A 57,671-nucleotide genomic window follows, 5' to 3' on the forward strand; every position below is an offset into this window, starting at 1 on the left:
CTGATCCGGACGCGAGCGGGCAGCGCCGCGAGCACGGACAGCAGCGGCAGCGTGGTGAGCAGGACCAGCACGACGGACACGAGGTTCACTCCCTCAGCTTGGTGAGGTTGCGGGTGGACAGTGACTCCGAGCGCCGGTGGTGGACCTGCATGAGCACGCCGAACACCACCACGGCGACCAGCAGGTCGAACAGGAACGCCACCTCCAGGATCAGCGGCATCCCGGCAGCGACCACCAGGCTGGCCAGGGACACCCCGTTCTCCAGCGAGAAGAACCCGATCGCCTGCGAGACCACGTCGCGGCGCACGATCATGAGCACGAACGCCACCAGGATCACCGCGACCGACAGGGCGAGTGCGGTTTCCGGCAGCGCCGGGCTCGTGACGTGGAAGCGCCCGGTCGCGAAAAACCCGAACGCCGCCACCGCAACTGCGAGGAGCACTTCGCTGGCGACGCCGAGCGCGCCGCTGCCGGCGATCTCGGTTCCCGCGGCGCGCAGCATCCGCAGCACCAGCCACGGAACGACGATCACCTTGAGCGCCAGGGACAATCCGGCCAGTGCGTAGAGCTCCGGCACGTCCCGTACGACTGCGACGACCACCGCGAGCAGTGACACCAGCAGCGATTGCGCGGCGTAGACGCGTACTTGCGCGCGCAGCAACGTGGTTCGCAGCATCGCGAACTCGGTCAGCAGGACCAGTACCGCCAGCCCGTTCGCCACCCCGGCGTACACCCCCGGCGGGGCGACGGCGGCCGGGTCCGCAGCAAGGACGTTCATCAGCCGCCTCCGAAGTAGAGGGTGAACACCGCCAGCACGGCGAGCAGGAACGCAGCCGCGACGAACTCGGTGATCTTGAACAACCGCAGCTTCGCGAACGAGTTGTCGATGACCGCGATCAGCACGCCGAGCACGATGCACTTGCCCACCAGCGCCACGACGGCCACTGCGACGTCCCCGGCACCGGGCGAAGCGGCCAGCCCCCACGGGGCGATGAAAACGTTGATCAGGATGGTGAAGAGGATCAGCTGTTTCATCGCCGATCCCCAGCTGAGCATCGCGAAGTACGGGCCGGAGTGCTCGAACGGCCGGGCCTGCTCGATCATGCCGAACTCGGTGGTCCCGGTGTGTGTCTCCACCGGGATCCGCCCGGTTTCGGCGAGGATCACCAGCAGCAGCGCGGCGGCGCCGAGCAGGTGTGCCGGCCGCACGATCTGCTCGGCCGAGGACCGGACTGTCTCGGCCAGTGCGTACGGCAGGTCGGTTCCGGTCACCAGCGCGACGGTGAACACCACGAACAGCACCACCGGTTCGGTGATCGCGCCGAAGGTCTTGGCCCGGCTCGCGCCCAGCTGCGCGTAGGGCGAACCCGTTTCGGCGGCAGCCACGGCGACCGCGAAACTGGCCAGCGCGAGCACGAACCCGCCGCCGAGGATGTCGCCCAGGTAGCCGAGCGGCAACGGGAACGTGGTGAGGACCGGGATCAGCAGCGGCACCGTCAGATAGCACGCCATCGCACCCAGCGGGGCGACCAGGAACACCCAGCTGGCCCCGTCCGGTGCCAGGGCTTCCTTGCGGAACAGCTTGCCCAGGTCGTAGTACGGCTGGAGCACCCGGGTGCCCCGCCGTCCCTGCAGCCGCGACTCCACCCGTGCGATCACCCCGGACACCCCGGGTGCGGCGACCAGTACGGTCAGCGCTTGCGCCAGCTGGATGACCGGTACCGGCACCGGCGTGCTCACGAGGGCTCCCCGGTCCGGGGAGCGGGCTGATGATCGGGGACTGCGGAATCCTCGCCCACTGTGACCTCCTCCACCGGCCTGCCTTCGTGTGAACACACGAAGGTGGTGCGGGTAGAGGCCATTAGCGGAAAATCCGCGGTTGAGGCGAGCCCCATCGCCTGTGCCCCCAGTGTGACCAACCCGGCGAGGTTGTGCAAGCCGACCGGCGCACCGACGAGGACACCGATGGGTCCTTGACCCGCGACGCCGACGACGATGTACTGGTGTCCGGCGATGGATCCCGCCGGGGCCGTGCGCCCGAACCGCCTCCGCGGAGGCTGATGGTTTCCTGGCCGATGCTTGCCGCCTTGGACCAGGAGGATTCGCCGTGAAGACGACCAAGATGGCGCTCCGGCTGTCGATTTTCGTCGGTGAGGGCGATATTTGGCACCACAAGCCGACGTACGTGGAGATCGTGCACCGCGCGCACCACGCCGGACTGGCCGGCGCGAGCGTGCTGCGGGGTGTCGAAGGCTATGGGGCCACGTCGCGCATCCACACCCAGCATGCGTTCCGGCTCAGCGACGATCTGCCGTTGCTGATCGTGATCGTCGATTCGGCGGAGAAGGTCCGGTCGTTCCTGTCCCAGCTGGACGATCTCGGCCTCAGCGGCCCGGTGGTGGTCGACGAGGCGGAAATGATCCGGTACGCCGAACCGGCACCCCGGCAATCGCACTGGTGGTCGGCGAGCCAGTCCGGCCCGGGGTGAATCGGGGACCGCGGCTCTGCCGGCGCAGGCAGGCGTGCGGAGCAAACCAGGGCCGGACGTCGATCTCCGGATCCCGCTGCAGCGCCGGGTCCGGTGCGGCTCCGGGGGTGATCGGGCCGGGCGGTGGCCGCGGCGCAGTGGCCCGCTTCGGTCGCGCAACGGCGTTGCCCACCCGGCGGAGAAGGAGTGATCATGCAGCTCACCGGATACGCCCTGCGCATGTCGATCTTCATCGGTGAGGACGACGTCTGGCACCACAAACCGTTGCACCGCGAGATCATCGAACGCGCGCGCGACGCCGGCCTTGCCGGTGCCACCGTGCTGCGCGGCTGCGAGGGCTACGGCATCCACGCGATGATCCACACCACTCGGCTGCTGAGCATGTCCGAGGACCTGCCCATCGTCGTCCTCGTCATCGACCGGGAGGATCGGATCCGGGCTTTCCTGCCCGAACTGGACGAACTGATCGGCGGGGGCACGGTGCTGCTGGAGGAAGTCGAAGTGATGAGCACCGAGGGGGCCGCGCACCCCTGACCGCCGTCCTCGTGGTCGTCGGCGCTCCGTTCGGGCAGGCGGTGGCGGGCTGCGCGAGGTCGGGCACTTTTCCGATGCGTACCAGTACTTTCGCCGGGCATCTGACCGGTTTCCCCGGCGGTCAAGCGAACCTTTCTCACGGCCAGACGCGTTGCCCGCCGACCCAGGTTTCCCGGACCGGGACGCGGGCGAGCTCTTCGGCGTCGGTGGCGAAGGGATCGCCGGCAAGGACGGTGAAATCGGCGAGGTATCCGGGCGCGAGCCGGCCCTTGGTCGTTTCCTCACCGGATGCGTAGGCCGAACCGGTGGTGTAGAGCGCGAGCGCCTCCTGGACGGTGATCCGCTGGGACGCCCCGAACAGTGCGCCGTCCGGGGCTCGGCGGGTCACGCAGCTCTGCAGTGCGAACAGCGGTTCGCCGGGCCCGCACGGGTGATCGGACGATCCGGCCACGGCGACCCCGGCGTCGAGCAGTGCGCGGTGGGCGAACATCCGTTCCACCCGTCGCGTCCCGTAGTACCGGGTCAGTTTGTCTCCGTGCGCGGCGGCGTAGTTGGCGAAGGGCACCGCGACCATCCCGTGGTGCCGCATCCGGGTCAGGATCCGGTCGTCGATGATCGAGCAGTGCTCGATGCGGTGCCGCGGGTCGCGCCTGGGGTATTCGGCCTGCGCGTGGTCGACGGCGTCGAGTACCCGGCGGATGGCCCGGTCACCGTTGGCGTGCACGCAGATCCGCCACCCGGCGTGGTGGACGTGGCGGACGATCTCGGTCAGCTCCGCCGCGGTGACCCGGGCCAGCCCGTGGCTGTCGGTGCCTTCGATGGGCTCTTCGACCAGACAGGTCCCGCCGTTGACCGCTCCGTCGGCGAAGGTCTTGACCCCGCCGAGGCGGAGCCTGCTCTGCGGCGTCGCCGCGCCGGGATCGGCCCGGAAGTGATCGAAGTGGTCGTAGGCGGCCAGCGCGTTCACCCGCAGGGTGAGGCGATCCTCCTGCTCGAGCCGGCGGAGTACCCGCCATTCCGCGGGACCGACGAGTGCGTCGCCGACGGAGGTGAGGCCGGCCGCGTGCAAATCCCGGACATGGCGGGCGAACGCGGCGGCCAGCTCGGTCGTGCCGGGTTCCTTGATCACCGTGGGGCGCGGGGTGAAGGCCGGGAACGCGAGGTCGTAGAGGGCCTGGTCGTGGACCACCCCGTCGAGCCGGCCCGCGGCGTCCCGGCCGAGCTGCCCGCCCGGCGGCGGGGTGCTCGCGTCGGCCAGTCCGGCGCGCTCGAGCCCACGGGTGTTCACCACCCCCGCGTGCAGGGTCACGTGCACGACCAGGACGGGGTGCTCCGCGCATGCCGCGTCCAGATCCGCGCGGGTGAGGTCGCGGCCGCCGTTGCTGCGGAAGGGGTCGTAGCCGCAGCCGATGATCCAGTCGCCCGGTGCGGTCCGCGCGGCCCGGTCGCGCAGTGCCTCGGCGAGGTCGGCGGTCGACCGGATCCGGGCCGGGGACAGCTCGACCTGCAGGGATTGTGCGGCGCAGATGCTCGGGTGCTGATGTGCGTCGTTGAACCCGGGAACCACCGTGGCCGCGCCGAAATCGTGGACCTCGGCGGCGGGGAACTCCCGGCGCAGGTCGCCGGGATCGCCGAGTGCGGTGATCCATTCCCCGCGGATCGCGAGCGCAGGCGGTTCGGTGCCGTCCATGGTCACGATTCGCCGGGCGGTCACGATCTGCACGGACATGGGATCCCTCCAAAGCGATCAGGCGGGCAGACCGGCAGGCTCGGCGCCGCCCGTCCGGCGGGCACCGGGAGGCGGCGGCGCCGGGCGGGTCGCAGTGTCCACAGCAGACCGGCGCCGTAGCCGGGATCCGGCGGACGTTCGAATTCGAGTGTAGGGCAGCATCGTCGCGCGCGACGGCTTGCTTGCGACGGCGCGAAGCGGGACAGTGATGGGTGGCGATGAGGCTCGCCGCAACCGCGGAGCTGGTCCGCTGATGGCCTCTGCCCGGTGACGGGAGGAGGCGCCATGCTCGAGTTCTCGCCGGTGGTGGAGCGGCTGCGGATCGTCGTGCTCCACGTCGGGCGCGAGAGATGGTGTGCGTCTTGCGGACTGCTGTCGGCGACCACGATCTGCTACGTCCTCGAGGCGTTTGACGGTGTTCCGTCCGGCCTGCATCGGTTCTGCTACTGCCGCACCTGCGAGTCGCAGGATGCGCGGTGAGCGCGGATTGACTGCGACGGAAGGAGACCATCGTGCAGCTGGTCCACGACGGCAGCGGTGATCCGGTCGTTTTCGGCCGTCCGCCTGGCACGACGGTGCGGATCGGCGTACCCGCACCGGAGCCGGTGCGGGCCGTCGTGGTCGCCGACGTGCTGCGGCGAATCCTCGAAGACCGCTACGAGCTCCAGGTCTTCACCACTGTCGTGCGGCCGGGGGAGGAGCCGGAGGGACACGAATGGGCTGTCCTCGACCACGTGCTGAGGGCGCTGTGGATTCCGCCGCCCACGCATTTCGCCGACTCGTTCCCGGACCGTCCGGTGAACGTGGTCGTCGAACCCGAAGGTCACCACGGCGCGGTGCCCGAGGGCGTGCTGCGGGTCCGGGTCGGGCCGGTCCGGATCGCCGATCGGGTACTGGCCGGGGCGCCGGATTTCCTGCCGCTGCGGCTGGCCTTGCTGAACACCCCGCTGCGTGCACCGGTGCCGGTGGGGCGGGCGGAGCTCGACCGCGCCGAGTCCACTGTGGAGCGTTGGCGGAACCGGGTGGCGAGCTGGGCCGGGAATGCTTCCGCGCGGATGCCGCAGGAAGTGGTGACCGAGGCGTACGCGGCATTGGACGACGACGTCGATGTGCCGGGGGTGCTGACGGTCCTCGAGCGGCTCGAAGCGGACCCGTCGATCGCGGACGGCGCGAAGTTCGAGGTCTTCGTGCACCTGGACCGCTTCCTGGGGCTGGACCTGCCCCGTTATCTCGGCTCCGGGCATTGACCGCGGATGCAGTTCTCGGCGGCGGCCCCGGTTCGTGCCGGACTGCTCGCCGGGGAACGGCGGGGAGCGTTGCTTTTTCCCGGCTCCTGCGGACCGGAGTTCAGGAGCCGTTGGCCGGCCGCCACACGTTCCCGAGATAAGCCGCGGTGCGACGGGCACCGCCGGCGTGGAACCCGCGGATGTGCCCGGCGATCGGCGGGCGCAGACCCAGTCCGGCCAGTCCGTCCAGCGGGACGAACTGCGGGTGCAGCCCTGCCTCGCGGTGATCGGGATCGGCGTTGCCGCCGCTTTCGTCCTCCGCGTACAGGACGATTTCCATCAGGTGGTGCCCGACCGAGGCATTGGTGGCGTCCAGGACGAAGGCAACGCTGGTCGGGTGCACGGCGAGCCCGGTCTCCTCGCGGGTCTCGCGGCGCACGCACGCCCCGACCGATTCGCCGTGGTGCGGGGTACCGCCGGGCAGGACCCAGTCGTCGCTGCGGCGGCACAGCAGGACTGTGTCGCGGCGCAGGACGAGAGCCGAACAGCGGAGGCTGATTTTGTCCTGGTCGTCCACTCGGGATACTCCTTCGGACTCGACAGTGCGGACTAGAACTCGTGGTCGGCGAGGGTGGTGCCGCCGCGCCGGTTGCCGTGCGCGTCCGTCGCGGTCAGCGCAGGCACCATCTCGGTGGTGACGAGTCCGTGTTCGCGGGTGAGCTCGTCGACGATGTCGAACGAGGCGGCGATGTTGCCGGGCCGGTCGATGACCGTGGTGAGGGTCGGCACATGCCGGCTCAGCTGGAAGAGCCGGTCGCCGTGCGGCCGGTGCGCACCGTGGAAACCCCACATGCCGCGCAGCACCGTGGCGCCCCGGGCGGTGCCCGATCGGCGGAGCCGTTGCACGAGTGCGCGGTGAATCGGTTTGCCCTCGTGCAGAGCGGATTCCGAGGTGTAGACCATCAGCTTCTGCCACAGCTGCAGGCCCCGTTCGTCGGATTCGGGCAAGGCGTGCGGGCGTTCGAACAACTGACCGTCTCGTTTGCAGATCCGCACCCGTTCGAGGGTGAGCAGCGGATGTTCCAGCAGGCCGCCCAGTTCGGGCAGCACCCGCGCGATCCGGTCTCCGTCGCCCACCGTCATGATCATCATCGGGACGTCGGCATTCCGGCCGAAGAACCGGGCCCGTTGCCGGTCGCCGTGCGCGGTCCCGTCGACGCCGAGCAGCACGGTCGCCCCGGCGATGCCGCGACGGTGCAGCAGACGGCAGACCGCCTGGTAGGCCGGCATCCGGAAGACCCGCTCCTGACGTCCGACGTAAATGGTCAGTTTGGTGCCTTCGTGGAGTTGCTGGGGCAGCACGGCCGGGCCGACCTCGTGCTGCAGCATGCGAGCGCGCTCCAGCACCATCAGCCCGTTCGGGTTCAGCCCGTCCACTTCCCCGAGCAGCCCTTCGATCCGGCTGCGGGTGTCCACCGCGATCGTGGTGACGGGCAGGTCTTCGGACAGGGTGAGCGACTGGTCGGTGCGCAGGTGGTGCTTGAGCCCGAATCCGGCGGTGCCGCGCAGCATGATGCTGGTGGCGACTTCATGGCGCCCGTAGACATCCATGATCGCGTCCGCGAAGAACCGGCCGCCGACGCGGTGGCGCTCTCCGAAATAGCTGGTCAGTTTCAGGCAGTCCTCGTTCACAGCGTGCTTCCGATCCACCGGCCCAGTGCCGCTCCGGCCACGCCGAACACCAAGCTCAGCACGATATTGCCGAAGGCGACCGCGTATTGACGTTCTTCGCTGACCCGGTGGGTCTCCAGCATCCAGGTGGAAAAGGTCGTGTAGGAGCCGATGGCTGCGGTACCGGCGAGCAACGCGGCGTCGTGATCGAGCCCGATGCCGGTGACGATGCCCAGGAGCACCGCACCGGAGATGTTCACCGTGAGCGTGCCGAAGGGAAACGTCCGGCCGGCCCGGTCGGCGATCATGCCGTCGATCAGAAACCGCAGTACCGAACCGGTCCCGCCGATCAGCAGGACCCCGAACCACACCAGCGCGCTCATCCGCGCACCCGGACGCGTCTCACGATGACCGTGGCGGAGTACAGCGCCGCGAAGCCCCCCACGACACTGGCCGCGGTGTAGGCCACCGCGAGGCCGTAGGAACCGTGCTCGATCATCTCGAGGATCTCCACTTGCATCGTGGAAAAGGTGGTGAGCCCGCCGCAGAGCCCGGTTCCCAGCAGCGGCCGCCGGTAGCTGGAAAGCGGGAGCCGCTCCTGCAACCGCGTGACGAAATATCCGAGCAGGAAGCTGCCGACGATGTTCACCGCGAACGTCGGCCACGGCCACTCCGCCGGGTCGGCGGCGAGGACCGTTCCGAGCAGCGCACGTGCCGCGGTTCCGACTGCGCCCCCGGCGAAGATCGCTGCCATCTCACGCCGATCACGGGCCATGGTCCCCGGTGCCCTCCTCCCTCTCCGCACAGCCTGGAGCCGGCAGACGCGGAACGGGACGACTGCCGGTGTTCACGAGGGGATCGGATCGTCGTCGAGGTTTTCCGGCCCGCACAGCACGATTCGCGACGCATCGGACCCGTCGGCGAGCACCGGGCGGGTGGCGTGCTGCCGGCACTGGCCCGCCGCGTCCCGGGCACGGTCCGGCGGCCTCCGCACCGACAGGAACCGACCGTGTCCGACTCCGATCGCGGCGTACACCGCGACCAGCGAGTGATACAGCACCGTGGTCCGGGGCAGGGTGGGCGAGACATCCATCGTGGTGTTTTCCAGGATGAACCGCAGCCGCCACAGCCCGGTGTCCACGGCGGTGATCGACAGGTGCATCGTGACGTCGACGGGCCAGCACTCGCGCACAAGGCGGTCCTCGCCACGGTCGGTGAGGGGCTTCGTCGACTCCTCGCCGGGGAATTCCAGGTGTGCGGTGTGTGGTTTTCCGGCCAGCGCGCCGAAATCGAGGTCCCCGGTGATCTCGCGGGGCGTGAGCGCTCCGCCGGTGACGTAGGCGGAATCTCCGGTGCGGAGCTGCTCGACCTCGATGAATCCCGTCGACCGGTGCGCTCGCTGCGCCGATCCGCGGGCCAATTGCCGGCATTTGACCGCGATCCGGAGGGTGCCGCGGGGCGTTCCCTGGTACAGGCACTCGGCCTGCAGGTACCACGGGTCCGGTCCGCGGTGGGTCTCGGACCAGGCGCGTGGCACGAGGACGCGGCGCAAACCGGCTGTACGACCGGATTCGTCCGGAGCGCACTCCGCCCGCAGGAGCGCGTCCACGGCCGGTCCGGCCGCGTCGAAGACGTGGTCGAGACCAGGCTGCCCGTCGGGGCCGGTCATCCCGCCGGCCCCGACGCGTTCGGGCGGCTCATCGGGCACTGTGCTCACCCGGCAGGGGCTGCACACCGTAGGGCAGACCGGGGTGGTCGGTTTCGATGTCCATCAGCCGGTTGTACTTCGCGACGCGTTCCCCCCGGGCCGGTGCGCCCGCCTTGATCTGGCCGGCACCGGTGCCCACTGCGAGGTCGGCGATGAAGTCGTCGGCGGTTTCGCCGGAGCGGTGCGAGATCATCCAGGTGTAGCCGTGGTCGCGGCAGGCCTGGATGGCGCCGAGTGTCTCGGTGACGGTGCCGACCTGGTTGGGCTTGATGAGCGCGGCGTTGGCGATCCCGCGTGCGGCTGCCCGGCGGATCAGTCCGGCGTCGGTGACGAAGTTGTCGTCGCCCACCAGCTGGATGCGCTCGCCCAGGCGGTCGGTCAGCTCGCGCCAGCCGGGGTCGTCGTCCTCGGCCATGCCGTCTTCGATGCTCCGGACCGGGAAAGCGTGCACGATCTCGCGGTAGCGTTCGACGAGTTCGGCCGAGCTGAGCCGCTCGTCGCCGATCCGGTACCTGCCGTCGTCCTGCCGGAACTGGGAAGCGGCCGGGTCCAGTGCGATCGAAACACCGGTGTCGCCGAGCGGGTAACCGGCTGCGGCGATGGCCTGGACCAGCAGTTTGAGCGCGTCCTCCGGCTGGGTGAGCTGAGGCGCGAAGCCGCCTTCGTCGCCGAGGCCGACGCCGTGCCCGGCGGCCACCAGCAGTGTGCGCAGGCTCCGGTACACGTCGGCACCGGCCCGCACCGCTTCGGCGGTCGAGGTGGCGCCGAGCGGCGCGATCATGAATTCCTGGAAGGCCAGCGCAGTCTGGGCGTGCGCGCCGCCGTTGAGCACGTTGAAGTGGGGTACCGGAAGGCGTGCGGACCGGCGTGGAAGCCGCAGCCAGGACCACAGCGGCAGGTTTTCGTGGTGTGCGAACAGCCTGCTGACGGCCATGGACACGCCGATGATCGCGTTCGCGCCCAGGCGGGCGCGGTTGGCGGTGGCGTCGAGGTCCACCATGGCCTCGTCGAGTTCGGCAAGGCCGGGCCACGCCCGGCTGCGGACGAGATCCCGCAGTTCTCCGGTGACGGAGCCGATCGCCCGCCGGACGCCCGCCCCGCCGTACCGGTCCGGGTCGCCGTCGCGCAGTTCGTGTGCCTCGTTACGGCCGGTCGAGGCACCGGACGGGACGGAAGCGGACGTCCGGTGTGCCGCGGTCGCCGCGGTCACCCGCAGCGTGGGGCGGCCCCGGGAGTCGAGAATTTCCCGGGCGTCGACGTCCACGATTTCCAGAGCGGTCACCTGTCCTCCTGGCGCATTGCATCGCTACCAGGGACCGTCAGCGGAATCTCCGCGGTTGAAGGCGAGCCCCATCGCCGATCCCGATTGTGCCACGACCCGCCGGACGGCGCTGCCGGCGGCGGCCGGTGTGCCCGCAGACGCTGCTCGTGGTTCGCCGCAGTCCGGTCTGTCATCGCCGCTTTTTCCTCGACGGCCATCCGTGCTGGCGCAGATACCAGCCGATGACGCCGGGCACGACCGCGGTGAGCACCGCACCCACGGCGATGACCAGTGGCGCGCCACGCTGGATGCCGACACTGGTGATCACCAGCCCCGTGCCGAGCAGCAGCACCATTCCGGCCGCGTTCACCAGCATGCTGCCGATACCGGGTGGCGGGGCATCGAATCGCTGGGCCAGGCCGGGATTTTCCTTGATCAGGAACCGTTCGATCTCGTCGAGTCTGCGTTGCTCGTCATCGGGCAGCGCCATCGGACCTCCGTGCAACCGCTCCGTCGTGCCGGATGCCGTGCCCGCCTGCGAACCGCGCCGAGAAACCGGGCCTGCCCGCCGGCGGCGGGACCAGCAGTCCGGGACGCGGTCGCGAAGGGCCGGGAGCGGCAAGGGATCCCGGGTCCGGACTGCGGGACGTCCGCCGACGGGGACACCCCGGGCGGCAACCGGTGTCGCGGAAAACCTCCCCGGCCGGGGAGGTGCGCTCCGGCGTGCGGTGTTGCGCAGCCGGCGTCAGCCTGCCGGGAGGCATCGCCGAAATGGACATGGGGCGCTCCTACCTGCTCCAGATCACGATCGATCGCATCAGGTAGGGACCGTTGGCGACGAAAGTCGCGGTTCGGGTCCGGCGAGCCCCACCGCCGGAAGCGCCGTGGCGCCGTCCGAAGCCTAGTGCATCCGCCCCGCGAGGCGCTGCGCAACTCCCGGCCGTGCCGGTACGCACGACGTACCTGACTCCTTCCGGTGCGGCACGATCATCCGCGCTTGCCGCCTGGAGAGCGGAAATGCTGCTCAGGGAACGGAATCAACGGTTCAAACCGAGCTCGCAGTGCCCGGAAACCGGGCGGCGGCGGATGGTCTGGCCGTGCAGCCGGCTGCTGGCATTGCTTCGTCCCGAGACGCATTCCGTCGGGCGACGACCCGGCGCGTTGTGCGTGTGGCGGGAAAGTGTTGTCCGTTGCTAATAAAAGCTAACCGTGGTTATGTTCTGCGTTCGTGGCGTGTGGATGACGCACGCCGGTGAGGAGGCTGCGGTCGTGCGGACGGCGAGTTCCGGCGGCAATGAAAGGCCGGAACCGGCGGAGCACGATCGGCCGGGTATGCGGCCGTGGCGGTTCGTCGTCGCGTTCGGCGCGGTCAGCATGCTGGTCGACTTCGTCTACGAGGGTGCGCGCTCGATCACCGGTCCGTTGCTGGCCTCGCTCGGTGCTTCGGCGGTGACGGTCGGGATCGTGACCGGTGTCGGCGAGGGTGCCGCTCTCGCGCTCCGGCTGGTTTCCGGCCCGCTGGCGGACCGGACCCGCCGGTTCTGGGCGTGGACGATCGGTGGTTACGCGTTGACCATCGTGACCGTGCCGTTCCTGGGATTGACCGGCGTGCTGTGGGTGGCGGGGGTGCTCGTCGTCGCGGAGCGGGTGGGTAAGGCAGTGCGCTCGCCGGCCAAGGACACCCTGCTGTCGCACGCCACCGCCGTGACCGGGCGGGGCCGCGGCTTCGCCGTCCACGAGGCCATGGACCAGATCGGTGCGCTCCTCGGCCCGCTGACCGTGGCTGCGATCCTCGCCCTGACCGGTGGCGGCTACGCTCCCGCGCTGGGCGTGCTGGCCCTTCCCGGCGTTGCTGCCTTGGCGCTGCTGGTGTGGCTGCGCGGCCGCGTTCCCGACCCGGCCGGCTACGAACGGCACGAGGCGCCGGATCCGGCACCGGATGCGCTGTCCGGGCGATTGCCGCGGGTGTTCTGGATTTACGCCGCGTTCACCGGCGTGACCTTGCTCGGCTACGCCACCTTCGGCGTGCTGTCGTACCACGTCGTACAGCGGAACTTGGTGCCTGCAGCCGCGATTCCGGTGGTTTACGCCGCGGCCATGGGCGTCGATGCACTCGCCGCGCTGGCCACCGGCTGGGCCTACGACCGCCTCGGCCCCCGGGTACTGGCCGTGTTGCCAGTGCTGGCCGCCGCGGTGCCGTTGCTGGCGTTCACGGACACTACCTCGCTCGTCGTTGCGGGAGCGCTGCTGTGGGGCGCGGCCATGGGAGTGCAGGAGTCGACGCTGCGCGCGGCGGTCGCCGATCTCGTCCCGCCGGCCCGGCGGGCCACGGCGTACGGCTTGTTCGCCGCGGTGATGGGTGGAGCCACGGTGGTCGGCGGCATCCTCGCCGGCGCCCTCTATTCCTACTCGATTCCGACCCTGATCATCGTCACCGTCGCGGTCCAGGTCGTCGCTGTGGCGCTGCTCGTGGCGACCCGTCGCTAGCACGCACGGTGCCCGGAATCCAGCGGTCGGCGTCCCCCCCCCCTCCGGCACCGTGCCGGCGTCAAGGAATTCGGCGTTCCGGGTGATCGCTGCTACCGTGGAGATGTCCGCGACGATCGCAGTCGTGGGCCGGTGATGGAGCTCGCCGTGATTGCGCGAACCAGCGCTGATGGCTTCTACCCGCATCCTCGGCCGGGGCACCGCTGTGCCCGGCCGACCGGCATCCGGGAGGAGCCATGCACGATGGCATCCGGCAGCGTGGTCCGCAATGAGCGCGCGCGAGGACCGATTGCCTGCGTCGTGCGGTATCCAGCCGCCGACGGTCCGCGCAGCCGAGCGGATCATCCACCGGGAGAAACGGCGCATTCGCGGGGAAGAAGCCGTGCGCCGGCGTGCCCGCCCCCGCGCACCGGCGAGCCCCCGCCTGCTCCCGGAACGCCCGATCATCCACGTCGTGACGGTCGACGGGCGGGCCCGGAGCGGTCCGGGCCGGTGGAGCGCCGTTCGCTGCGGGCGTGCGCTCGCGGAAGCGGCGACTTTCGCCGAAGCGGTGTATATGCTGGCAGAACGGGAAAGCGAGCCACAATGAGTCCTCAGTGGACCCGGCGGTGGGTGGCGCTGTCCTGGTGGCGCGAGCGGAGGCGACCCTCGATGTCGGGCACAGACGCGGTCCGGAGCCGGCTGACCGGAGCGTGTGAGCCGTGGGAGATCCCGATCGGACGTGACCTGGCGGAGCGGCTCGATCCCGGCCGGCGTTCGCGGCCCGTCCCCGGGGCCGCCGCGGAGGACATCGCGGACCTGGTGGGGCCGGGGGAGCTGCTGGTGGTGCCGTCGGCGAGCCGTCCTGCCCCGGACGGGCCGGTCTGCGTTCCCGATCAGGTACTGGGGCTGGGTTCGCGGGGTGTGGCGTGGTGGGTCGACGGTCTGCCCTATCCGCGGATCGTCGGGATGATCCCGTATGCCGAACTCGTCGCGACGGAGCACCTGGTGGCGGGCAAGCACGGCTGCCTCGTGCTGACCGGGACCAGGGCCACGCTCGTGCTGCGTTATCGCAGCTGGGCCTGGCCCATGGTGCGAGGGGTGCTGACCCGGTTGCGCGCGCTCGGCGTCGGCAGCTCCGGTTCGGCCGGCGCCGGCGCGGAGTCCGTTCGCTGGGCGGATCTGCCGAGCTCGCCGCTGGTCGGACTCGGTCACGGCGGGCCGCCACGGTGGTGTGCCGCCGATGCGGAACCGGCGCGCGGCCGTCCCTGGCGGCGCTCCCGGCCGGCCGCAATGGTGGCGCTGACCCGGCACGAGCTCGTCGTCGTCCGCCATGTCCTCGGACAGGCCCCGCTCGCGCACGGAGTGGACCTGCTCGCGGTCCCGCGCAACCGGATCACCGGCCTCACCGCGCACGCGGACCGGCTGCAGGTGCGCACCGTGATCAGCGAACACGAGGTCGAACTCAGCCCGGTGCTGGCCGAGCAGGCGCGGACGAAGCTCGGTCCGCTCCTGCACACCGGCACCCGGGAACCGGCAACGCGACAGCACCGAACTCAGCCACCGCCGAGAACGGCATCACCGTGGTGATGCAGACGTCCGGTTCACCCCGAACGGCGGACAAGGGCTGAAGGAGGGTCGGGCGACCGCCGGGAGCGGCTGTCCGAAGCCGCCGGGACCGGGCATCCTGATCACGGAGTGCCGTCGACAGTTTTTCCGTTGCACGGCTTGGATTCGATCGCGACGAGCCGGTCGATCGCGTGCCGTGGCCCGACACAGCCGCGTGTCCTTTCCCTCGGCCGCGTGCCGCTCGCCTCAGCCACGACGGCTGCCCGGCCACCGCCGTCGGCCCGGACCTCACCGGGCCAACCACCATGGCCCAGGGCCGCCGACCACCTCATCGAGTCCTTCGGCCACCTCGACGTGCTGATCAACAACGCCAGCTCGGCGATATCCGGCGGAGCCCAGCAGCCCGCCGGCAACTCGCCCAGCGCCTCCTCGACCGCGGGTTCGGCGTCGGTGGCGACGGTCAGCCGTCGAAGGTCTGCTGGCTGATCGTCCGTCCTTCGGGGACGGTCCACGGGGGCAGGGCGGTCAAGACCTTCGCCATGTCCGGGCCGGTGCGCCGGAACACCTGCTCGACCAGGATGTGCACCGGGCCGGTGCGCTGGATGGTGGTGGTGTAGCCGCCGGGCAGGCCGGCCAGGTCGAGGACGGCCTCTCCGCCGGCGAAGGGACGGCCGCCGAGGGCGGTGACGGCGCCGGTGACCGTCACCCGGACGAGATTGGCTCCGGTCGGGGCCAGGCGGAGGCCGATCGCGGCCGGGCCCGGTGTGAAGGTGAGCGCGCCGGCGGGGACGTCGACCGCGGTGGCCGCGAGGGTGTCGCCGGTGGTGCGGAGGCCGGTGGCGCGGGCGACGTCGCCGACCAGGCCCAGTTCGGCCGGGGTGCGGGGATCGCGGCCTTCGAATTCGATCCGCGGCGGGCCGTCGCCCTGGACCTGGTAGGCGCCGACGTACTTCGGGCGCGTCGACGAGTAGGGGCTGGTCAACGCGGAGAAGACGAGGCCCGCCACGGTGACGACCACGGTGGCGGCGGCGAACCAGCGGACCCGTCGCGCGTGCACGATGAGCGGCGCCAGGGCGAGGGCCAGCAGCGCCCCGATCAGCGCGGCGATGACACCGAGCACAGGGTCCAGCGGGAATGCGGCGGGCAGCCGGCCGAGGACGGGCACGGCCAGCGAGAACAGGCTGTGCGCGAACTCGGCGACGAGCACGCACTGGACCAGCACGGCGGCGACCGGCGGCAGGTACCGCCACCGGCCTCGCAGCGGGAGCGCCACGAGGGTCGCCACGACGCCGAGGGCGGCGGCCGTCCACAGCAGGTAGGCGGCGCCGAGACCGAACACGGCCGCGAGCAGGCCGAGGAAGGTGACCAGGGTGAGGCCGCCGTACCAGACCACCACCGGGTCCACAGTGGACCGCCGGCGCAGCTGGGGCAGCAGGAAACCCAAGGCGCTCAAGGGGAGTGGCACCAGGTAGACGAGCCACGGGTGGGCGAACCAGGATTCCGAGCCGCCGGCCAGCCACTGCAGGACACCGGCGAGCACCCCGGCGAGCACCGCCAGCAGGAGCCCGGCCAGCCCGGTGGCGGCGGAGACGAGGATCCGCCGGACGTCGCGGGTCCGCCATACCAGCACCCCGAGTACGGCGGCCAGCACGAGCAGCCCGATCAGGGCGCCGAGCGGCGAGGCGGTGACCCAGAAGCGGGAAAGCACGTCGAAGTAGTACGGCGGGGTGCCCGTCTGCTGCGGCGATCCGGCGGCGGCGGAGCGCGCGTAGCCGGCCGCGAGGTCCACATAGGATTGTGCGGTGCCGGGGTCGATGCGGTCCACCCGGTCGATCGGGGTGTGGTAGCCGTAGCCGTTCTCGAAGATGGCGTAGTCGAGGCCGGGCCAGCCCGCGCCGCGCCAGACCCGGCTGTCGGTGTCGGAGTTGATCAGGCCGGCGCCGAACAGGGTCTGCCCGACGATCGAGCCGAACGGCCGGGCGGTCCCGCCCACGAGGTCGACGAGCCCGCCGCTGCCGCTGCCCGCGTTGAACATCACCGGCAGGCCGCCGGAGCCGACGGCCTCCAGGTTCAGGAACGACCGCACGTCCCGCGCCCACGGGTGCCGCGTGAACGCGTCGGCGCCGGTGAGGCCGACCTCCTCGCCGCCGTTGAAGAGGTAGACGACGGTCTGCTTGGGGTGTTCGCCGGACAGTTGCCGGGCGGCCTCCACGAGGGCGCCCGCGGCCACGCCGTCGTCGGCCGCGCCGGGACCTTCGAACGCGGAGTCGATGTGGACGTTCACCAGCAGGGTGTCGTTCGACTCGCCCTGCTGCCGCGCGATCACGTTGTCCACGCCGTAGGCGACGTCACGGTCGTGGAACCGGTACACGCCGGTGGCGTGCTGGCGGTCGACCTGCAACCCCGGGATCGCGTGCAGTTTTCCGGCAACGAGGTCGAGCCCGCGGGCGAGCGCGTCCGTGCCGGACGTACGCACGCCGAGGTCCTGCAGCTGCTGCGCCGTCGCCAGCGCCCGGCGGCCCGCGTCGCCCTCGGGCGGGGGCCGGGTCGCCCACCAGGACAGGCCGAAGGCCACGGCGAGTACGGCCGCGATCAAGGCCCAGGTGAGCGCGAAGCGGCCCCGGCCGCGCGGTGGCGCGGGGGCAGGGGCGCGGCCGGTCAACGCGGGGGCAGCCATGACCTCAGCTCACTTTCGACGACGTCCGGACGCTCGAGCACGAGCATGTGCGCGGCGTCCGGCACCTCGGTCAGCGTCGCGCCGGGGCAGGTGCGCGCGATCGCCGCGGCCATCTCCCGCATGCCGGTGGTGTCGGCGGTGCCGACGAGAACGTGCACCGGGCAGGCCATCCCGGCTAGCCGGCCGGCGGCCGGACCCGGGTCGGTGAAGTCCGGAGTGGACTGTTGCAACGCGTAGTTCACCCGAGACATCTCCGCCACGAGCCGGCGGATCTCCTCCCGGGAGACGTCCGCCGCGCGCGTCGGGCCGTCCACGTGCAGCTGCCCTTCCAGTGCGATGATGCGCTCGAGGTCACCGGCCTCGTCCGCGGCCTCGATCGCGTCCAGCAGTGCCTGCTCGTCGGCCGACGCGGACGCTTCGAAGCCGGAAACGTCCGGTGCGATCAGGAAAAGCCCGCGCACCCGGCCGGGGTGGGCGAGGGCGAAGTCGAGGGCGATCCGGCCGCCGCGGGAGGCGCCGACGAGTACGACCGAGTCCAGCCCGTGCCCGTCGAGCACGCTCACGAGGTCGTCCACATCGGAATACTCGCCCTCGACCGAGGTTTCCGACCGCCCGAAGCACCGGCAGTCGTAGGCCACGGTGTGCAGTTCGTCGGCGACGGCCGCCATCAGCCCGGCCCACATCGCCGAATGCGCGATGCCCGCGTGGACCAGGACGGCGGGCGGGCGGCCGGGAGTGCCGGCCGTGGTGGTGGACAGCGATCCCCCGGGGACCGCCAGCGCGCGGGTTTCTATGACAGTGCTCCCGTCGAACTCAGGTGCCGCTCGGCGACGAACCGGCTCAGCCCGGCCGCGTGGTCACGCAGGTACAGGTGGCCGCCCGCCCACGTCCGGACCTCGCAGGGCCCGGTGGTCTGTTCCGCCCAGCCGGAAAGCTGCGATGCCGGCACCTGCGCATCGGCGGTGCCGCCGAGCGCGTAGACCGGCACGGTGAGCGGCGCGCCGTGCCGGTAGCGGTAGCCCTGCGCCATCGCGTAGTCCGCGCGGATCCCGGGCAGGACGAGCTCCAGCAGGTCCGGGTCGGCAAGCAGCTCCGGGGCGACGCCGAGCGCGCGCAGGTCGGCGAGGATCTCCGCGTCGGCCGGAGCCGGGCGCGGCACGAGCGTCTGCGGCGCAGCCATACCGGACACGAACAGGCAGCGCACCGGGAAGCGACGGGCCAGCTCGAACGCCACCAGCGCGCCGAAGCTGTGCCCGAACAGGCTGGTCGGCCGCGGGCTCTCGGACAGCTCGCCGGCCAGTACCTCGATGAGCTCGTCGAGGTCGGTCACCGGTTCCTCCAGCATCCGGTGCTCGCGCGCGGGCAGGTCGGCCACCCACAGCCCGAGCCCGTCCGGCAGCCACCGGGCCCAGTCCCGGTAGGCCGACCCGGTGCCGCCTGCGTAGGGCAGGCACACCAGCCGGTCCTGGGCGGGACCGGGACCGAGCCGGCGCAGCCACGGCGTACCGGTCACCGGACGCTGAGCGGCCGCAGGTCCGTCCACACCCGCTCGATGTGGTCGAGGCACTCGTCGCGCGTTCCGGTGGTGCCCTCGCGGTGCCAGCCCGCGGGGGTTTCGCGGCCGTCCGGCCAGATCGAGTACTGCTCCTCGTCGTTGCGAACGACGGCGTACCGGTCTTCGGTCATCATCCTCACCTCGGTTGTCGTGCGGTTTCCGGGGAAAACGGGGAGAGCAGGGTGCCGCCCGCGGCCGCGACGGCGCTGACCACGAGGCATCCGACCCCGATCGCGGCCAGGGTGACCGCGCCGGAGGTCAGGTCCAGGGCGAGGCCGGCGGCGAACACCGACAGCGGCCGCAGGCCGAACGTCACCACCTGGGCCGTGGTCGCGACGCGGCCCAGCAGCTCGTCGGGAGTGAGCCGGGCGCGCAGCGTGGTGTAGAGGACGCCGGCGAACGCCTCGCCCGCGCCCGCGACGAGAGCGACCGCAATGGTGAGCGGCAGCCAGGACGTGAAGCTGAGCACGAGCAGCGCGACTCCGTCGACCACGGTGCACACCAGCAGTACCCGGCCCGGGGCCTGGCGCAGCCGCGGCGCGAGCACGGCACCGGCGATCGCACCGAGCGCGTACACCGTGATGACCAGCCCGAGCGTCTGCGATGACCAGCCGAGGTCCTCGCGGACGTAGTAGGTCGCCACGATCACCACTGGCGCGGTGAAGAACGTGACGGCGGCCCAATACAGCAGCGTCGCGCGCAGCAGCCGCTGGCGCCCGATGAACTCCAGCCCCTCGCGGACCTGAGCGCGCATCGTGCCGCTCGCTCGCGGCCCGGCTGCCTGCAGCGGGCGCCGGACGAGCAGCAGCGTCAGCGCGGACACGGCGAACGTCGCGGCGTCGACGCCCAGCGTGATCGCCCCGCCGACTGCCGCGACCAGCACACCGGCGATGCTCGGCCCGACCAGGTAGCCGAGTGCGTTGCCCACCGACAGGTAGGAGTTGGCCTGCCCGAGCCGTTCGTGCCCGACCAGCGAGGGCACGCAGGACAGACACGCCGCCTCGAACACCGCGTACAGCACGCCGACCGGCACCGTGACCGCGTACAGCACCGGCAGCACCGGAAGGTGCAGCAGCGCCGCCAGCGGGACCAGCGCGACGAGCACGGTGCGGCCGGCGTCGGACCACAACATCATCCGCCGCCGGTCGAACCGGTCGGCCCACGCGCCCGCCGGTACTCCGAACAGGAGCATCGGCAAGGCCGAGAGCATGGAGATGATCCCCATGTGCAGCCCCGAGCCGGTGAGGGCGAGCACCAGCAGCGGCAGTGCGGTCTTGTTCAGCGCGTCGCCGAGCGCCGACGCGGTCTGGCCGCCCGCGAAGAGCAGGAAGTCGCGATCGCGGGCGAGGCCCGTGCCGGTGTCCGCTGGAGTGCCCACGTCGCTAGGCCCAGTCGTCCCAGTCCTTCGCCCCGGTGACGGCGCGCAGGCCGCCCTGGGACTTGAAGTACAGCTGCGCGAGGTAGCGCTCCGGGATGCAGGTGAGCCAGCCCAGAGCGTTGTCCTCGTTGACGATCTGGTGGCTGTAGGAGATCGAGGCGTCCATCGACTCGATCGCGTGCCAGTACCCGCTCGGCACGTACAGCGTCTCGCCCGGGTGGAGCACGGTCTCTTCCACCACCACGTCGCGGAACAGTGGCTGCTTCTGCAGGTTCGGCTTGCGGTAGTCCACCTGCGCCATGCCGAACTGCCGGCGGAACGCCCGCGGGTACAGCTTCGCGTGCTGGTCCGGCGAGACGAAGTAGCAGCGCTTGCGGCCGACGACCTGGCACAGGTATGCCGCGGTCTGCATGCCGTCACTGTGGAACGGTGTCACGGTTCCCTTGCTGCCCACGAACATCACCGCGGCGACGCGGGAGGACACCGTGCTGCGGGAAGCGGGTTTGTCGCTGCCGCGGTTGAGGAACGTCTTCGCCAGTTTCAGCCCGGCCTGCTTGAGCGGGTTGCGCGTCGTGCCGGAAGTCTCGGCCGGGAACCGGATGTCCGCCCAGTTGGGCACCAGCTCCGGCAGCTCGTAGTCCTCCTCCAGATCGGGGTAGTGCTCGATCATCCGGTGCACCGGATAGGCACGCAGGTAGTGCGCCGTGCGGGGTTCCTCGTTGTTCTCGATCTCGTCGAGCAGCTTCTCGAACTTCATCGGCCGGAACCCGCCGACCTGGCCGAGGATCAGCTTGCCGTCGAGGTCCTGGATGTTGGCGTGGATATCCATGTCGCCGAAGAACTTGCGGAAGTAGTCGAACCCCCAGCGTTCCATGGCGGGCCACGAGTCCATCAGGCCGGTGATCACGGCGGGGCGGCGCTTGCGCACGTAGTCCCGCACGAACTCCGCCGGGTCGGGGTCGTGCACGCGATCGATGGCGTCGAGCCGAAGGTCGGCTTCACCGAAGAACTCCGGCGGCGGCGTGGCGTCGTCCGGCCGGCCGTCCTCCTGGGCGGGGCTGCTGGTCATCCTTCCCTCCTCCTTCTTCACTGGGTGGTCTCTCGGGTGGTTTCGCGGATCGCGTCGCGCACGATCGCGCTGCCGCGCAGCAGGGCGTCGCGGTCGGTGGTCAGGGCGGGCAGGAGCTTCAGCACGGCCTTGCCGCGGCCGGTGGACTCGACGATCAGTCCGCGCTCGAAACACCGTGCGACCACGGCGTCCGCGGTGGCCCGGCCGCCCACCTCGGTGAGGTCGATGGCGATCGCGTGGCCTTCGCAGCGCACTGCGGCACCGGGCGGCGGGTCCTCGTGCCAGAACTCGCGCAGCGTTTCGGCGCCGGTCCGGGCGGTGGCCCGGAACTCCGGGTCGAGCCACAGGTCGAGCGCGGCGCACGCGGCGACGAAGGCGAGCTGGTTGCCGCGGAAGGTGCCGGGGTGGTCGCCGACGTCCCACGAGTCGAGGCCCTCGCGGATGAGCAGGATCGACATCGGCAGCCCGAGCCCGCTGACCGACTTCGACACGGTCACCAGGTCGGGCACCACACCGGCGCGTTCGAACGAGAAGAACGGCCCGGTACGGCCGCAGCCGGCCTGGATCTCGTCCGCGATCAGCACGATCCGGTACCGGTCGCACAGCTCGCGCAGCCGCCGGAGCTCGGCGTCGGGGAAGCGGTAGACCCCGCCCTCCATCTGCACGACTTCGAGGATCACCGCAGCGGGCACGTCCATCCCGGACAGGTCGTCGGCGAGCATCCGCTCCAGCAGCGCCACCGACGGGAACTCCCCGGCCGGGCCGGTGGGGAACGGCAGGAAGGACACTTCGCCCAGCTCCACTCCCGCGGCGCGGCGCAGCGACCGGTCGGCGGTGGCGGCGAGGCTGCCCCGGCTCACGCCGTGGTAGGCGCCGGAGAAGGACACCACCGTGGTGCGGCCGGTGTGCTTGCGGGCGAGCTTGAGGGCGGCCTCGACGGCGTCGGTGCCGGTGCTGCCGCAGAACTGCACGCGATGGTCGAGCCCGCGCGGCTCCAGGACTTCGGCGGCGAAGCGGCGGAGGAACTCGCGCTTGGCCGGGGTGTAGCAGTCCAGCGCGTGCACGAGTCCGGAGCGCTCCAGATGCTCGATCACGCGGCGGCGGAGGTGGTCGTGGTTGTGCCCGTAGTTCAGCGCGCCCGCGCCGCTGAAGAAGTCCAGGTACTCGCGACCGTCCTCGTCGGTGATCGTGCAGCCGCGGCCGCTGGCGAGCACGGCGGGGAACACGCGGCAGTAGGAGCGGACGACGGATTCGCGTTCGCCGAACACGGTCAGCGCCGGTGGGGAGACGGTCGGTTCCGTGGTCACCAGGTCGGTCATCGGAGGGTCCCTTCGGTCGGTGCGGCGGATCGCCCGTCGGCCGCGGCCACGTCGGCGAGGACCGCGAGGTAGCGGTCGAGCAGCCGGGCGGCGTCCTCGTCGCGGATGCGGTCGGCGTAGTAGGACAGGGCGACGCGGGGAGCCGGATCGTCGGTGACGTCCAGGCGGAGGGCGAACTCGGTCTGGTTGCGGGTGCCGTCGGGATCCGGGTTCCCGCCGTCGCCGGTGGACTGCTGCGCGCGCAGCGCGGCGGACACCGGGTAGTTGGCCACCACCACGACCGAGTCGAACAGCGGGCCACCGCCCTCGCCGAGACGCTGCAGCGTGCCGGTGTCCACGCCCGCGTGCTCGGCGCCCTCCACCCGGGCCAGCTGGAACCGGTCGAGCAGGGCGGTCAGGGGTGCGCCCGGCTCGATCCGGACGCGGACGGGCAGTGCGGTGATGAACAGCCCGACCGCGCGCTCCACGTCGCCTGCCGCCTGGTCGCGCCCGGCGGACACGACGCCGATGGTCACGTCCGCGCGGTCCAGCCGGCCGGCGGCCAGCAGCGCCCAGGCGGCGCAGACGACCGTCGAGAACGTCTGCCCGTATTCGGTCGCCCGTGCCCGCAGCCGTTCGCCGACGGCAGCGTCCAGCGTCGTGCTCACCCGGCGGAAGCGCGACGGTCCGAACGTCCCCGGCCGGGCTGCCAGCCGGGTTGGCGCCGCACCGGACAGCAGCAGGCGCCAGTACGCCTCGTCACCGTCCACATCGGACTCCGGTAGCCGGAGGGCGGGCGCAGGGGGCAAGCCGGGGTCGGTACCGGACAGGGCGGCGAGGTAGAGCGCGAGCAGTTCGTCGAGCAGCACGAGATTCGACCAGCCGTCGGCGAGCAGGTAGCTCTGCACCTGGCCGAACCACCACGAGTCCGCGCTGCGCACGAGCCACACCCGCCACAGCGGTGGCGCGGTCACGTCGGGCGGTTCGGCCCGCGCCGTCTCCAGCAGATCGATCAGCGCTTCCCCGGCCGCGGTGTCGTCGCGGTCGTGCCAGTCGAGGACCTCGAGGCGCGGTTCCACGTGCTCGGCGACCATCCGCGTCCAGCGGCCTTCGTTCTTGCCGAACGCGGTGCGCAGCGCCGGGTGCCGCGCCGTGAGCCGCCGCCACGCCGTGGCGAACGCGCTCGGGTCCACTTCGAACGGCAGCCGGAGCGTGGACTGCATGGCGTACAGGCCGGGCACCCACGCTTCGTCGAGGACGGTCAGCATGTGCCGCTGCATCGGCGTCACGGCGATGTCTGCGCGAGAGCCGTCGCGGACGGTGGTCGCAGGGGTTTCGGCGGGGGCGAGCGTGCTGACGGCCGAGGCGAGGGCTTCGACGGTCTGGTGCGCGAACACCATCCGCGGCGTGATCGCGAGTCCTTCCCGGCGGGCGGCGCCCGCCATCCGGATCACCGCGATGGAGTTCCCGCCGAGTGCGAAGAAGTTCACGTCCACCGGCACGTCTTCGCACTCGAGCGCGTCCCGCCAGAGCCGTACGAGCCGGTGCTCCAGCGACGTCCGCGCTTCGCGGCCCGCACGGATTTCGCCCGCGGGGGAGGGGAGGGCACGCCGGTCGATCTTCCCGTTGTGTGTCAACGGGAACGCGTCCAGTCGCACGAAGGCCGCGGGCACCATGTGCGCGGGCAGCCGGGTCGCGAGCGCCTGCTTCAGCTCGTCGTCGGCCGGACCACCGGCGCCGACGAGGTACGCGACCAGCTTCTTCTCACCGTCCCGCGCACCGTGCGCGGCCACCAGCACCGATCCGCCGCCGAGCAGGTCGCGCAGTGCCGCCTCGACTTCCCCGGTCTCCACGCGGTAACCGTTGACCTTCACCTGGAAGTCGACGCGGCCCAGCAGTTCCAGCTCGCCGCCGGGCGACCAGCACGCGCGGTCGCCGGTGCGGTACAGCCGGGTGCCCGGCCGGCCGAACGGGTCGGGCACGAACTTCTCCGCCGTCAGCCGCGCCCGCCCGTGGTAGCCCCAGCCGACACCGGTGCCGCCGAGGTACAGCTCACCCGGGACACCGACCGGCAGCGGCGCCAGCGACGCGTCGAGGACGTACGCCGTCTGGTTCGCCATCGGCGCCCCGTACGGCACGCTGCGCCAGGCCGGGTCGACCCGTTCGATCACGTGGATCGTCGAGTCCATTGACACCTCGGTGGCGCCGCCCATGCCGACCAGCCGGGCCTGCTCGGCGAGCACGCGGGATCCGCGGGCGGGCAGCGTCAGCGGGATCCAGTCGCCGCCCAGCAGCACCAGCCGGATCGGCAGCCGAGGGCCGCCGCGGGTCTCGGCTTCCTCGACCAGCAGGCCGAACAGCGCGGGCACGGAATGCCACACGGTGACGCGTTCGCGTTCGACGACCTCGATCCACCGGTCCGGTGACCGCTCGTCGGCTGGCGGCGGGAACACCACGGTCGCACCGGCCATCAGCGTGCCGAACACGTCGTAGGCGCTCATGTCGAAAGCCAGTGCGGACACGCCGAACACCCGGTCGCCGGGGCCGACGCCGAAGCGGCGGTTGAAGTCCGCGAAGTTGTTGACCCGGCCGCGGTGGTCGACCAGCACGCCCTTGGGCCGGCCGGTCGAGCCGGATGTGTAGATCAGGTACAGCAGGTCGGCCTGCCAGGCACCGGCGGGCAGCCGGGTCGCGGGACGGCCCGCCGCGGCGGTGACCGGATCGAGCACTGTGACGTCGTTGCCGCCCACGGGTTCCCGGCTCAGCACAACCCGTGCGCCCGAGTCGGCGAGCATCCACCGCAGGCGCTCGGCGGGGTAGGACGGTTCCAGCGGCACGTACCCGGCGCCGGACTTCGCCACCGCCAGCTGCGCCACCACCAGGTCGACACCGCGTTCGAGGCATACGCCGACGCGATCACGACGCCCGCAGCCGTGGGCGCGCAACGCCTGGGCGAGCCGGTTCGCACGGGCATCGAGTTGGGCGTAGCTGAGGGACTCGTCGCCGCAGACCACCGCGACCGCGTCCGGCTGCCGGTCGGCCTGCGCTTCGACGAGCGCGTGCACCGTGCGGTCGTGCGGGAAGTCCTCGGTGGTGCGGTTCCACTCTTCGACCACGGTCGCGCGCTCGGCGGGGGAGAGCAGCTCAACGTCGGCGACCAGCGTGCCCGGCGCCGCGCAGATCGCGGTCAGCACACGCTGGTAGTGGCCGAGCAGGCGTTCGGCAGCCGCGGTGTCGAACCCGGACTCGTCGAACTCCAGCGAGACCAGCACCTCGTCCGGGGTGACCGCGCAGGACAGGTCGAGGGGGAACTTCGCGGTGCTGGAGTGGAGTTCGGCCGGCGCCAGCGACAGGCCGGGCAGGCGCAGCTCGTGGGCGGCGCCGTTGTTGAACACGAACATCGCGTCGAACAGCGGGCTCTCCGCGGCGGACCGCCGCGGCGCCAGGCCTTCGACCAGTGCGTCGAAGGGGATCTGGTGGTCGCGGGCCCAGACGCCGCGGGCGGTGGTGCGGGCGAGGACGTCCGCGAGCGTTTCGCCCGGCGAGACGTCCGCGGGGATCGGCACGGTGTTGGCGAAGTAGCCGATGAGCCCTTCGGTCTGCGGCGTGCGGTTGGCGAGCACGGTGCCGACCGCGAACCGCGACGTGCCGGTGTATCGGTGCAGCAGCACGGAAAACGCGGTGAGGGCGACGCTGAAGACCGTCGTGCGGTGCGCTTTGGCGACGCGTTCGAGAGCACGCGCGAGGCTCGCGTCCCACCGGGCGCGGACGCGACGGCCGGTCTTGTCCTGGCCGCGCTCGCCGCCGGGCAGCGCGAGCGGTTCGATGCCCGCGAGCTGCTGGCGCCACTCGTCGACGTCGTAGCCCCCGGGTTCGGTGGCACGCTCGTGCGCCGCGGCGTCCGCGTAGCCGATCTCCAGCTGTGGCAAGCGTGCCGGACGTTGTTCGCGTGCCGCGTCGTACAGCTCGGCCAGTTCGGACAGCAGCACCCCGACCGACCACGCGTCGGTCGCGATGTGGTGCACGACGACCGCGAGCAGGTGGTCCTCGGCGGAGATCCGCAGCAGCCGGCCGCGCAGCACCGGCCCGGCGGACAAGTCCATCGGCAGCGCAGCCTCGCGGTGCGCGGCGGCGAACGCGGCCGTTTCGCCGGTGACTTCCTCGACCGGGAGCGGAACCGGTTGTGCGTCCCGGACCACCTGTTCGAGCGTGCCGTTCTCGTGTTGGCGGTAGACGGTCCGGAGCACGGCGTGCCGCGCCACGATGCCGTCGATCGCCGCCCGCAACGCGGTCACGTCGAGGCGGCCGCGCAGCCGCACGCCGTAGGGCACGTTGTAGAGCGGCCTGCCTTCGGCAAGTGACTCGGACACCCACAGCAGTTCCTGGCCCCGGGACAACGGGCACGGCCGCGTGGGGTCGCGCCGCGGGATCGTACGCGCGGCAGCCCGCTTCCGGCCGCGCGCGAGCAGCATGGCCGTCAGCAGTTCACGCTTGGCGGGGGAAAGGCCCTCGAGCGTCTCGCGTCCCGGTTCGATGCCGACCATCAGGCTTCCCCCTCGCCTTCGGCGGCGAGCAGCTTCCGCGCCTCGTCGTCGGTCACGCTTTCGATCAGGGCGTTCAGCTCGAACCGTTCTTCGTCGGTGAGGCCGGCCAGCTGCAGCTCGTCGAGCGCGTCGGAGACACCGCGCACGGTGGCGCGTTCGAACACCGTGCGCAGCGGCAGCTCCACGTCGGTCCGTGCGGACAGCTCGGCGACCAGCCGCGTGGCGAGCAGGGAATGCCCGCCGAGGGCGAAGAAATCGTCGAGCGCGCCGACCTCGGACTCGCCCAGCAGCCGGGCGAAGGCGTCCGCCACGAGCTGTTCGGTCGGACCCGCGGGCGGTTCGAACCGCCGCCGCGCCCGTTCGACCACTACGTCGCCGCCGAGCAGGGCGGCCCGGTCCAGCTTGCCGTTGGGCGTGCGGGGCAGGGCGTCGAGGAACACGAATCCGCCGGGCACCATGTACCGCGGCAGCCGCGGCGCGAGGGCGGCCGCGATCGCGGCCGGGTCCCGTTCGGTACCGGCGAGACACGCCACCAGCGTCTGTTCCTCGTCCTCGCCGCGGACGACGACCACGGCGTCGGTGACTCCGGCCAGCTCCCGCAGCGCGGTCTCGACCTCGGCGGCCTCGATCCGGAACCCGCGCACCTTGAGCTGGTGGTCGAGCCGGCCGAGGAACTCCAGCCGCCCGTCGCGCAGCAGCCGCGCCCGGTCGCCGGTGCGGTACCGCCGTGCACCGGGCGGGCCGAACGGATCGGGCACGAACTTCTCCGCGGTCGCCCTCGGATCGCCGAGGTAGCCGCGGCCGACGACGAGGCCGCCGATCGCAAGCTCACCCGGCACGCCGAACGGCTGCAGCGTGCCGTCCGCGGCAAGGACGCGGCCGGTGGCCCCCGCGACCGGGCTGCCGATCGTGACCGCGCGGTCCGGCGGTGGCGGATCGGCCAGTACGGCGAGGTGGGTGTCGTCCGAGCACTCCGCCGGGCCGTAGGCGTTGACCACCGGGATCCGGGGGAACCGCCGCAGCCACGCCGCGCACAGGTCGGCCGGCAGCTCCTCGCCGGTGGCGCTGAGCCGGCGCACACTGCGCAGGTCCTCGTCGTCCGCCCGGTCGAGCACCGCGCGGATCATGCCGGGCACCAGCTGCAGCACCGACACCCGCCACCGGCCGGCCAGGTCCAGCAGGGTGGCCGCATCCCGGACCGCGGCGTCGTCCACGACCACGGTCGCGGCGCCGCGCAGCACGCCGGTCAGCATCTGCCAGATCGAGATGTCGAACGACGATCCTGCGGTCTGCGCCAGAACGTCCGATGTGGACAGTTCGAACTCGTGTGCCATCAGGTGCAGGTGGTTGAGCAGCCCGGCGCGTTCGACGACCACGCCCTTCGGCTCACCGGTGGTGCCCGAAGTGAAGATCACGTAGGCGCCGCGACGCGGGCTGAACTCGCCCTCGCCGAGCACGCGGGTGCCGGGTGTGGTCTCTTCGAGCACCAGGCGACGACGGTCCCCGGCCAGTGCCGCGAGCCGCGGCGCCTGTTCGGCGTCGGTGAGCACGACCGCGTCCGGGCCGAGCCGGGCCAGCATGCCCTCGATCCGCCGGTCCGGGAACTCCGGACTCACCGGTACGTAGACCGCGCCGGTCTCGGTGCAGGCGAGTGCGGCGGCGACGTGCCGGCGCGAACGCCGCGCGCACACCAGCACCGCCGGTTCCGGTCCGGTCACCGCGGCGTCCAGCCGGTCCGCGAGCCCGGCCACGGCCTCGCGCAGCTCCCGGTAGCTCCACTGCCCGTCCTGGTCGATCACCGCGAGCGCGTCCGGTGTCCGGCCCGCCCAGTGCTGCAACGCGGCGGCCGGGGTGTGCGGCTCGGGCGGCTCGGGCCCGGTGGACAGCGCGAGCTGGGCGGCGCTCTCCGCTTCCGGGCGCAGTTCCAGCTGGGACACCGGATGGCCCGGCCCGGCGACGATGGCCCGCAGCATCGCCTCGAAGTGGTCCAGCAGCTGTGCGCCGGTGCCCGCGTCGAACAGGTCCGCGTTGAGCTCCAGCGTCGCGTGCAGGCCGCCGGCCTCCTCGGCGAGGTCGAGGCTCAGGTCGAACTTCGCCGTGGTCTCCGGCGAGTCCAGCCGTTCCAGCTTCAGCTCGCCCAGGTCGATCTCCGAGTAGGGCGCGTTGTGCAGCACGAACATCACCTGGAACAGCGGGCTCAGGCTCAGGTCCCGGCTCGGCTGCAGCGCGTCCACGACGCGGTCGAACGGCACGTCCTGGTGCGCGTAGGCCTCCAGCGTGGTCCCGCGGACCCGCTCCAGCAGCCGGTCGAACGGCGCGGCGGGGTCCACCTCGGTGCGGAACACGATGGTGTTCACGAAGAACCCGACCACGTCCTCGACCTCGACCGACCGCGTCGACACCGGGGTCGCGACGGCGATGTCATCCGCGCCGCCGTACCGGTGCAGCTGCGCGGTGAACGCGGCCAGCAGGGTCATGAACAGCGTGGTGTTGTGCGCCAGGCCGAGTGCGCGGACCTCGTCCACCAGCTCGCCCGGGATCATCCGCCGCAGCGTCAGCCCCCGGTTGCTCATCGTCGCCGGGCGCGGCTTCTGCGCCGGGAACTCCAGCAGCGGCGCGGGTTCCCGCAGCCGTTCGCACCAGAATCCCAGCTGCCCGGCGAGATCGCCGCGCTCCACCCGGTCCCGCTGCCAGCTCGACCAGTCCGCGTACTGCACTTCCAGCTCCGGCAGCGGTGCCGGCGTGCCGGACCGCTCGGCCGCGTACAGCGCCGCGAAGTCCCGCACGAGCACCTGCAGGCCCCAGCCGTCGGCGACCACGTGGTGCACGGTCAGCACGAACACGTGGTCGTCCTCGGCGTGCCGGACCAGCGTCGCCCGCACCAGTGGCGCGAGCGCGAGGTCGAAGCGGTACGCGGCGGCATCGGCGACCCGCTCGGCACGCCGCTGCTCGGCCTCTTCGCCGGGCACTCCGGACAGGTCCACGACGTTCAGCGGGATCTCCACCCCCGCGGCGTCCTCGATCACCTGGACGACCGTGCCTTCTCGCGACACGATCCGGGTACGGAGCACCTCGTGCCGTTCGACGAGCGCGGCGAGCGTCGCCTGCAGCGCGCCGATGTCGAGCGGCCCGCGCAGCCGGACGACCGTGGCACTGTTGTACGCGCCCGTTTCGCCTTCGAGGTGGTCGAGCACCCACATGCGCTCCTGCCCGTACGACGAGGGCAGCGCCCCGTCGCGGGGGAGCACAGTGATCGGCTCGACCGGCGCGCCGCCGCCCGCCAGCGCGTCGACGTGCTCGGCCAGCTGCCGCACGGTCTGCTTCTCGAACAACGTCCGCAACGCGATCTCGCAGCCGAACACCCGGCGGATGCGGGACACGACCTGCGTGGCCATCAGCGAGTGGCCGCCGAGATTGAAGAAGTTGTCGTCGGGCTGCACGCGCGGCACACCGAGCACGTCCTGCCACACCCCGGCCACCAGCTCCTCGGTGGGCGACAGCGCCGCCGGTCGCCCGTCGTCCCGTGAACCGGCCACTGTGGACGGTTCCGGCAGCGCCGCCCGGTCCACCTTCCGGTTGGGGGTCAGCGGGATCTCCTCGAGCGGCACCACGAACCCGGGAACCATGTACTCCGGCAGCCGGGACCGGACGGTCGCGGTGACGTCGGCGGCGGTGACCCGCACCCCGCCGTCGGGCACGACGTAGGCCACGAGCGCCGAGTCGCCGCCGGCGTCGGAGCGCACGACCACGATCGCGTCGCGCACCCCGGGTGTGCCGCGGACGGCGTGCTCGACCTCGTCGAGCTCCACCCGGTACCCGCGGATCTTGACCTGGTTGTCCGCGCGGCCGAGCGGCACGACCGAACCGTCCGGCGCGTAGCGGCCGAGGTCGCCGGTCCGGTAGGCGCGGTCGGCGCCGCCGGGCACGTGGTCGCCGAACGGGTTGCCGGTGAACCGGGCCGCGGTCAGCTCGTCGTCGCCGGCGTAGCCGAGGGCGACGTGCGGCGACCGGATCACCACCTCGCCGGGCTCGCCGATCCCGGCGAGGTCGCCGCGCTCGTTCAGCACCAGCAGCTGGACGTCGCGCATACCGCGCCCGAGCGGGTAGGTCACGCGCGGGTCGTCGTCGTCGGTGCCGTGCTCTCGCGGCACCACGTGGTAGGCCACCGCGCGCTGCGACTCGGTCGAGCCGTAGAGGTTCACGCACGTCGCCGAGCCGGCCATCCGGGTGATCGCGCGGACGTCGCGGCTGGTCAGCGCGTCGCCGAGGAAGAACACCCGCTCCAGCCACGGCAGCGTGCCCGGGGCGATGGTCAGCTGGTCGAACAGCCTGGCCATCGGCGGCGTGAGATGGCTGACCGAGATCTGCTGCGTGCGGAACCACTGCGCGAGCCGTCCCGGGACCTCGATGTCGAGCTGCGCGGGCACGCAGATCGTCGCGCCGGTGACCAGCGGGGTGAACACCTCGCGGTGCAGCGGATCGTGGCTGATGCCGGACAGCAGGCTGTAGCGGTCGGTGTCGCGCAGGCCGAACGTCTCGGCCATCCACGGCACGAAGTGCGTGAGTGAGCCGTGCCGGCCGCGGATGCCTTTCGGCTTCCCGGTCGAGCCTGAGGTGAACGCCACGTACGCGCAGTCGTCCGGTCCGACCGGCTCGGGATCGGGGGAGGTGAGCCCGGCGGGCACGAGGTGCCGCGCGTCGTCGAGCCGCGCGGGCAGCTCGAACCGGCAGCGCAGCGGCAGTGCCTGCACGGCCTCCTCCACCACGAGCGGCACCGCGCCCGCGCTCGCCAGCTGCAGGAATGCGGCGGGCTCGGCGACGTCGAGACAGCCGGCGATGCGCTCCGGCGGATAACTCGGGTCGAGGATCGCGAAGGAGGCGCCCGCCCGCAGCACCGAAAGGATCGCCCAGACCAGCGCCGCGCTGCGGTCGCCGTAGATCGCCACGACGTCGCCCTTGCGCACCCCTTGCTGTGCGAGCACGGTGTGCAGGGCCCCGACGGCCCAGCCGAGATCGTGGTAGGTCAGATCCTGATCGGGTTCGGTCACCGCGATCCGTTTCGGCGCACGGGCCGCCCACACCTCGAACTGCTCGACCACCGAGCCGTGCCAAGCCGGGTCGAGCGGTTCGGCCGGATCGGGCAGCACCTCGGCCGCGCGTGCGGTGTCCAGCCGCAGCGCGCCGATCGGGATGTCCCGGTCCGCAGTCACCTGCTCCAGCACCCGCACCCACTGCGCCAGCAGTTCGGTCACCGCCTCGGGATCGAACCGGTCGGCGGCGTAGACCAGATCGAGCGCGAGCGTCCCGCCTGCCGGCCGCACGTAACAGGTCAGGTCGAATTTCGTGCCGGTCTCGGGCACGGAGAACTCCTCGACCGCCAGGTCCGCGAGCCCACCCTCGCGCGCTGCGATGCTGAGCATGTTCAGGTAGACGCGGAACAGCGGCGTGGTCGCCAGGTCGCGGTCGGGCGCGAGCCGGCCGACGAGCGTCTCGAACGGCACGTCCTGGTGTTCGTAGGCATCCACAGTGGACTTCCGGACGCGGTCCAGCACGGTCGCGAACGTCGGATCGCCGCTCAGGTCGGCCCGCAGCACCACGGAGTTGATGAAGAAGCCGATCAGCTCCTCCAGCTCGCGGCGGCGGCGGCCGGCGATCGGCGCACCGATCGCGAAGTCCTGCTGCCCGGCCAGCCGGCCGAGCGTCACCTGCAGGGTTGCCGCGAGCACCATGAACACCGTTGCGCCGCGGTCCGTGGCGAGCTGTTCGACTGCCGCGCACAGGTTTTCGCCAATGGTGGTGCGTACCCGGGCCCCGCTGCCGGTGGCGCCGGCACCGCCGTGCGCGATGGGCAGGCTGAGCACCGGCAGGTCTGCCAGCCGTGCACACCAGTGCTCGATCGAAGCGTCGAGCGCACCCGAGCCGAGCCGGTCGCGCTGCCGGCGCGAGAACTGGTCGTAAGTCACGGTCAGCTCGGGCAGCTCGTCGGCGGGGTGGCCGGTTTCCCGGCGGTAGAAGTGCGCGAGGTCGCGTTTCAGCACCTCCATCGACCAGCCGTCGCCCACGATGTGGTGCAGCGTCAGGGACAGCACGGCGTCGCCCGGCCCGATTTCCAGCAGCCGCACGCGCAGCAGTGGCCCGGTGGCGAGGTCCATCGGCTCGGCCGCCTCGGCCGCGACCAGCCCGGTGGCCTCGGCCAGCTTCTCCTCGACGGTCGCGCCGGTGAGCACCGCCCGGGTCAGCGGGATGTCGACGTGGTCCAGCACCCGCTGGACCAGCACGCCGTCCTCATCGGCGAAGACGGTGCGCAGCGTGCTGTGCCGCGCGACGAGGGCGGCCACGGCGCGGCGCAGGGCGTCCTCGTCGAGTGCGCCGCGCAGCCGCAGCGCTCCGGCGAGGTGGTAGCGGCCCGTCGCCGTGTGCGTGTCAGAACCGCGGTCGAGCTCTTCCAGGATCCACAGTCGTTCCTGCATCACCGAAAGCGGCGCAGGACCTCCGCCGGCGTGCACCGTGAGGTCATCGTCCGCACTGGCCGCCGCGGCGTCGCACCGGGCGGCGTAGTCGCGCAGGACCGGTGCCTCGAACAGGGTCCGCAAGGGGATGTCGCGACCCAGCTCTTCGCCGACCCGCGCGGTCACGGACGTGGCCAGCAGCGAGTGCCCGCCCAGTGCGAAGAAGTCGTCACTGCCGCCGACCTCGGCCAGCCCCAGCAGTTCCGCCCAGATGCGGCCCACGAGCTGCTCGGCCGGCGTCTCGAGGCCGTCTGCCGTCGCGTCGGCGAAGTCTTCGTGCCGCGGCCGGGCCAACCGTGCCGGGTCGAGCTTCCCGCCCGGTAGCCGGGGCAGCTCCGGCCGGAGCACGTACGCGGCGGGCACGAGGTGAGCGGGCAGCACGGCGGCGCACGCGTCCCGCAGGGTTCGCGGAGTGAGCGTGCCGTCGGCGCTTTCGACGTGCGCGACGAGCGTGCCGCCCGAAGCTGTGACAGCCGCGGCGGACACGTCGTCGCGGGCCAGCAGCACGGACTCGACTTCGCCCGGCTCAATGCGGTAGCCGCGGAGCTTGAGCTGGTGATCGCCGCGGCCGCAGTAGTCGACGGTCCCGTCGGCCCGCACCCGCACCAGGTCACCAGTGCGGTAGAGCCGGGCGCCCGGCACGTCGGAGAACGGGTCGGGCACGAACCGTTCGGCGGTGAGGCGCGACCGGCGGTGGTAGCCGGTCGCGACGCCCGCGCCGCCGACGTACAGCTCACCGACCGCGCCGGTGACGACCGGCCGCAGGTCCGCGTCGAGCACGTGGGCGCTGCCGCCGGGAAGGACGGCGCCCAGCGACGGCGGCTGTCCCGGCTCGCATTCGGCGGCGGTGATCGCCACGGTGGATTCAGTCGGTCCGTACGCGTTGACGAACCGCCGGCCGGGTGCCCAGCGGGCGACGTGCTCGGCACGGCACGCTTCGCCGCCCGACACGAGCGTGCGCAGGTCCGGCAGCTCACATTCGGGCAGCGTGTCGAGTACTGACGGCGGCAGCAGGCAGACTGAGATCCGTTGCTGCACCAACGTTTCCGCGAGTGCTTCGCCGACGAGCGCGTGCGCGCGCTCCGGCAGGCAGAGCGTGGCGCCGGCCGCCAGCGTGGAGAAGATCTCCCAGATCGAGGCGTCGAAGCTCAGGCTCGCGAACTGGAGCACGCGCGAGGAGGCGCCGATCCCGAAGCAGCCGGCCTGTGCGCCGGCGAGGTTCGCCAGCGCACGGTGCGAGACGCGCACCCCCTTCGCCGTCCCGGTCGAGCCCGAGGTGTACATCAGGTATGCCGTGGCGGCCGGGTCGAGCGTGGCGAGCCGGTCGGTCAGCCGGGGACGGCGCAGTGCCTCGTCGACCAGCTCGGCCGTGATCAGCACCCGCGAGCCGGAGTCGGCGATCATGAACGAACGGCGGTCCGCCGGGTAGGCCGGGTCGATCGGCAGGTGGACCCCGCCGCAGCGTTGCACGGCCAGCATCGCCACCACGGCCTGCGCCGACGGCTCGATCGAGACCGCGACGACGTTGCCGCAGTCCACGTCGTACTGCCGTTCCAGCACCCGGGCCAGCTGCTCGACCTGTGCGTGCAGCTCGGCGTAGCTGAGCACGCCGCCGCGGTGCTCGAGCGCGGGGGAGTCCGGTGACGCGGCCACAACTTGCTCGAACCGGGTCCAGAACAGTTCCGGTGCCGCGACCGGCGGCCACGCGGCCAGCGTCGCGGCCGCACCCGGGGTGCCGATGCGCTCGTCCGGCCGCCGTGCGATTGCCCGCGCGGTCTCCCGGAACAGCTGCGCGACCAGCCGGGCGGTATCGGCGCCGAACAGGTCGCGGTTGTACTCCAGCCAGCCGGTCAGCGGGCCGCCGTCGTCGGTGACCTCGAAGGTCAGGTCGGTCTTGGCCGTGCCGGTGTACAACGGCGCGACCTCGGCACGCAGCCCCGGCAGCTCCGGCACCGGCAGGCCGCCGCTGTGGACGTCCAGGATCGCCTGGAACACCGGGCTGCGGCTGGGATCGCGGTCGTGCCCGACGGCCTCGACGATCGCCGAGAACGGCACGCCCTTCCACTCCAGCGCTGCCAGCGCGGTGTCCCGCGTCCGGTCGAGCAGTGCGCGTGCGGAGGTGCCCGACGGCACGTCGAAGCACATCGGCAGGGTGTTGACGAAGAAGCCGACCGTGTCGTCGCACGATCCGTCGGCGGGCCGGTTCGCGTCCGGCACGCCGAGGACCACGCGAGGCGTGCCGGCGAGGCGGGACAGCGTTGCGGCGGTGCACGCCGCGAGCACCATGAACACCGTCGCCCGCTGCTCGCGGGCGAGTCGCCGCAGCAGCGCGGAGTCCTCGGCGTCGAGTGCCAGTGGCACCCGGTCGCCCGCGAACGTCTGCAGCGCCGGCCTCGGATGATCCAGTGGCAGGTCGAGCACGGGCGGCGCGGCTTCGAGGTGGCGCGTCCAGAACGCCACGCCTTCGGGGTTCCCGTGGTGTTCGCGGTCCGCCCAGCCGGCGTACCCGTTCGCCGGAGTGTCCACAGTGGATCCTGAGTACCGGGTGGCCAGCTCGGCAGTGAGCACTTCCACCGACCGGCCGTCGGAGACGATGTGGTGCATGGCCAGTATCAGCGCGTGCTCGGTGTCGCCGAACCGCACCAGCACGGCCCGGATCAACGGCGGCTCGTCCAGCGTGAACGGGCGCGCGGCGTGCTCGGCGGCCAGCTCCGCCAGCGCTGCGTCCCGGTGCGACGGCGCCACCGCGGTGCGGTCGACGACCTCGAACGGGCAGGAAAGTCCACTGTGGAGGAACGGGACCGGCTGCCCGCCCTCCTCGCGGAACCCGGTGCGCAGCGCGGGGTGCCGGGCCACGAGCGCGTCCAGCGCGGTTCGCAACCGGTCGGGGTCGAGCGCGCCGTAGAGTCGCAGCACACCGGCCACGACATAGGCGCTGGAGCCGGGCGCGAGCCGGTCGAGGAACCACAGCCGCCGCTGGCCGGGGGAGAGGGCCGCGCGTTCCGGACCGGGCTCGGCCGCCGGGGCGGGGGCCGCGGCCAGCTCGTCGATCAGCGCCGCCTGTGCCCGGACGGTGACCGCTTCGAAGAACATCCGCAGCGGCGGCTCGACGCCGAATTCCCGGCGCACGAGCGTGTTGAGCCGCGCCGCCCGCAGCGAGTGGCCGCCGAGTGCGAAGAAATCGTCCTCCGGGCCGACCGCGGTCACGTCCAGCAGGTCGCGCCACAGCGCGGCCAGCCGTGACTCCGTGCCGGTCAGCGCGGCGGGTTCCGCGTCGCGCGTCGCGGTGCGCGCCCGCTCGCGCAGCGCGGTCGCGTCGACCTTGCCGTTCGGGGTCAACGGGATGTCCTCGACCGTCAGCAGGACGGAGGGGACCATGTACCCGGGCAACCGGGTCCGCAGCCAGCCGCGCAGCGCCACCGGGTCGACGTCGCCGGTGACAGCCGCGATCAGCTCGGTCTCGCCGTCCTCACGGGCCACGACGACCGCCGCCTCCGCGACGCCCGGGTGCCGGCGCAGCGCGACGTCGATCTCGCCGAGTTCGATGCGGTACCCGCGCACTTTGACCTGCTGGTCGCGGCGGCCGAGGTAGCGCAGCTGCCCGTCGGCGCCGCGGCGCACCAGGTCGCCGGTGGCGTAGAGGCGGCGTCCGGGCGTGCGGGTGAACGGATCGGGCAGGAACCGTTCGGCGGTCCGGCGGGGCGAGGACGCGTACCCGCGGCCGACGCCGAAGCCGCCGATGTACGCCTCGCCGACGACCCCGTCGGGCACCGGCTGCAGCGAGGCGTCGAGCACGTGGACGACGCTGTCGGTCATGTCGGCGCCGATCGAGACGTCACGGGCGCGCCGCACCCGGCCCGATCCGGGGCCGAGCACGGCCACGGTCGAACACACGGTGGTTTCCGTGGTCCCCCAGCGGTTGTAGAGCGTGACGTGGGCCCGGTCGGCGGCGAACCACCGTGCGAGCTTGTCCGGGTGCACCGCTTCGCCGCCGATGAGCACCGCGCGCAGATCCGGCGGCACCACTGCGCCACCGTCCACAGCGGACACCAGGACCTGGAAGAACGCGGTGGGCACGTCGAGGTGCGTCAGCCGCTGTTCGGCGCACCAGGACCAGAACCGTTCCGGCGAGCCGAGCACGGCTTCGTCGCGCAGCACCAGCGTCGCCCCGCGGGTCCACGCGGAGAAGATCTCCTCCAGGCTCGGGTCGAAGGTGAGCGGTGCGAACTGCAGCACCCGGTCGCCCTCGCGCACGTCGATCTCGTCCAGGAAGGACAGTACGTAGCTCAGCAGCGAACGGTGCTCGATCTGCACGCCCTTCGGCCGTCCGGTCGAGCCGGAGGTGAAGATCGTGTACGCCAGCGTGTCCGGGCCGGCGACCCGGGCCGGCCGCTCGGCCGGGCCCTGGTCGTCTTGGTCGATCCGCACGGCCACGCCGAGTTCCGCGGCGAGGGCGGCGGTGGGCTCGTGACAGAGGATCCGCGTGCACCGGGCGTCGCCGACCATCGCGGCCAGCCGGTCCGCCGGCAGGGTGTGGTCGAGCGGCACGGCGGCGGCGCCGGACTTGAGCACCGCGAGCAGCGCGACCACCAGCTCCGGCGAGCGGCGCGCGCACAGCCCGACCGTGTCCTCCGGGTGCAGGCCGAGACCGCGCAGCCGGTGGGCCAGCCGGTTCGCCGCCCGCTCCACCTCGGCGTAGGTCAGCTCGCCGGTGGCGGAGACGAGGGCCACCGCATCGGGCACGCGGTCCGCGGTCGCCTCGAACAGCTCGTGCACCGCGGTGGCGCCGGGTGCGGTGCGGGCAGGAACGTCGGCGCGGGCGGGCGACTCGCCGGACCCGGCCAGGCGCAGCGCGGCGACCGGGGCGCCCGGCGCCGCGGTGAACTGCGTGAGAAGGTCGAGGTACTGGTCCGCGAGCTGCCCGGCGAGTCCCTCGTCGAACCGGTCCGCGCGCACGAGCAGGTGGGCGAGCAGGCCGTCCCCGGTCTCGACCACGTGCAGGGTCAGGTCGAACTGGGTCGCGAGGTCGGTCACCGGGAACGGGGTGAGGGTGAGCCCGTGCAGGTCGGCGTGGCCGGTTCCGGAGCCGAACACCACCGAGGTGACCTCGTTGCCCACCCCGCCCGGCGGGCGTTCGAACACCACTGCCGCGTTGACCGCCGCGGCCGCGTTCCCGCGGGCGCGCATCAGCTCGACCAGCCTGCGGTAGGGCAGGTGCTGGTGCTCCAGCGACTGCCGCACCTGGGCACCGGTGCGGTTCACCAGCTCGCCGACGGTCGCGCCGCCGAGGTCTGCGCGCACCGGGATCGTGTTCACGAAGTACCCGGCGGTACGGCGGAACCGCGCCTGCGGCCGTCCGGTCACGGTGGCACCGAGCACGAACTCGTCCTCGCCGCTGTGCCGGCCGAGCAACACTTCGAAGGCCGCGGTCAGCACCGGGAACAAGGTGGTCCCGGCTGCGCGCCCAACCCGGTCGAGCCCGGCCAGCACGTCGCGGCCGACGACGCGCCGTTCGAGGTCGATGCGCGTGCCGGGTGCGGTGCTGTCGGTGTAGGGCAACGCCGGGGCGTGCACCTCGCCGTCGAGCAGGCCGAGCCAGTACCGCTCGTCGGCTTCCCGGCGCGGCGAGCGCTGGTATTCCTGTTGCCAGCGCACGAATTCCTGGTACTGCGCGGCCGCAGGCAACTGCGGCCCTTCGCCGTCCCGCAACGCGGTGTAGATCGCTGCCAGCTCGTCGAGCAGCACGACGGCGGACCAGAAGTCGGTGACCGCGTGGTGCTGTGCCAGAACGAGCACCGGATCTCCGACGCCGGTGACCAGTACCGCCCGCGCCACCTCGCCGTGCTCGAGGTCGAACGGCGCGAGTGCGCGCTCGTCCACCTTCGCGCGCAGCTCCGCCACACCACCGGTGACCGGAACGACCTCCAGGGCGAACGGGGCCGCGCCGTCGGTCACCTGTGTGCGGCGGCCACCGTCGGTGCCGAACCGCGTGGTCAGGATCGGGTGCCGCGTCCCGAGGCGGAGCACCGCGTCGGCCAGCGTCGAGACGTCGGGCGAACCGGCGAGCCGAACCGCGGCGGACACGTGCTGCCTGCTCGCCGGCCCTTCCATCTCACGCAGGAACAGCAAGGACTCCTGGCCTGCGGAGAGCGCAGACGCGCCGGTCGCGACCTCCCCGCCCGGCGTTGCGGGCGCTTCGCCGGGGATCCGCGCCGCGAGGTCGGCTGCCAGCTCGCGCAGGCTGCCGGACCGCAGCAGTTCGGCCGGCTCCAGCGCCACGCCGAGCCGTTCTTCCACGTCGAACGCCAGCTCCACCGCGGCGAGCGAGTCGAGGCCCAGGTCCGCGACCGAGGTGGCGGCATCCGGGTCGGCCGCCCGGCGGCGCAGCTCGGCCTCCACCGCGTCCACCTGCGCGTCGAGGTCCAGGCCGCGCAGCTCCGCGGCGGTCAGGCCGGCCGCCTGCCCGCCCGCGGCGACCGGCCCGGCCGCGGAACGGCGGTACCGTTCGCCTTCGACGGATCCGGCGAGGTAGGCCGCGCGGCTCGCGAGCCGCTGGACCTTGCCGCTGGAGGTCTTCGCCAGTGTGCGCGGCGCCAGCAGCACCACGTCGTGCAGGGCGACCCCGGCGTCCTGCAGTACGGCGGCGGCAATCGCGTCGGCGACCGCAGGCAGTCCGGCATCCGGGAGGCCGGCCCGCACCTCCTGCAGAAGCACGCACTGCTCGCCGTCGCCGTGGTCGACGGAGAACGCGGCGCCGCAGCCCGGCCGCGCATCCGGTGTGGCGAGCACGGCGGTCTCTTCGAGGTCGTGCGCGTAGAGGTTGCGGCCGCGCACGACCATGATCTCCTTGCGCCTGCCGGTGACGTGCACCTGGCCGTCGAGCACGAAGCCCAGATCGCCGGTGCGCAGGAACGGACCGCTGCCGTCGGCCAGTCGCGCGGCGAACGTCTCCGCGGTCGCCTCCGTGTCGTTCCAGTACCCCGCTGCCACGGACGGGCCGCGGACCCACAGTTCGCCCACGGTGCCCGGCGCCACCTCGGCGCCGGTCGCGGGATCGGCGACCACGAGCTGGTGTCCCTCAGCCACCTGTCCGGACGAGACGAGCGTCGCGTCCGTGCCTTCTTCGACCCGGCCACTCTCCAGCGCCGGGCGGTCGACGGTGCGCCGCAGCACGCCATTGCCGCGGCCCGCGCCGGCTACGAACAGCGTGGCTTCGGCAAGGCCGTAACAGGGCAGGAGGGCCGCCGGGTCGAAGCCGCTCACCGCGAATGCCTCGGTGAACCGCGCGAGCGTGCGGGAGCGCACCGGCTCGGCCCCGCAGAACGCGACCTGCCAGCGGGACAGATCGAGATTCGCGCGCTCGGCCTCGGTGCTCTTGGCGACGCACAGGTCGAAGGCGAAGTTCGGACCGCCACTCGCCGTGGCGCCCCGGGAAGCGACGGTCTCCAGCCAGCTCATCGGGCGCCGGAGGAACGTCAGCGGGGACATCAGGACCGTGGAAATCCCGCTCAGCAACGGCTGCAGCACCCCGCCGAGCAGGCCCATGTCGTGGTAGAAGGGCAGCCAGGACACGTTCACGTCGTCCGCGCTCAGGCCGAAGTTGCCCGCAATCGACCGGCCATTGGCCACCAGGTTGGCCTGGGTCACCACCACGCCGCGTGGCCTGCCGGTCGAGCCGGACGTGTACTGCAGCAGCGCGGGTGACCCGGGCGCCGGGTCCGGCGGCCGCCACGCACCGGCATCCTCGGCCAGCGCGTCCTCTGTGGACAGCCAGGGCAGCGGGCCGAGCTCCGGCGCCTGTGCGAACAGTTCCCCGGCGAACTGCCGGACCAGCCGCGTGGTCAGCACGACCTCGGCGCCCGCGTCCCGCACGATGGCCCGCAGCCGCGGCAAGGTGCGCTCCGGGTTCGCGGGGTCCGGCGGGTACACCGGCACCGCGACCATCCCGGCGTAGAGCGCGCCGAGGAAACCGGCCACGAAGTGCTCGCCCGGCGGGTAGAGCAGCAGTACCCGGGCGCCCGGCCGAGCTCGCCCGGCGAGCGCGGCGGCCACGGAGCGGGCCCGCGCGTCCAGTTCGGCGACGGTGCGCGTGGTGCTTTCCCCGCTGTCGGCGAGGAACTCGTAGCGGACCGACGCGCCGCGTTCGTGGACGGTGCGGCGGATCGTGTCGACGACAGAGCTGTCCCAATGCATGGCTGTGTCCCGTGGTCTCTGGAGTGCCCGGTCGGGGAAGAGCGGAGCGGGGTCAGTACCCCGCGATCGGCCTGCGCGCGCAGAGGGCCGCGACCCGTCTGCGCGCCTGTGCGCGCGCGAGTGCGTCGAGCCGGGGGGAATCCGCGGTGGTGGCGGCGAGGATGTCGCAGACGAGGTCGGCGACCTCGGCGACGTCCTGGTCGTCGAGTCCGCGGGCAGCCATGCTGTTGCTGCCGAACCGCACACCGGAGGCGACGCTCGCCGGATGCGTGTCGCCGACGATCCGGTTCTTGTTGACCAGGATTCCGCAGTCCTCCAGCGCACGTTCGGCACCCACGCCGGTGACGCCGAACGACGACAGCACGTCGGCCACCACGATGTGGTTGTCCGTCCCGCCGGAGATGATCCGCACCCCACGGCGCGCCAGCTCGGTGGCCAGTGTGGCGGCCAGCGAGCGGACCCGCGCCATGGTGCCGGCGAACTCCGGCGTCGCCGCCAGGCCCAGCGCGTAGGCCTTCGCCGCGATGCTGTTCACCACCGGCGCCCCCTGCATCAACGGGAAGATCCCGCTCTGCATCGCCTGTTCCAGCGTGCGGCCGTCCGGCAGGCTGGTGCCGGCCGACCGGCCCAGCAGGATCAGGCCGCCGCGCGGGCCGTAGAGCTGCTTGTGCGTGCAGGTGGTGACGACGTCCGCATGATCCATCGGCGACGGGTGCAGCCCGGCGACGACCAGACCCGCGATGTGCGTGATGTCGGCCAGCAGCCACGCCCCGACCTCGTCGGCGATCTCGCGGAACGCGGCCCAGTCGAGCGTGCGCGGGTACGCGGTGGTGCCGGCGATGAGCAGCTTCGGCCGGTGCTCCAGGGCCTTCGCACGCACCTCGTCGTAGTCGATCAGCCCGTCCGGGGAAAGGCCGTACCCGTGCGCGGCGAACAGCTTCCCGGACACGTTGACCGGCGCGCCGTGGCTGAGGTGACCGCCCGCGTCGAGGTCGAGGCCGAGGATGGGGTCGCCCGGCCGGAGCAGCGCGGTCATCACGACCTGATTGGCCGTGCTCGCCGAATGCGGCTGGACGTTGGCGTAGCGGGCGCCGAAGGCCCGCCGCGCGCGGTCCACGGCCAGCTGCTCGACCTTGTCGACGTTGACGCAACCGGCGTGGAACCGCCGTCCGGGGTACCCCTCGGCGGTGACGTTGGCGAACACGCTGCCCTCGGCCAGCAGCGCCGCCGGCGACACGGGGCTGCACGACGCGACCAGGGCGAGCGTTTCGTGCTGGCGGGCCAGCTCGTCGCCGAGCAGCTCGTGCAGCTCCGGGTCGCCGAGCTCGAGGGAGTCCAGGGCTTGTTCGTAGAAGGAGGCCAGACTGCTGGTATCCGGCCGGTCTCGTCCCGGGTTCGGTCGGGGGTGGTCACGTTCGGGAGAAAGCGCGGGCACGCCCGCAACATTGGTCATGAGTGATCCCGGCTCGTCGTGGTGGCGCGGCCGCGGGCGGCCGGTCAGAAGTTCGGCATGGACAACATGGCGGCAACGCGGCGTTCCGGGTCCTCGAACGCCCGGCGCCCGTGCATCACGCGCTTGTTGTCGATCATCGCGATGTCGCCGGGCTGCCATTCGATGTCCACCGCCACCTGCTCGGTGGCGTCGAGCGCGTCCCAGCGGCAGTGCTGCGGAACCGGCGAACCGTCCTCGAACGCGACGACGGCGCCCGAGCCGAGATAACTGTTGCACAATGTCCGCGAATCCGTGTACGGCGCCTGTGGAATCGCGGAAACGGTGTAGCTCCAGTCGAGATTGCCTTCGTCGTCGAACCGGTATTCGAAATCCCGGTACTCGGCGAACAGTTTTTCCAGCTCGGTGCGGTCCCGGGTGCCGAACACCCTTTCCTGGTGTTCCGGGCCGGTCGGGAACGGCAGCCGCCAGGTGAGCCGGCGCTCCTCGAACAGCCGGCGCGTCTCGGCACCCAGCAGTTCCAGCGCCTGCACACCGTCGTACACCGTGGTCGCACCGCCCGAGGACGCCGGGCGCACGCAGTAGAACCACTGCAGGCCGGGGTGCAGCGGGCAGTAGCTCATCTCGGAGTGTGCCGGAATCGGGTTGCGGTGCGCATCAACCAGCAGCACGGCCCCGTCGTCGGAAATCGTCTGCCGGTTGGGGTTCTGGTGGAAGTACAGCTTTTCCGAAAAACGCTGCACCAGCTCGCGGAAATCGTCGGCGGTCGCGTCGAACCCCCGGAACAGCAGCGTGCCGTGCCGGACGAAGAGATCGACCACCTCGTCGTGCGGGAGTTCCCCGAGCGCGGACACACCGGTGCCCTCGATGATCAGACCGTGGTGTTGCGAAAGATGCGCAACCGAAAAAAGCCCCGTCATTGGACCCCCCAGTAGGACCTATACGGATAGTTGCCGGCGGCACTGCCGGCGTGCGTAACGATAATCGAGCATACGTGACCCGGCAACCGGATCACTACGGTTTCCAGATTTCAGTGGATGTTCGCCCGTCCGCCGTCCCCTTGGCGCACCGGCGACGTTCAGGACTGCTCACCAACAAACCACCACGGTCCGCGCCCGTCAAGAGCGTCACGGTGGGAGTTCTCCGCGGCAGGAAGCCACTAAAGGCGGATCGACCGGCCGCGGGGAAGCCGGTACCCTTCGCGCGCACCGTGATCGTACCGGCCCTCTGGCGCGATGGCGATGGATCAGCGGTGCTGCTGCCATGTAGTCTATTCCGGAAAGTCCTTAATAGACTGTCCTATTTAGATAATCACAGGCGGATAAGGGATTCGCGGTGAGTGTCCACTATGGTCTGCCTTCCTTGTGTCCGGGAATGCCGGCATGGAAATTACCGTCCTTTCCGGACGGTGAGCCACGTTCGGCCGGGTGCGGCCTGGTTTGCCGCCGCTGATCCGGTTCATCCGGTCTGTCCCTGTTGACAGATGTGAAAGTATTTTTCCGCCAGGTGCCGATCGGGTCGGCGAGGTCCCGACCGGGGCCGCTGTCCCCGGGGGAGAGGAACCGTCCATGCGCACCGCCCGCCGTGTCCCTGTTGTGCTCGCGCTCGGCGCGGTGGTCGGCGCCGGTTGCCTGGCCCCGGTCGCGTCCGCGGCACCGGCCGGCACCACGTCCGCGGCTCCGGTCGATGCCGGCGACTACTACCGGGATGCCGAAGGAAAGACCGGCGCCGAGCTCAAGGCCGCGCTGCACACCATCATCAGCACCAACACCAAGCTGACCTACGACCAGGTGTGGGACGGGATCAAGGCCGCCGACGAGGACCCGGCCAACCCGGCGAACGTCGTCCTCATCTACAGCGGCCGGTCGCAGGCGAAAACCGCCAACGGGGGCGATCCCGACGACTGGAACCGGGAGCACGTCTGGGCCAAGTCCCACGGCGACTTCGGTACCGCGCCCGGCCCCGGCACCGATCTGCACCACCTGCGGGCCGAGGACGTCTCGGTCAACGGCGCCCGCGGGAACAAGGACTTCGACAACGGCGGCTCCGCGGTCGACCAGGCGCCGGGGAACCGCACCGACGACGACTCGTTCGAGCCCCGCGACGCGGTCAAGGGCGACGTGGCCCGCATGATCCTCTACATGGCCGTCCGCTACGACGGCACCGAGGGCTACCCCGATCTCGAACCCGATGACAGTGTCGACAACGGCTCCGCGCCTGCCATCGGCCGCCTCTCGGTCTTGCTGGACTGGAACTCCCAGGATCCGCCGGATGCCACCGAACAGCACCGCAACCAGGTCATCTACGACCAGTTCCAGCACAACCGAAACCCGTTCATCGACCACCCCGAATGGGCGGGCTCGATCTACGGCTGATACCCGCACTCCCCGTCGGCGAGAATTCCACTGTGGCCGAAGGGAATTGACTCGGCTTCGAGCAAAGTGTCCGCATTGGACAGTTCGATCCGCCGACTCTTTTGTGCCCCTGATGTGATGCGAAAAACTCCATCGTTGTGCCCGAGAGCGACCGACTAGCCGCGAAGCCGGCGGGGCGCCGCTCGACGACCTCACCGTGCTGGATCAGCCTGCGCCGAAAATGCACGGCGGCGAATACCGTCTACCGGAACCGGGCGATTGTGTTCAACGCGCTCGAATTCGCCGTGGAGAAGGAACTGCTGCAGAAAACCCCGATCGCCGGCGCGGCGTGGACCGGCACCGCGCAACGGCGAGATCGTCGACGACTCAAGCAACGCGCCAGGGGAGAGGTGCGGCCAGTGCCGTGCCCGCCGCTGCTGACGGCGACGCTTCAGCACCACGTTGAGCCGTACGGCGTCGCCGACGACGGCAGCCCGCTCAGGTCGCCGCGTGGACAGGCCACTCGGTCGCCGTCGTGCACGAGGTCTGCACCAAAGTGCTTGACGGACCGGAATGACATGGCGCTGGAGAAGATCGCCCGCATCCTGGACCTGCCCGCCGGAGACGACGCAGACCGCGAGTAGCCCGCGCACAACAATGGCCGACCGCCTTTTCACCCATCGCCGCCACACGGCACGACACCAGCCCGTGACCGGTTTTTCCTGGGTCAAAGCCATATCCTCAGTAAGATACGAACGCTCACCGGGCGCGCAGCGCCGATCCGTCGACCGCAGCAATCGCCGGGTTCTCCGGGCCACCCGCAAAGAACGCTCGGCCGGCCGGCACGCCCACCGCTCGCGTGTCAGAGGCGCCCATCAACTCCAAGTACCGGACCGCCCTCGCTGATGGACCGGAGCGTCACCACCGGCCCGGCGTGCCTCCGCCGACCGCTGCCGGGGTCCGCCATCCAAAGAAAATCCGGACTCCGGACAGCCCGCGAGCAGCCGCGGCCGACCGTTTCCCGCCACAGCCAACCGGCCGCAGGGGGAACTGGCACAACGGCGTTTCCGTGGATGACCAGGCTCAGAATGCTGATCTCGGGCAGGCGGATCCGTGTAGCGAGGTGGTAGCAGTACGCAGGATGGCGGCGATTGCTCATTTCAGTGGGTGGTGTGCGCGGCGGCGGTCTTCGTCCGGATCGCCGTCATGGTCGAGGCGGTGCCGATGGCGGACGCGCTGGCAGCCCGCTGTCCCGGATGAGGCGGTCTCTCGATTCGCGCACCGCCAGCCGCAGGGCGTCGACGTCGCAACCGATCAGGGTGCGCCCCCACTTGAGGATCTTGCCGGCGACCATGACGAGTTTCACGTTGCGGGCGTCCGAACCGAGGACGACGGACGCGGTGGCGTCGTTGAGGGGAAGGTTGTTGATGTCCTCGGCGCTGATCCCAATGAGATCGGCTTGCTTCCCGGGGGTGATCGTGCCGGTCACGTGATCGAGACCGTGCACCCGCGCCCCGTCGACCGTCGCCATTTCGAGGATGCGGCGCGTCGTGATGCCGACCCCCGCCTTCCCCTCGGCCCATGCCTTCCGGTGCGCGGACATGCGCTGCACCGTGCACACGGTGCGCATGATCGTGAACATGTCCGTGCTCAGCGAACATTCCACATCGATGCTGAGGCCCGGTCGTACGCCGTGGGAAAGGGCGGCGTCGATCGGTGGCGTCGCGTCATAGATGCCCAGCCAGGTGTCCGATGTCGGCGCCAAGATCACCCTTGCATCAGCCTCGGCGATACGTTCCCACGCGTTGTCGGTGAGGGCGTTGCAATGGATGAGCGCGACGTCGGGCCCGAGATGATCCGAACTCGCGAGCTCGGCCAACAGCTGCGACGACCTGTCCCCGAACACTGCATCGACCGTGATGCCGAGGTCCATCGACCTGGCCAGCTCGATGAGATCCCTTGATACGGTCTTGGTGGGCTGGTCGAGTTCTGGGTCTCCGTACGGGCCCAGCCGAACCGTGACGAGGTTCGAACCTGCGAACCGCTCCTTCATCTCGGCGAGATTGTGTGGCCAGCGCCGGTCCCAGCTGCCCTTTGACGGCGGACCCATGGTGTGCACGCAGCGCACCCCGGCGTCCTCGAACGCCTGCGCCCCCGCGACTGCGTAGTCGACCGTGCGGGTGTTGTGCATGAAGTCCATGACGGTCGTTATGCCCGCGTCAACGGCGCCCCACGCGCTGAGCCGGCCCGCCAGGTGGATGTCGTCGGTCGAATAGGCCGGTGCCAAGAGGTCATGGCATGCCTTCATGTAGCCGGTGATTTCGGTGTCGGAGAACATTCTGCGGAACTGGCTCTGCCAGCAATGTCGGTGTGCGTCCTGGAACCCGGGAAGAACGATCATGCCGCGGCCGTCGATGACCGTGGTCGATGGCGAGACCAGCTGGGCCAGGTCCGCGCCGACCGCTGTGACGAGTCCGTGCTCGACCAGCACGTCGCCGCCGTCAAGGCTGCCGAGTGTTTCGTCCATCGTGAGCAGGTAGGCCCCGGTGATCAGATAACTCGCATCCTTGCCCGAGGGGAGCGCCTGGATGTCCCGCTTCGAGTGGGGCGACAACTTCCGCCGGCCGTCGACCCGGCTGGGTGTCACGACTGGTCGCCCTTCTCCCGGGAGTAGGGACGCGTGCTCACGGCGAACGGATCGACGAGTGCCTTGATTCGCCCGGCGTCGCCGGTGGCGAGCGGAACGAGCGCATCCTCGACGACATCACTCAACGTGCTGACCGTGGGCGCGATGTCGGCCCAGCCCTGCGGACGGGTCGCCAGGAGACTCAGTGCGCGCGGCAGGTCCTGCGCGCACACGTGCGCGTAGGACGCGATGATGTCCACCTCGTTGAGCGTCAGCGATTTGAGGGGAAGCGCACGGGGCTGATGGTGCAGGCCCAGCTGGACGATCCGCGCACCTGGTCGTGCGCCGGAAATCGCCAGGTCAAGGGCAGACTGCGCGCCCGTGGTCTCGATGACGACATTCCAGCCCCAGCCCTGCGCGACAGCCTGTTGGACCGATGTCGTGGAGCCGTCGAAGGTCCAGTCGGCGCCGAGCGCCGCCGCGACCCCGAGGCGGTCCGGTCTCAGGTCGGTGGCCGACACGTGCACGCCGAGCGACTTCGCCGCCCACACGGCGAACGCGCCGATGCCACCGCACCCGATCACCAGTACCCGGTCGGCGGCGGTCACGTGCGCACGCGACAGAGCGTGACTGGCCACGGCCATCGGCTGCGCCAGCGCCACATCGTCGCCCGAGGCTCCCAGCGGCGAGGCCGGGACGCAGACGCTCGCCGGGACGGCGCAGTACTGGGCCAGCCCCCCGTTGAAGTGGGCGCCGAGGGTGCGGTACTCCTCGCAGAGGTTGGTGCGGCCGGCCGTACACGCGCGGCATGCCCCACATGAGATGCCGGCACCACAGGCGACGACCTCGCCGAGGTGCAGCCCGTCAACACTCCGGCCCAGCTCGACGACCTCGCCGGCGAACTCGTGGCTGATCACCAGCGGCAGCTCGCCACGGCGATCGGGGGGAAATGCCGCCATCCCCTGGGTGAACAGCGCGGCGTCCGAGCCGCACAGGCCGGCCCCGGTGATCCGCAGGAGCACCTCGCCCTCCGCCGGTTCCGGCACGGGTATCTCCCGCACCTCCATCCGGCCCGCGGCCAGTAGCAGCGCGGCGCGCATCGTCGCCGGTCGCCCGTTCTCGCCGGTCACGACGTCAGTCCGTAGGTGGTGCGAATGTCGGCCAGCTGCTCCTGGAGGAACGTGATCCCGCACGTCGCAGCGAGCTCGGCGACAGCCTCCGGCCGCGCCGTGTGCGCATCGTTCCATGCGCTCAACCGCCGCATGTAGTCCTCGAACGGCCTTGCCGGTGCGGTGATCTCGAGGAAACTCGCCGGTTTGTCCGTCGGGTTGAAGATGGAGTGCGCGAGTCCTGGTGGCCGCTGGAAACAGCCACCGGCCTCCAGTATTTTGTGCTCTCCCGCCACCCAGGCGCCAATCGTTCCACTGAGCACGACGACACTCTGGGTCTCAACCCGGTGAACGTGCGGGGGAACGATCGACCGGGGTGCCAACGTCGATCGCGTCATCAGGTATGCGCCTGCCGTGTCCTCCGACGTCTCGACGATCGTTGTTCCCACACCAATGGCAAGGGGTATGCCCGCGCCGGCGGCGATCGCTCGGAACCGCAACTCGTTAGCTTCCAATGTCCAACTCTCCTGTACGACGGCGCCGGAATTGCGCGGAGATCGCGATCGCGGCGATGATGGCTGAACCGTTGAAGACGTCGGTGACCCACGGCGACGCACCCGCCAGCGCCAGCCCGCTGACGGTCGTGCCGAGGAAGAGGAGCGCGACGATCGTCCCAGGGACGTTGTAGCGGCCCGGATGGATGGTGGTCGCGCCCAGGAACACCGCGGCCATCGACGGGAGGATGAAGGGGATGCCGGCCACCTGCGGGTCGGCCGAGCCCTGCGCACCGATCTGCATGATGCCTGCCAGCGCCGCGAGGACTCCGGCGAGGGTGAAGCTCGACACCACCAGGGTCCGCGCGCCGAGGCCGGTGAGGCGGGCCGCCGCGAGGTTGGAGCCGACCGCGAACAGCCGCCGGCCGAATGGTGTCTGCGTGAGGATGTACCAGCACGCCACGCAGATGACCATCGCGATGACGAACAGACTCGGCACGCCGAGCAGGCCGGTGGTCCCGAGATTGGTCAGCGCGGGCGAGAGGCCGTCACTGATCGGCGTGCCGTGCGTGTATGCCGCGATGATCCCGCCGAGGACAGTGGTCGTCCCGAGTGTCCCGATGATCGAGTTCACACCGAGGTAGCTCACCACGAAGCCGTTGAAGAGCCCGACGACGAGCCCGACCGCCACCGCGACGAGCACCGCGAGCGGAAGGCTCAGCCCGTACCGTGACATGGTCGCCGCCGCCGCGATCGCACACATGCCGGTCGTCGCTCCGATCGACACGTCGAAGCGCCCGGAGACCAGTGGTAAGAGCAGCGCCATTGCCACGACGGAGCCGACCGCCTGTGTCGTGACGACCGCGCGAAAGTTCGCGGCGGTCGCGAAGGTGTCCGGCAACCAGATGCTGAAGACCACGATCACGACCACGAGCAGGCCGAGAAGTCCGTAGCGTTCGAGCAGATCCACCGGCGAACTCCGCCGGCGCCCAGGGTCGGTTGGGGCCTTGTTCGTGCCTTCCGGCTCCGCCTCCGACGATCGGTTGGCGACTTCGCTTGTCACGTCGCTCATGACGATGCTCCCATGGGTGCGGAGTAGACCAATTCGGTGATTGCGGCGGCATCGACGCTCTGCGCGGGTACGTCGGCCACGATCCGGCCGCCGCGCAGGATGAGGACCCGATCGGTGACCCGCGCCAGCTCCTCGAAGTCCGAACTGACGATGATGACGGTCAGCCCCCGCGCGACGTGTTCGCTCAGGATGGCGAAGATGTCGGCCCTCGCCCCGACGTCGATCCCCTGCGTCGGCTCGTCGAGGAGCAACACCCTCGGTGCCGAGCGCAGGCAGCGCGCGAGGAGCACCTTCTGCTGATTCCCGCCGGAGAGCGAGGCCAGCGGGGTCGATGGCGACTGGGTTTTCACGGTGAACTTCTCGATGTCCTCGCGCGCCGCCGCCCGTTCGAGGTCGTGGCGGAACCGCAGCGGCTCCCGGAACTTGCCGAGCTGCCCGATCGAGAGGTTCTCCAGCACCGACATGTCGAGGAAGGCGCCGTCGGCCGCCCGATCCTCCGGTACGAGTGCCACCCCGTTGCGGAGCGCCGAGCTGGGATCGTTCGCCTGGTACGGGCCACCCTCGATCGTGATGTCACCGCTCTCCCTCGGGTGGGCGCCGTAGATCATCCGGAGCAGCTCGGACCGGCCCGAGCCAAGCAGACCGGCGATTCCCACCACCTCGCCCTTCCGCGCCGTGAAGCTCACGTCGTGGATCGGCCCGCCACGAAGGTGCTCGACCTCGACGCACGCCTCAAGGGCCGAGGTCGCGGGAGGAACCTGGTACACCGCTCGCGGGGACCGTCCGACGATCGCCTGCACGAGCTGCTGTTCGTCGAGACCTTCGGCCTCCCTGGTGAGAACCTCGACACCGTCGCGCAGGACGGTGACCGATTCCGACACGGCCAGCACCTCGTCGATGCGGTGGCTCACGAAGAGGATGGTGTGACCGGTCGAGGCACAGCGCCGCATCGCCTCAAGGAGGAACGCTGCCTCGTGCCGAGGCAGCGCCGCCGTCGGCTCGTCGAGGACCAACGTGGACAGGCCGTCTTGGTCGTCCTCCAGTGCCCGCGCGACCGCCACCATCGTCTGGTCGGCTGGGCGCAGCTCGGAGAGCTGCTGGTTCGGGTCGGCCTCGATCTCGAACCGATCCAGCAGTCGCCGCGTCCGTCGCCGCAGAGCGCCCCAGGCGACTCCGCCGTACCTCGTGCGCGAGAAGCCGTTGGTGAGCGCGACGTTCTCCACCACCGTCATGTCCCGGATCAAACCGGGGTTCTGGTGTACGAACCGCAGCCCGATCTCCCGGGCGAGTCCGGGCGTGAGCCGGTCCGCCGCAACGGATGTGCCGTTGACGACGACACTGCCTCCCGGGTCGGCCCGGTGCACACCCGCCAGGATCTTGATCAGCGTCGACTTGCCGGAGCCGTTGCCGCCAAGCAGGGCATGCACCCGCCCGGCTGTCACCGCGAACGACACGTCCAGCAGCGCCTGGGTTCCCGCGAAAGCCTTGCTGACGTCGGTGACGGCCAGAGCCGGGGCCACGGTCTTCGTACTCATCCGACCCAGATCTTCATCAGGCCGGCCTTGAAGTCCGGCACGCTGATCGATTTGCCTGGTGCCGGCATGTGCTGCTTGTCCACGAGCGTCCAGCCGCCGCCCTCGTCGGGGAAGTCCTTCGACCCGGCGAAAACCCGGTTCAGGGTGTCGGCGAGTCCCCACATCTGCCATACGTAGCCAGGAAGGATCGCCAGCGCCGCGGTTTCGGAGCCGTCCCGGATGGCTTGCATGCTGGCCCCCGATCCCTCGGCGCCGATCACCTTCAGGTCGGTACGGCCGGACTGGCGAATCGCCGACTGCAGGCCGAGCGGGATGATGTCGTCGACGTCGTTGGCCAGTACGGTCGCCTCTGGGTGCTTCTGGATGGCCGACTTCCAAATCTGCGTCGCCGCCGCCGGGACTTGGGAGTAGGACCACTTCACCGGGACGATCTCGCACCCGGGGCACTTCTGCTTGATACGGGCGGTGAACTTCTCGGTCTTGACCGCACTGTTGGTCAGGCTGGTCTCCTGGAGGTCCAGGATCTTCGCCTTCTTCCCCGCGTATGCGAGCAGCACGTCGGCCCGTGCCTGCTGGTACTCGGCCGCGTAGTTCTCGAACGAGTCGCCGCCCCGGTCGTGCAGCGTCCGGGTGAACAGCGGCTGGCCGCCGAACTTCCCGTAGTCGCAGTCGAGTCCGGAGAAGTTGACGGTGGGGATGCCTGCCTGCCGGGCCGCGAGCAGGCCGCCCTTGATGGTCGGGCAGTCGAACGCGTACACCGCGATGCCGTCGACTCCGGCGGCGACGCCCTGCTTGATCAGGTCGTTGGCGGTTGAGGGGTTTGCCTTGCTGTCGACGACTGTGACGTTCCAGCCGATCTTCTTGCCGGCCTCCTCGAACGCCTCGGAACCGAGCGCGCACTGCTGGAACGCCTGTCCACAGGAGATCATCCACACTTTCTTGCCGGGGACCGCTCTCGGGCCGGAGGTCGGCACCGGCAGGTAATCGCCCGCGTAGAACCTGTTCAGCGTCTGCTGGTCGGCGACCTTGCCGCCGGCACCGTTTGACGCCGAGGTGGACGTGCACGCGGTGGCGAGGGCGCCGGCCAGGACGATCGACGCGACACCCGCGACAGCTCGGCGGAAATGCGAAGCGCTCGTGTCCTTCATTGGACCTCCGTCGAAAGCGGGCAGTGGCCCGACAGTCGGCACTTTGACAATCCGGCCGGACCGTTTGATATACCGGATGGTGCCAGGCAGTATGGGCTACGTCAACCATCTGGCTTGCTCAGCCGCAGGCAGGGGCCAAGTATGACCCTCTTGCCCGCTCCGCTGAGTGGCCATCCGATATACAGTCAGGGGTCACCATGAGGGCAGCGATACTGCGCGCATTCGGCGAGCCACTTGACGTCGCCGAGGTCGACCGTCCCGAGCCACGGGCGGGAGAGCTCCTCGTCCGCGTCCGCGCGGTGGGCATCTGCGCGACCGACCTCAAACTCGCGGCGGGGGCGACCGCGCCTCGACCGGAGCTGCCGCACATTCCCGGACACGAGGTCGCCGGCGAGGAGGTGGACCCGAGGACGCTGGAGCCGACCGGGCGGCGGGTCGCCTGCCACATCCTGGCCGCGTGCGGTCAGTGCCGCGAGTGCCTGCGTGGCTACCCGGTCTTCTGCGACGGCGCGGTGCGTATGGGCCTTGACCGCAACGGCGGCATGGCCGAGTACGCCACGGTTCGCGCCGACCTCGCCATCCCGTTCTCCGCAGGGCTGGACTTTGCCGATGCGGCGGCCGCCATGGACTCGGTCACCACACCCTGGCACGGACTGCACGGGGTGGGGAAGGTGCAGCCGGGCGAGTTCTCGCTGGTCGTCGGTGTGGGTGGGCTCGGGATCAACGCCGTGCAGATCGCGGCAGACGCCGGTGCGCGGGTGGCCGCGGTCGACATCGATGAGTCACGCCGGGCGGCCGCGCAGGCGGCCGGCGCCGAGCTGGTCAGCGCACCGGCCGACGTCGAGGACATCAGGGACTGGTCCGGAGGCGGGGTCGACCTTTCGGTCGAACTGTCCGGAACGCGAGCCGGGTTCGACGTCGCGGCGACGGCGGTACGGCGTGGCGGCACCGTGGTGTGCTGCGGCTACTTCCCCGGTGTCGAGTACGGCCTCGACTCGGCGAGGCTCGTGCTCGACAACATCCGCGTCCTCGGCTCGCGCAACGCATCGGTCACCGAAAGTGCCGCGGCACTGGCCACGGTCGAACAGCGGCGGGTCGTGCCGAGGATCGCCCGGCGCGCCGACCTGTCGGAGGTCAACGACATGCTCGCGCTGCTGAAGGCCGGCCGAATCAGCGGGCGCGTCGTTCTCGACCCGAGCCAGGGTGCGGCGTGAGCCGGGGTCATCACCAGCTTGTCAGATGGGCCGGTCCGCTGCGGTGACCATGCCTGCTCGACTTGGGCAAGTGAGTACCGGACGGAGTCGACCACCAGGTGCCCCGAGGGGTAGTGCCGCTGCAGCATCGCATAGGCCCAGGCCCGAATCTCGGCAGGTTCGAGGAAGCCGGCCATGCTACGGACCTTGAGCAGGCGAGAACGCAGCAGTGCGGCCGGCACCGTCAGTTGGTCTCCTGCCTTGGCTCCCACCTGAACGTAGCGGGCGCCGGTCGCCGAGGCACGTAGTGCTTGTCCGGCCGGTGGCCCGCACACGAGGTCGATGAAGAGCTCGACCGGGCACCGGTCGCATCTCGCAAGCCGGTCCGCGAGCGAGTCGAGGTCGGTGCGGTCGACACAGGTGTGCGGGAAGGCGGTGAGCGTGCCGAGCCGGTCCCTGGAGCGGCCGACGGCCCCGGCACCGGGCAGCGAGGCGAGTCGAACCGCGAGACGACCGGCCACCCCGGTCACACCGAGCACGACGACGTGGTCACCCGCGCGCCGCTGCGCCCGCCACGGCAGCGACACCGCCGTGGCCAGTCCGGCGTTGCCAAGCGCGGCGGCTTCCTGATCGGGAACACCCGCCGGGGCCGGCAGCAACCCGTGCCTTGCGAAGAGTGTGTGCTCGGCCATCGCCCGAACGGGGCGACGCACTCGTCGAAGTAGGCGCGCTCACCCGTCTCCGGCAGCACACCGGCCCCGTGTCCCGACCACGGAAGGCAGCTCGAGGACACCGCCGCCGTAGAACCGACCGGCCTTCACCGCCGGTTCCCGCCGGTCGCCCGCACCACGTTCCGCAGCTCGCCGATGGCCGCGGACCGCACCACGACCACGTCACCGTCGCCGAGGTACCGCTCGGGCTTGGCTGCCATGCCGACGCCGTCCGGAGTGCCGGTAGCGATCAGGTCTCCCGGACGTAGCGCGACGATCTGGGATATGTCGGCGACGAGCTGGGGAACGTCGAACAACAGGTCGTCGAAGGACCCGGATTGGCGCCGCTCACCGTTGACGGTGACCTCCAGCGTGGCCTCGGTCAACTCGTCTCGGGTGGCTACCACCGGGCCCCACGGGGTGGACGCCTCCCAGGTCTTGCCGGCGAACCACTGGCTCGTGCGACGTTGGTAGTCCCGCGCCGACACGTCGTTCATCAGTGAGACACCCCCCACGAAATCCCATGCGTCGGCGGCGGCGACGTGCCGGGCGGTACGTGAGATCACCACGACGAACTCGCCCTCGTAGTCGAGCTGCGTCACCGACGGCGGTAGTGGGACATCGGCGTCCGGATCGCAGAGCGCATGGGGAAGTTTGGAGAACAGCGTGGGGGCCGACGGTAGACCTCGACCCAGCTCGGTCAGATGCGACCGGTAGTTGAGCCCGACGCAGATGACCGCGCCGGGGTCCAGGACGGGCCGCAGAAACCGCACCCCACGCCGGGAGATCCGCTCGCCGTGACCCTGGCAGGCGGCGGCCAGGTCGGCGCGCCCCCGTTCACCCGCTTCGTACATCACACGAAGGTCGTCGTGTCCGGCCGTGCCGACCAGGACGACGTGATCGTCGGCGACGACACAGACTCGCGAACGGCCGCTGTAATCAACAGTTGCGAGCTTCACTCGTCCCTCTTCCCTGGAGTATCTGGATATCCTTCGTGCTGATTGACCAGGTATCATGGCTGATTGTGCACGACTAAGCCGTCAAACAGTATACAGTTGTGCTGGTGATCGGAAGAAGGGACACGTGGCTTGGAACTCGGAATCAGGGGGCGGAGCGCTCTGGTCTGCGCATCGAGCCGAGGGCTCGGATTGGCGTGTGCGTCGGCACTCGCCGCCGAAGGCGTGGACCTGGTGCTGAACGGTCGGAACGCCGACCGGCTCGCTGACGCGGCTGCCCGGCTGCGAGCGGCCCATGAGGTGGCGGTCACCGAGGTCGTGGCGGATGTGACCACGGCGGACGGGCGAGGGCGGCTGCTCGACTGCTGCCCCGAGCCGGACATCCTGGTCACCAACAACAACGGTCCGAGCCCGGGGACCTTCACCGAGTTCACCGAAGAAGACTGGATGACGGCGGTGTCGGCGAACATGGTGTCGCAGCTGATGCTGGTGTCCACCGTCGTGCCAGGGATGCGCGCCCGGCACTTCGGCCGGATCGTGAACATCACCTCTGCCATGGTCACCACCCCCCGGCCGACCATGGGTCTTTCCAGCGCCGCCCGAGCCGGACTGACCGCCGCGCTGAAGGGACTGTCGTTCGAGGTGGTCAGAGACAACGTGACGATCAACAATCTGCTTCCCGAGCGCATCGACACCGACCGGCAGCGTTTCATGGCAGCGCGGGTCATGGAGCGGGAAGGCATCACCTACGAGGTGGCTCGAACTCGCCAGGAGGCATCCGTGGCGGCAGGGCGACTGGGCACCCCTGAGGAGTTCGGCGTGGTCTGCGCGTTCCTGTGCAGTGCGCGGGCGGGTTTCGTCTCTGGCAACAATGTGCATGTGGACGGCGGGACCTATCCCGCATTGATCTGAGATGAGGCAGTGTGACCGACCCGGACCCCACCATGGATTCGTACAACATCGTCAGATCGGCGATCCTCGACGGCCAGTTGCCCCCCGGCCAGATCTACTCGCAGGCGGAGCTGTCCGAGGTTCTCGGCGTAGGACGGACCCCGCTGCGCGAGGCTGTCCGCCGGTTGCAGAGCGAGGCGTTGCTCGAACAGAGCCCTCGGCGGCGGCTGAGGATCGCACCGCTCACGCTGGACGACC

41 protein-coding genes and 4 riboswitches (2 of these 45 cut by a window edge) are annotated in these 57,671 nt (G+C 71.1%); of the genes, 12 read left to right on the forward strand and 29 right to left on the reverse strand.

Going from position 1 to position 57,671, the window contains the following annotated elements; genetic code table 11:
- The 3 genes in view from ABD793_RS29010 to ABD793_RS29020 are tightly spaced (each overlapping or abutting the next) and all read right to left on the reverse strand, a layout consistent with a single transcriptional unit that may run on beyond the window.
- A protein-coding gene (locus ABD793_RS29010; protein ID WP_344865675.1) for a proton-conducting transporter transmembrane domain-containing protein crosses the window boundary here: on the reverse strand, positions 1–89 show its 5' portion. Its footprint begins 1,381 nt before the window's first position; only the first 89 of its 1,470 coding nucleotides appear in the window; it begins with the start codon at positions 87–89; its stop codon lies off the left edge, out of view.
- Entirely contained in the window at positions 86–778 is a 693-nt protein-coding gene (locus ABD793_RS29015) for a hydrogenase (protein ID WP_344865677.1), read from the reverse strand. The genes ABD793_RS29010 and ABD793_RS29015 overlap by 4 nt, the downstream gene beginning before the upstream one ends.
- Positions 778–1,740, reverse strand: a complete 963-nt coding sequence (locus ABD793_RS29020) for a respiratory chain complex I subunit 1 family protein (protein ID WP_344865679.1) — start codon at positions 1,738–1,740, stop codon at positions 778–780. Before ABD793_RS29020 ends, ABD793_RS29015 begins: the two co-directional genes overlap by 1 nt.
- A 105-nt stretch (positions 1,741–1,845) precedes the next feature.
- Positions 1,846–1,908: riboswitch (Fluoride riboswitch) on the reverse strand.
- 199 nt (positions 1,909–2,107) lie between these two features.
- Here ABD793_RS29020 and ABD793_RS29025 point away from each other — a divergent pair.
- On the forward strand, positions 2,108–2,488 hold the full coding sequence (locus ABD793_RS29025; protein WP_425548786.1) for a DUF190 domain-containing protein: 381 nt from the start codon (positions 2,108–2,110) through the stop codon (positions 2,486–2,488).
- A gap of 192 nt (positions 2,489–2,680) precedes the next feature.
- Entirely contained in the window at positions 2,681–3,022 is a 342-nt protein-coding gene (locus ABD793_RS29030; RefSeq protein WP_344865681.1) for a DUF190 domain-containing protein, read from the forward strand.
- Positions 3,023–3,158: 136 nt separating this feature from the next.
- Here the strand turns inward: ABD793_RS29030 and ABD793_RS29035 are convergent, their stop codons facing one another.
- The gene (locus ABD793_RS29035) at positions 3,159–4,751 is read right to left on the reverse strand and encodes an amidohydrolase (protein ID WP_344865683.1); all 1,593 of its coding nucleotides are present in this window, start codon (positions 4,749–4,751) and stop codon (positions 3,159–3,161) included.
- 205 nt (positions 4,752–4,956) lie between these two features.
- Positions 4,957–5,021: riboswitch (Fluoride riboswitch) on the forward strand.
- A gap of 15 nt (positions 5,022–5,036) precedes the next feature.
- Here ABD793_RS29035 and ABD793_RS29040 point away from each other — a divergent pair.
- Complete coding sequence (locus tag ABD793_RS29040; protein WP_344865685.1) at positions 5,037–5,231, forward strand: hypothetical protein; 195 nt, start codon at positions 5,037–5,039, stop codon at positions 5,229–5,231.
- Between the two features lie 32 nt (positions 5,232–5,263).
- Positions 5,264–5,998, forward strand: coding sequence for a hypothetical protein (locus ABD793_RS29045; RefSeq protein ID WP_344865687.1), 735 nt, complete (start codon positions 5,264–5,266; stop codon positions 5,996–5,998).
- A gap of 100 nt (positions 5,999–6,098) precedes the next feature.
- Here ABD793_RS29045 and ABD793_RS29050 read toward each other — a convergent pair whose 3' ends face one another.
- The 7 genes from ABD793_RS29050 to ABD793_RS29080 form a co-directional block, all read right to left on the reverse strand.
- Entirely contained in the window at positions 6,099–6,554 is a 456-nt protein-coding gene (locus ABD793_RS29050; RefSeq protein WP_344865689.1) for an NUDIX hydrolase, read from the reverse strand.
- A gap of 32 nt (positions 6,555–6,586) precedes the next feature.
- Positions 6,587–7,669: a DUF190 domain-containing protein gene (locus tag ABD793_RS29055; RefSeq protein ID WP_344865691.1), complete on the reverse strand. Its 1,083-nt coding sequence runs from the start codon at positions 7,667–7,669 to the stop codon at positions 6,587–6,589.
- Positions 7,666–8,031: a fluoride efflux transporter CrcB gene (crcB, locus tag ABD793_RS29060; protein ID WP_344865693.1), complete on the reverse strand. Its 366-nt coding sequence runs from the start codon at positions 8,029–8,031 to the stop codon at positions 7,666–7,668. The genes ABD793_RS29055 and crcB (ABD793_RS29060) overlap by 4 nt, the downstream gene beginning before the upstream one ends.
- Positions 8,028–8,423 (reverse strand): fluoride efflux transporter CrcB, encoded by a 396-nt coding sequence (crcB, locus tag ABD793_RS29065; RefSeq protein ID WP_344865695.1) that lies wholly within the window; start codon positions 8,421–8,423, stop codon positions 8,028–8,030. The genes crcB (ABD793_RS29060) and crcB (ABD793_RS29065) overlap by 4 nt, the downstream gene beginning before the upstream one ends.
- A 72-nt stretch (positions 8,424–8,495) precedes the next feature.
- Positions 8,496–9,365, reverse strand: coding sequence for a hypothetical protein (locus ABD793_RS29070; protein WP_344865697.1), 870 nt, complete (start codon positions 9,363–9,365; stop codon positions 8,496–8,498).
- The gene (gene eno, locus ABD793_RS29075; protein WP_344865699.1) at positions 9,346–10,638 is read right to left on the reverse strand and encodes a phosphopyruvate hydratase; all 1,293 of its coding nucleotides are present in this window, start codon (positions 10,636–10,638) and stop codon (positions 9,346–9,348) included. Before eno ends, ABD793_RS29070 begins: the two co-directional genes overlap by 20 nt.
- 21 nt (positions 10,639–10,659) lie before the next feature.
- Positions 10,660–10,723: riboswitch (Fluoride riboswitch) on the reverse strand.
- Between the two features lie 84 nt (positions 10,724–10,807).
- Positions 10,808–11,107: a DUF3040 domain-containing protein gene (locus ABD793_RS29080; RefSeq protein ID WP_344865701.1), complete on the reverse strand. Its 300-nt coding sequence runs from the start codon at positions 11,105–11,107 to the stop codon at positions 10,808–10,810.
- A 749-nt stretch (positions 11,108–11,856) separates the two neighbouring features.
- Between ABD793_RS29080 and ABD793_RS29085 the strand changes: the two genes are divergently transcribed.
- The 3 genes from ABD793_RS29085 to ABD793_RS29095 all read left to right on the forward strand — a co-directional run bounded on the left by ABD793_RS29085 (position 11,857) and on the right by ABD793_RS29095 (position 14,673).
- Positions 11,857–13,104, forward strand: a complete 1,248-nt coding sequence (locus ABD793_RS29085) for an MFS transporter (RefSeq protein WP_344865703.1) — start codon at positions 11,857–11,859, stop codon at positions 13,102–13,104.
- 122 nt (positions 13,105–13,226) lie between these two features.
- Positions 13,227–13,290, forward strand: a riboswitch (Fluoride riboswitch).
- Positions 13,291–13,372: 82 nt separating this feature from the next.
- Positions 13,373–13,693 carry a hypothetical protein gene (locus ABD793_RS29090; RefSeq protein ID WP_344865705.1) on the forward strand — a complete coding sequence of 107 codons (321 nt, stop codon included), beginning with the start codon at positions 13,373–13,375 and terminating at the stop codon, positions 13,691–13,693.
- 62 nt (positions 13,694–13,755) lie between these two features.
- Positions 13,756–14,673, forward strand: coding sequence for a hypothetical protein (locus tag ABD793_RS29095; protein WP_344865707.1), 918 nt, complete (start codon positions 13,756–13,758; stop codon positions 14,671–14,673).
- A 439-nt stretch (positions 14,674–15,112) separates the two neighbouring features.
- Here ABD793_RS29095 and ABD793_RS29100 read toward each other — a convergent pair whose 3' ends face one another.
- From ABD793_RS29100 to ABD793_RS29150, 11 genes are read right to left on the reverse strand one after another with little or no spacing between them, the layout of a single operon-like run.
- Positions 15,113–17,329, reverse strand: a complete 2,217-nt coding sequence (locus ABD793_RS29100; protein ID WP_344865708.1) for a M28 family peptidase — start codon at positions 17,327–17,329, stop codon at positions 15,113–15,115.
- The gene (locus ABD793_RS29105; RefSeq protein WP_344865780.1) at positions 17,311–18,123 is read right to left on the reverse strand and encodes an alpha/beta fold hydrolase; all 813 of its coding nucleotides are present in this window, start codon (positions 18,121–18,123) and stop codon (positions 17,311–17,313) included. Before ABD793_RS29105 ends, ABD793_RS29100 begins: the two co-directional genes overlap by 19 nt.
- Positions 18,120–18,872 (reverse strand): thioesterase II family protein, encoded by a 753-nt coding sequence (locus tag ABD793_RS29110; RefSeq protein ID WP_344865710.1) that lies wholly within the window; start codon positions 18,870–18,872, stop codon positions 18,120–18,122. Before ABD793_RS29110 ends, ABD793_RS29105 begins: the two co-directional genes overlap by 4 nt.
- A complete protein-coding gene (locus ABD793_RS29115; RefSeq protein WP_425548787.1) occupies positions 18,839–19,015 on the reverse strand; it encodes an MbtH family protein in 177 nt (58 codons plus the stop codon). Before ABD793_RS29115 ends, ABD793_RS29110 begins: the two co-directional genes overlap by 34 nt.
- A 5-nt stretch (positions 19,016–19,020) precedes the next feature.
- Positions 19,021–20,262, reverse strand: coding sequence for an MFS transporter (locus tag ABD793_RS29120; protein WP_344865714.1), 1,242 nt, complete (start codon positions 20,260–20,262; stop codon positions 19,021–19,023).
- 4 nt (positions 20,263–20,266) lie between these two features.
- Positions 20,267–21,331 carry a cupin-like domain-containing protein gene (locus tag ABD793_RS29125; RefSeq protein ID WP_344865716.1) on the reverse strand — a complete coding sequence of 355 codons (1,065 nt, stop codon included), beginning with the start codon at positions 21,329–21,331 and terminating at the stop codon, positions 20,267–20,269.
- A 17-nt stretch (positions 21,332–21,348) separates the two neighbouring features.
- The gene (locus tag ABD793_RS29130) at positions 21,349–22,650 is read right to left on the reverse strand and encodes a diaminobutyrate--2-oxoglutarate transaminase (RefSeq protein ID WP_344865718.1); all 1,302 of its coding nucleotides are present in this window, start codon (positions 22,648–22,650) and stop codon (positions 21,349–21,351) included.
- Complete coding sequence (locus ABD793_RS29135; protein ID WP_344865720.1) at positions 22,647–27,173, reverse strand: non-ribosomal peptide synthetase; 4,527 nt, start codon at positions 27,171–27,173, stop codon at positions 22,647–22,649. Before ABD793_RS29135 ends, ABD793_RS29130 begins: the two co-directional genes overlap by 4 nt.
- Positions 27,173–41,875, reverse strand: a complete 14,703-nt coding sequence (locus ABD793_RS29140) for an amino acid adenylation domain-containing protein (RefSeq protein ID WP_344865722.1) — start codon at positions 41,873–41,875, stop codon at positions 27,173–27,175. The genes ABD793_RS29135 and ABD793_RS29140 overlap by 1 nt, the downstream gene beginning before the upstream one ends.
- Positions 41,876–41,927: 52 nt before the next feature.
- Positions 41,928–43,328 (reverse strand): serine hydroxymethyltransferase, encoded by a 1,401-nt coding sequence (locus ABD793_RS29145; RefSeq protein WP_344865724.1) that lies wholly within the window; start codon positions 43,326–43,328, stop codon positions 41,928–41,930.
- 44 nt (positions 43,329–43,372) lie between these two features.
- The gene (locus ABD793_RS29150) at positions 43,373–44,245 is read right to left on the reverse strand and encodes a TauD/TfdA family dioxygenase (RefSeq protein WP_344865726.1); all 873 of its coding nucleotides are present in this window, start codon (positions 44,243–44,245) and stop codon (positions 43,373–43,375) included.
- 648 nt (positions 44,246–44,893) lie between these two features.
- On the opposite strand from ABD793_RS29150, the gene ABD793_RS29155 reads away from it, so the two are divergent.
- Both ABD793_RS29155 and ABD793_RS29160 read left to right on the forward strand, forming a co-directional pair.
- Complete coding sequence (locus ABD793_RS29155) at positions 44,894–45,700, forward strand: endonuclease I family protein (RefSeq protein WP_344865728.1); 807 nt, start codon at positions 44,894–44,896, stop codon at positions 45,698–45,700.
- A gap of 137 nt (positions 45,701–45,837) precedes the next feature.
- Positions 45,838–46,323, forward strand: a complete 486-nt coding sequence (locus ABD793_RS29160) for a hypothetical protein (protein ID WP_344865730.1) — start codon at positions 45,838–45,840, stop codon at positions 46,321–46,323.
- Positions 46,324–46,883: 560 nt separating this feature from the next.
- Here ABD793_RS29160 and ABD793_RS29165 read toward each other — a convergent pair.
- From ABD793_RS29165 to ABD793_RS29190, 6 genes are all read right to left on the reverse strand, one after another.
- A complete protein-coding gene (locus tag ABD793_RS29165; protein ID WP_344865732.1) occupies positions 46,884–48,326 on the reverse strand; it encodes an amidohydrolase family protein in 1,443 nt (480 codons plus the stop codon).
- On the reverse strand, positions 48,323–49,435 hold the full coding sequence (locus ABD793_RS29170) for a zinc-dependent alcohol dehydrogenase (RefSeq protein ID WP_344865734.1): 1,113 nt from the start codon (positions 49,433–49,435) through the stop codon (positions 48,323–48,325). Before ABD793_RS29170 ends, ABD793_RS29165 begins: the two co-directional genes overlap by 4 nt.
- The gene (locus ABD793_RS29175) at positions 49,432–49,929 is read right to left on the reverse strand and encodes a cupin domain-containing protein (protein WP_344865736.1); all 498 of its coding nucleotides are present in this window, start codon (positions 49,927–49,929) and stop codon (positions 49,432–49,434) included. The genes ABD793_RS29170 and ABD793_RS29175 overlap by 4 nt, the downstream gene beginning before the upstream one ends.
- Entirely contained in the window at positions 49,919–50,878 is a 960-nt protein-coding gene (locus ABD793_RS29180; RefSeq protein ID WP_344865738.1) for an ABC transporter permease, read from the reverse strand. Before ABD793_RS29180 ends, ABD793_RS29175 begins: the two co-directional genes overlap by 11 nt.
- A gap of 98 nt (positions 50,879–50,976) precedes the next feature.
- Entirely contained in the window at positions 50,977–52,515 is a 1,539-nt protein-coding gene (locus ABD793_RS29185) for a sugar ABC transporter ATP-binding protein (RefSeq protein WP_344865740.1), read from the reverse strand.
- Positions 52,512–53,663 (reverse strand): sugar ABC transporter substrate-binding protein, encoded by a 1,152-nt coding sequence (locus ABD793_RS29190; RefSeq protein ID WP_344865742.1) that lies wholly within the window; start codon positions 53,661–53,663, stop codon positions 52,512–52,514. The genes ABD793_RS29185 and ABD793_RS29190 overlap by 4 nt, the downstream gene beginning before the upstream one ends.
- A 197-nt stretch (positions 53,664–53,860) precedes the next feature.
- Between ABD793_RS29190 and ABD793_RS29195 the strand changes: the two genes are divergently transcribed.
- The gene (locus ABD793_RS29195; protein ID WP_344865744.1) at positions 53,861–54,877 is read left to right on the forward strand and encodes an alcohol dehydrogenase catalytic domain-containing protein; all 1,017 of its coding nucleotides are present in this window, start codon (positions 53,861–53,863) and stop codon (positions 54,875–54,877) included.
- Between the two features lie 796 nt (positions 54,878–55,673).
- Here the strand turns inward: ABD793_RS29195 and ABD793_RS29200 are convergent.
- Positions 55,674–56,525 (reverse strand): fumarylacetoacetate hydrolase family protein, encoded by an 852-nt coding sequence (locus ABD793_RS29200; RefSeq protein WP_344865746.1) that lies wholly within the window; start codon positions 56,523–56,525, stop codon positions 55,674–55,676.
- Between the two features lie 129 nt (positions 56,526–56,654).
- Here ABD793_RS29200 and ABD793_RS29205 point away from each other — a divergent pair, with 129 nt between their 5' ends.
- Together ABD793_RS29205 and ABD793_RS29210 are read left to right on the forward strand one after the other, a co-directional pair.
- Positions 56,655–57,434: an SDR family oxidoreductase gene (locus ABD793_RS29205; RefSeq protein WP_344865748.1), complete on the forward strand. Its 780-nt coding sequence runs from the start codon at positions 56,655–56,657 to the stop codon at positions 57,432–57,434.
- An 11-nt stretch (positions 57,435–57,445) separates the two neighbouring features.
- A protein-coding gene (locus ABD793_RS29210; RefSeq protein ID WP_344865750.1) for a GntR family transcriptional regulator crosses the window boundary here: on the forward strand, positions 57,446–57,671 show its beginning. Its footprint extends 521 nt past the window's final position; 226 of the gene's 747 nt are visible here — the first part of the coding sequence; its start codon is at positions 57,446–57,448; its stop codon lies off the right edge, out of view.

The organism is Amycolatopsis ultiminotia, assembly GCF_039536925.1.
GTDB classification, from domain to species: domain Bacteria; phylum Actinomycetota; class Actinomycetes; order Mycobacteriales; family Pseudonocardiaceae; genus Amycolatopsis; species Amycolatopsis ultiminotia.

Bases quoted from the DNA above. Each gene is read 5' to 3' on its own strand.
- ABD793_RS29015 (WP_344865677.1), bottom strand. From the start codon at position 778: ATGAACGTCCTTGCTGCGGACCCGGCCGCCGTCGCCCCGCCGGGGGTG.
- ABD793_RS29030 (WP_344865681.1), top strand. From the start codon at position 2,681: ATGCAGCTCACCGGATACGCCCTGCGCATGTCGATCTTCATCGGTGAG.
- ABD793_RS29035 (WP_344865683.1), bottom strand. From the start codon at position 4,751: ATGTCCGTGCAGATCGTGACCGCCCGGCGAATCGTGACCATGGACGGC.
- ABD793_RS29040 (WP_344865685.1), top strand. From the start codon at position 5,037: ATGCTCGAGTTCTCGCCGGTGGTGGAGCGGCTGCGGATCGTCGTGCTC.
- crcB (WP_344865693.1), bottom strand. From the start codon at position 8,031: ATGAGCGCGCTGGTGTGGTTCGGGGTCCTGCTGATCGGCGGGACCGGT.
- crcB (WP_344865695.1), bottom strand. From the start codon at position 8,423: ATGGCCCGTGATCGGCGTGAGATGGCAGCGATCTTCGCCGGGGGCGCA.
- ABD793_RS29080 (WP_344865701.1), bottom strand. From the start codon at position 11,107: ATGGCGCTGCCCGATGACGAGCAACGCAGACTCGACGAGATCGAACGG.
- ABD793_RS29085 (WP_344865703.1), top strand. From the start codon at position 11,857: ATGACGCACGCCGGTGAGGAGGCTGCGGTCGTGCGGACGGCGAGTTCC.
- ABD793_RS29090 (WP_344865705.1), top strand. From the start codon at position 13,373: ATGAGCGCGCGCGAGGACCGATTGCCTGCGTCGTGCGGTATCCAGCCG.
- ABD793_RS29095 (WP_344865707.1), top strand. From the start codon at position 13,756: ATGTCGGGCACAGACGCGGTCCGGAGCCGGCTGACCGGAGCGTGTGAG.
- ABD793_RS29100 (WP_344865708.1), bottom strand. From the start codon at position 17,329: ATGGCTGCCCCCGCGTTGACCGGCCGCGCCCCTGCCCCCGCGCCACCG.
- ABD793_RS29115 (WP_425548787.1), bottom strand. From the start codon at position 19,015: ATGACCGAAGACCGGTACGCCGTCGTTCGCAACGACGAGGAGCAGTAC.
- ABD793_RS29125 (WP_344865716.1), bottom strand. From the start codon at position 21,331: ATGACCAGCAGCCCCGCCCAGGAGGACGGCCGGCCGGACGACGCCACG.
- ABD793_RS29130 (WP_344865718.1), bottom strand. From the start codon at position 22,650: ATGACCGACCTGGTGACCACGGAACCGACCGTCTCCCCACCGGCGCTG.
- ABD793_RS29135 (WP_344865720.1), bottom strand. From the start codon at position 27,173: ATGGTCGGCATCGAACCGGGACGCGAGACGCTCGAGGGCCTTTCCCCC.
- ABD793_RS29140 (WP_344865722.1), bottom strand. From the start codon at position 41,875: ATGCATTGGGACAGCTCTGTCGTCGACACGATCCGCCGCACCGTCCAC.
- ABD793_RS29145 (WP_344865724.1), bottom strand. From the start codon at position 43,328: ATGACCAATGTTGCGGGCGTGCCCGCGCTTTCTCCCGAACGTGACCAC.
- ABD793_RS29150 (WP_344865726.1), bottom strand. From the start codon at position 44,245: ATGACGGGGCTTTTTTCGGTTGCGCATCTTTCGCAACACCACGGTCTG.
- ABD793_RS29155 (WP_344865728.1), top strand. From the start codon at position 44,894: ATGCGCACCGCCCGCCGTGTCCCTGTTGTGCTCGCGCTCGGCGCGGTG.
- ABD793_RS29185 (WP_344865740.1), bottom strand. From the start codon at position 52,515: ATGAGTACGAAGACCGTGGCCCCGGCTCTGGCCGTCACCGACGTCAGC.
- ABD793_RS29190 (WP_344865742.1), bottom strand. From the start codon at position 53,663: ATGAAGGACACGAGCGCTTCGCATTTCCGCCGAGCTGTCGCGGGTGTC.
- ABD793_RS29195 (WP_344865744.1), top strand. From the start codon at position 53,861: ATGAGGGCAGCGATACTGCGCGCATTCGGCGAGCCACTTGACGTCGCC.